Annotated in this window: 49 protein-coding genes, 3 tRNA genes and 1 pseudogene (1 of these 53 only partly in view); 35 read left to right on the plus strand and 18 right to left on the minus strand. The window is 67.0% G+C overall.

Annotated features, from left to right (window positions below):
- Both ACM0PK_RS05325 and ACM0PK_RS05330 read right to left on the minus strand, forming a co-directional pair.
- Positions 1–1,202: the 5' portion of a glutamine synthetase family protein gene (locus ACM0PK_RS05325; protein ID WP_049416306.1), read on the minus strand. Its footprint begins 196 nt before the window's first position; 1,202 of the gene's 1,398 nt are visible here — the first part of the coding sequence; its start codon is at positions 1,200–1,202; its stop codon lies off the left edge, out of view.
- Positions 1,199–1,960 (minus strand): gamma-glutamyl-gamma-aminobutyrate hydrolase family protein, encoded by a 762-nt coding sequence (locus tag ACM0PK_RS05330; RefSeq protein ID WP_111202174.1) that lies wholly within the window; start codon positions 1,958–1,960, stop codon positions 1,199–1,201. The genes ACM0PK_RS05325 and ACM0PK_RS05330 overlap by 4 nt, the downstream gene beginning before the upstream one ends.
- Before the next feature lie 161 nt (positions 1,961–2,121).
- On the opposite strand from ACM0PK_RS05330, the gene ACM0PK_RS05335 reads away from it, so the two are divergent.
- A complete protein-coding gene (locus tag ACM0PK_RS05335; protein WP_414606866.1) occupies positions 2,122–3,399 on the plus strand; it encodes an NAD(P)/FAD-dependent oxidoreductase in 1,278 nt (425 codons plus the stop codon).
- Between the two features lie 225 nt (positions 3,400–3,624).
- Positions 3,625–5,217: an MASE1 domain-containing protein gene (locus ACM0PK_RS05340; RefSeq protein ID WP_061478520.1), complete on the plus strand. Its 1,593-nt coding sequence runs from the start codon at positions 3,625–3,627 to the stop codon at positions 5,215–5,217.
- 159 nt (positions 5,218–5,376) lie between these two features.
- Here ACM0PK_RS05340 and ACM0PK_RS05345 read toward each other — a convergent pair whose 3' ends face one another.
- Positions 5,377–5,763 (minus strand): hypothetical protein, encoded by a 387-nt coding sequence (locus ACM0PK_RS05345; RefSeq protein ID WP_229298531.1) that lies wholly within the window; start codon positions 5,761–5,763, stop codon positions 5,377–5,379.
- Between the two features lie 562 nt (positions 5,764–6,325).
- Between ACM0PK_RS05345 and ACM0PK_RS05350 the strand changes: the two genes are divergently transcribed.
- The 3 genes from ACM0PK_RS05350 (at position 6,326) to ACM0PK_RS05360 (ending at position 9,874) form a co-directional block, all read left to right on the plus strand.
- Positions 6,326–7,888 (plus strand): MASE1 domain-containing protein, encoded by a 1,563-nt coding sequence (locus ACM0PK_RS05350; RefSeq protein ID WP_414606867.1) that lies wholly within the window; start codon positions 6,326–6,328, stop codon positions 7,886–7,888.
- Between the two features lie 95 nt (positions 7,889–7,983).
- Positions 7,984–9,327: a diguanylate cyclase gene (locus tag ACM0PK_RS05355; RefSeq protein WP_049416322.1), complete on the plus strand. Its 1,344-nt coding sequence runs from the start codon at positions 7,984–7,986 to the stop codon at positions 9,325–9,327.
- A gap of 85 nt (positions 9,328–9,412) precedes the next feature.
- Complete coding sequence (locus tag ACM0PK_RS05360; RefSeq protein WP_049416324.1) at positions 9,413–9,874, plus strand: bacteriohemerythrin; 462 nt, start codon at positions 9,413–9,415, stop codon at positions 9,872–9,874.
- Here the strand turns inward: ACM0PK_RS05360 and ACM0PK_RS05365 are convergent.
- Complete coding sequence (locus ACM0PK_RS05365) at positions 9,855–11,156, minus strand: MFS transporter (protein WP_242892952.1); 1,302 nt, start codon at positions 11,154–11,156, stop codon at positions 9,855–9,857. The genes ACM0PK_RS05360 and ACM0PK_RS05365 overlap by 20 nt on opposite strands.
- 236 nt (positions 11,157–11,392) lie before the next feature.
- Positions 11,393–12,890 (minus strand): annotated as a pseudogene (locus ACM0PK_RS05370) (aldehyde dehydrogenase).
- 104 nt (positions 12,891–12,994) lie between these two features.
- On the opposite strand from ACM0PK_RS05370, the gene aptA reads away from it, so the two are divergent.
- From aptA to ACM0PK_RS05405, 7 genes are all read left to right on the plus strand, one after another.
- Complete coding sequence (aptA, locus tag ACM0PK_RS05375; protein ID WP_414606868.1) at positions 12,995–14,347, plus strand: omega-aminotransferase AptA; 1,353 nt, start codon at positions 12,995–12,997, stop codon at positions 14,345–14,347.
- Between the two features lie 63 nt (positions 14,348–14,410).
- Complete coding sequence (locus tag ACM0PK_RS05380; protein ID WP_111202180.1) at positions 14,411–15,289, plus strand: plasmid replication/partition related protein; 879 nt, start codon at positions 14,411–14,413, stop codon at positions 15,287–15,289.
- 124 nt (positions 15,290–15,413) lie between these two features.
- Positions 15,414–16,700 (plus strand): DUF445 domain-containing protein, encoded by a 1,287-nt coding sequence (locus ACM0PK_RS05385; RefSeq protein WP_111202181.1) that lies wholly within the window; start codon positions 15,414–15,416, stop codon positions 16,698–16,700.
- Positions 16,701–16,945: 245 nt separating this feature from the next.
- On the plus strand, positions 16,946–17,260 hold the full coding sequence (locus ACM0PK_RS05390; RefSeq protein WP_065177405.1) for a DUF3649 domain-containing protein: 315 nt from the start codon (positions 16,946–16,948) through the stop codon (positions 17,258–17,260).
- The gene (locus ACM0PK_RS05395; RefSeq protein WP_111202182.1) at positions 17,257–18,894 is read left to right on the plus strand and encodes a PepSY-associated TM helix domain-containing protein; all 1,638 of its coding nucleotides are present in this window, start codon (positions 17,257–17,259) and stop codon (positions 18,892–18,894) included. The genes ACM0PK_RS05390 and ACM0PK_RS05395 overlap by 4 nt, the downstream gene beginning before the upstream one ends.
- Positions 18,891–19,220 (plus strand): DUF3325 domain-containing protein, encoded by a 330-nt coding sequence (locus ACM0PK_RS05400; protein ID WP_005415908.1) that lies wholly within the window; start codon positions 18,891–18,893, stop codon positions 19,218–19,220. Before ACM0PK_RS05395 ends, ACM0PK_RS05400 begins: the two co-directional genes overlap by 4 nt.
- 29 nt (positions 19,221–19,249) lie before the next feature.
- Complete coding sequence (locus ACM0PK_RS05405; RefSeq protein WP_005415907.1) at positions 19,250–19,723, plus strand: hypothetical protein; 474 nt, start codon at positions 19,250–19,252, stop codon at positions 19,721–19,723.
- Positions 19,724–19,844: 121 nt separating this feature from the next.
- On the opposite strand, the gene rlmKL is transcribed toward ACM0PK_RS05405, so the two are convergent.
- Both rlmKL and ACM0PK_RS05415 read right to left on the minus strand, forming a co-directional pair.
- A complete protein-coding gene (rlmKL, locus tag ACM0PK_RS05410) occupies positions 19,845–21,983 on the minus strand; it encodes a bifunctional 23S rRNA (guanine(2069)-N(7))-methyltransferase RlmK/23S rRNA (guanine(2445)-N(2))-methyltransferase RlmL (protein WP_061478530.1) in 2,139 nt (712 codons plus the stop codon).
- Positions 21,984–22,128: 145 nt separating this feature from the next.
- Positions 22,129–22,656, minus strand: a complete 528-nt coding sequence (locus ACM0PK_RS05415) for an alpha/beta hydrolase (protein WP_111202183.1) — start codon at positions 22,654–22,656, stop codon at positions 22,129–22,131.
- Between the two features lie 72 nt (positions 22,657–22,728).
- Here ACM0PK_RS05415 and ACM0PK_RS05420 point away from each other — a divergent pair, with 72 nt between their 5' ends.
- Positions 22,729–23,295, plus strand: a complete 567-nt coding sequence (locus ACM0PK_RS05420) for an N-acetylmuramoyl-L-alanine amidase (RefSeq protein WP_053498686.1) — start codon at positions 22,729–22,731, stop codon at positions 23,293–23,295.
- 377 nt (positions 23,296–23,672) lie between these two features.
- On the opposite strand, the gene ACM0PK_RS05425 is transcribed toward ACM0PK_RS05420, so the two are convergent.
- The 3 genes from ACM0PK_RS05425 to ACM0PK_RS05435 form a co-directional block, all read right to left on the minus strand.
- Positions 23,673–24,575 (minus strand): sulfurtransferase, encoded by a 903-nt coding sequence (locus ACM0PK_RS05425; RefSeq protein ID WP_414606869.1) that lies wholly within the window; start codon positions 24,573–24,575, stop codon positions 23,673–23,675.
- Positions 24,572–25,375, minus strand: coding sequence for a CoA pyrophosphatase (locus tag ACM0PK_RS05430; protein ID WP_111202184.1), 804 nt, complete (start codon positions 25,373–25,375; stop codon positions 24,572–24,574). The genes ACM0PK_RS05425 and ACM0PK_RS05430 overlap by 4 nt, the downstream gene beginning before the upstream one ends.
- Positions 25,376–25,592: 217 nt before the next feature.
- On the minus strand, positions 25,593–26,294 hold the full coding sequence (locus ACM0PK_RS05435) for an FKBP-type peptidyl-prolyl cis-trans isomerase (RefSeq protein WP_005408797.1): 702 nt from the start codon (positions 26,292–26,294) through the stop codon (positions 25,593–25,595).
- A gap of 167 nt (positions 26,295–26,461) precedes the next feature.
- Here ACM0PK_RS05435 and ACM0PK_RS05440 point away from each other — a divergent pair, with 167 nt between their 5' ends.
- From ACM0PK_RS05440 to rnt, 15 genes are all read left to right on the plus strand, one after another.
- Positions 26,462–27,244: an enoyl-CoA hydratase-related protein gene (locus tag ACM0PK_RS05440; protein WP_049411256.1), complete on the plus strand. Its 783-nt coding sequence runs from the start codon at positions 26,462–26,464 to the stop codon at positions 27,242–27,244.
- A gap of 4 nt (positions 27,245–27,248) precedes the next feature.
- Positions 27,249–27,602, plus strand: a complete 354-nt coding sequence (locus tag ACM0PK_RS05445; RefSeq protein ID WP_111202186.1) for a hypothetical protein — start codon at positions 27,249–27,251, stop codon at positions 27,600–27,602.
- Positions 27,602–28,291, plus strand: coding sequence for an endonuclease III (nth, locus tag ACM0PK_RS05450; protein WP_049411262.1), 690 nt, complete (start codon positions 27,602–27,604; stop codon positions 28,289–28,291). Before ACM0PK_RS05445 ends, nth begins: the two co-directional genes overlap by 1 nt.
- Before the next feature lie 196 nt (positions 28,292–28,487).
- Positions 28,488–29,699, plus strand: coding sequence for an OprO/OprP family phosphate-selective porin (locus ACM0PK_RS05455; protein WP_049411264.1), 1,212 nt, complete (start codon positions 28,488–28,490; stop codon positions 29,697–29,699).
- A gap of 222 nt (positions 29,700–29,921) precedes the next feature.
- Positions 29,922–30,938, plus strand: a complete 1,017-nt coding sequence (gene pstS, locus ACM0PK_RS05460; protein ID WP_072166779.1) for a phosphate ABC transporter substrate-binding protein PstS — start codon at positions 29,922–29,924, stop codon at positions 30,936–30,938.
- Positions 30,939–31,346: 408 nt separating this feature from the next.
- The gene (pstS, locus tag ACM0PK_RS05465) at positions 31,347–32,435 is read left to right on the plus strand and encodes a phosphate ABC transporter substrate-binding protein PstS (protein WP_134972223.1); all 1,089 of its coding nucleotides are present in this window, start codon (positions 31,347–31,349) and stop codon (positions 32,433–32,435) included.
- An 82-nt stretch (positions 32,436–32,517) separates the two neighbouring features.
- Positions 32,518–33,486, plus strand: a complete 969-nt coding sequence (gene pstC, locus ACM0PK_RS05470) for a phosphate ABC transporter permease subunit PstC (protein WP_012479635.1) — start codon at positions 32,518–32,520, stop codon at positions 33,484–33,486.
- A complete protein-coding gene (gene pstA / locus ACM0PK_RS05475) occupies positions 33,486–34,349 on the plus strand; it encodes a phosphate ABC transporter permease PstA (RefSeq protein WP_005415894.1) in 864 nt (287 codons plus the stop codon). Before pstC ends, pstA begins: the two co-directional genes overlap by 1 nt.
- A 19-nt stretch (positions 34,350–34,368) precedes the next feature.
- Positions 34,369–35,199, plus strand: a complete 831-nt coding sequence (gene pstB / locus ACM0PK_RS05480) for a phosphate ABC transporter ATP-binding protein PstB (RefSeq protein ID WP_049411272.1) — start codon at positions 34,369–34,371, stop codon at positions 35,197–35,199.
- Positions 35,200–35,275: 76 nt separating this feature from the next.
- Positions 35,276–35,983, plus strand: coding sequence for a phosphate signaling complex protein PhoU (gene phoU, locus ACM0PK_RS05485; protein WP_005415893.1), 708 nt, complete (start codon positions 35,276–35,278; stop codon positions 35,981–35,983).
- Between the two features lie 237 nt (positions 35,984–36,220).
- Entirely contained in the window at positions 36,221–36,574 is a 354-nt protein-coding gene (locus tag ACM0PK_RS05490) for a hypothetical protein (RefSeq protein ID WP_069137970.1), read from the plus strand.
- Entirely contained in the window at positions 36,561–37,436 is an 876-nt protein-coding gene (locus tag ACM0PK_RS05495) for an HvfB family MNIO-type RiPP peptide maturase (protein ID WP_414606870.1), read from the plus strand. Before ACM0PK_RS05490 ends, ACM0PK_RS05495 begins: the two co-directional genes overlap by 14 nt.
- Complete coding sequence (locus ACM0PK_RS05500; protein WP_414606871.1) at positions 37,429–38,184, plus strand: HvfC family RiPP maturation protein; 756 nt, start codon at positions 37,429–37,431, stop codon at positions 38,182–38,184. The genes ACM0PK_RS05495 and ACM0PK_RS05500 overlap by 8 nt, the downstream gene beginning before the upstream one ends.
- Before the next feature lie 25 nt (positions 38,185–38,209).
- Positions 38,210–38,731: an HvfX family Cu-binding RiPP maturation protein gene (locus ACM0PK_RS05505; RefSeq protein WP_072166783.1), complete on the plus strand. Its 522-nt coding sequence runs from the start codon at positions 38,210–38,212 to the stop codon at positions 38,729–38,731.
- 230 nt (positions 38,732–38,961) lie between these two features.
- Complete coding sequence (gene rnt / locus ACM0PK_RS05510; protein WP_005408782.1) at positions 38,962–39,546, plus strand: ribonuclease T; 585 nt, start codon at positions 38,962–38,964, stop codon at positions 39,544–39,546.
- Between the two features lie 80 nt (positions 39,547–39,626).
- Here the strand turns inward: rnt and ACM0PK_RS05515 are convergent, their stop codons facing one another.
- From ACM0PK_RS05515 to ACM0PK_RS05530, 4 genes are all read right to left on the minus strand, one after another.
- Complete coding sequence (locus ACM0PK_RS05515; RefSeq protein ID WP_495498516.1) at positions 39,627–39,764, minus strand: hypothetical protein; 138 nt, start codon at positions 39,762–39,764, stop codon at positions 39,627–39,629.
- A 12-nt stretch (positions 39,765–39,776) separates the two neighbouring features.
- Complete coding sequence (locus ACM0PK_RS05520) at positions 39,777–42,803, minus strand: ligand-binding sensor domain-containing diguanylate cyclase (RefSeq protein ID WP_414606872.1); 3,027 nt, start codon at positions 42,801–42,803, stop codon at positions 39,777–39,779.
- Positions 42,804–42,979: 176 nt separating this feature from the next.
- Positions 42,980–44,389 carry an ATP-binding protein gene (locus tag ACM0PK_RS05525; protein ID WP_005415887.1) on the minus strand — a complete coding sequence of 470 codons (1,410 nt, stop codon included), beginning with the start codon at positions 44,387–44,389 and terminating at the stop codon, positions 42,980–42,982.
- A 6-nt stretch (positions 44,390–44,395) separates the two neighbouring features.
- Positions 44,396–45,124 (minus strand): response regulator, encoded by a 729-nt coding sequence (locus ACM0PK_RS05530; protein WP_005415886.1) that lies wholly within the window; start codon positions 45,122–45,124, stop codon positions 44,396–44,398.
- A 204-nt stretch (positions 45,125–45,328) separates the two neighbouring features.
- On the opposite strand from ACM0PK_RS05530, the gene ACM0PK_RS05535 reads away from it, so the two are divergent.
- From ACM0PK_RS05535 to ACM0PK_RS05545, 3 genes are read left to right on the plus strand one after another with little or no spacing between them, the layout of a single operon-like run.
- Positions 45,329–46,570, plus strand: coding sequence for an efflux RND transporter periplasmic adaptor subunit (locus tag ACM0PK_RS05535; RefSeq protein ID WP_414606873.1), 1,242 nt, complete (start codon positions 45,329–45,331; stop codon positions 46,568–46,570).
- Positions 46,567–48,525 (plus strand): MacB family efflux pump subunit, encoded by a 1,959-nt coding sequence (locus ACM0PK_RS05540; RefSeq protein ID WP_414606874.1) that lies wholly within the window; start codon positions 46,567–46,569, stop codon positions 48,523–48,525. The genes ACM0PK_RS05535 and ACM0PK_RS05540 overlap by 4 nt, the downstream gene beginning before the upstream one ends.
- Entirely contained in the window at positions 48,522–49,961 is a 1,440-nt protein-coding gene (locus ACM0PK_RS05545) for an efflux transporter outer membrane subunit (protein WP_414606875.1), read from the plus strand. The genes ACM0PK_RS05540 and ACM0PK_RS05545 overlap by 4 nt, the downstream gene beginning before the upstream one ends.
- A 132-nt stretch (positions 49,962–50,093) precedes the next feature.
- On the opposite strand, the gene rlmB is transcribed toward ACM0PK_RS05545, so the two are convergent.
- The 3 genes from rlmB to rnr form a co-directional block, all read right to left on the minus strand.
- Entirely contained in the window at positions 50,094–50,837 is a 744-nt protein-coding gene (gene rlmB / locus ACM0PK_RS05550; protein ID WP_005408775.1) for a 23S rRNA (guanosine(2251)-2'-O)-methyltransferase RlmB, read from the minus strand.
- Positions 50,838–50,931: 94 nt separating this feature from the next.
- On the minus strand, positions 50,932–51,414 hold the full coding sequence (locus ACM0PK_RS05555) for a GFA family protein (protein ID WP_061480658.1): 483 nt from the start codon (positions 51,412–51,414) through the stop codon (positions 50,932–50,934).
- Between the two features lie 94 nt (positions 51,415–51,508).
- Entirely contained in the window at positions 51,509–53,974 is a 2,466-nt protein-coding gene (gene rnr / locus ACM0PK_RS05560; RefSeq protein WP_414606876.1) for a ribonuclease R, read from the minus strand.
- Between the two features lie 128 nt (positions 53,975–54,102).
- On the opposite strand from rnr, the gene ACM0PK_RS05565 reads away from it, so the two are divergent.
- Positions 54,103–54,187, plus strand: a tRNA-Leu gene (locus tag ACM0PK_RS05565).
- 161 nt (positions 54,188–54,348) lie between these two features.
- Positions 54,349–54,433, plus strand: a tRNA-Leu gene (locus ACM0PK_RS05570).
- A 56-nt stretch (positions 54,434–54,489) separates the two neighbouring features.
- Here ACM0PK_RS05570 and ACM0PK_RS05575 read toward each other — a convergent pair.
- On the minus strand, positions 54,490–55,236 hold the full coding sequence (locus tag ACM0PK_RS05575; RefSeq protein ID WP_061480660.1) for a sulfite exporter TauE/SafE family protein: 747 nt from the start codon (positions 55,234–55,236) through the stop codon (positions 54,490–54,492).
- Positions 55,237–55,335: 99 nt separating this feature from the next.
- Here ACM0PK_RS05575 and ACM0PK_RS05580 point away from each other — a divergent pair, with 99 nt between their 5' ends.
- Complete coding sequence (locus ACM0PK_RS05580; RefSeq protein ID WP_414606877.1) at positions 55,336–56,235, plus strand: LysR substrate-binding domain-containing protein; 900 nt, start codon at positions 55,336–55,338, stop codon at positions 56,233–56,235.
- A gap of 50 nt (positions 56,236–56,285) precedes the next feature.
- Positions 56,286–56,370, plus strand: a tRNA-Leu gene (locus tag ACM0PK_RS05585).
- Positions 56,371–56,475: the final 105 nt, after the last annotated feature.

The raw sequence follows: 56,475 nt of genomic DNA on the forward strand, positions 1-56,475 counted from the left end.
CTGCCGGTCACCGGCGCGTCCGGCGCCAGCCGCTCGCGGATGCCGAGCAGGCCGCAGGCCAGGGTGGCCGCCATTGCCAGGTACGGATTGGCGTCGGAACCGGCGAAACGACTCTCCACGCGCATGTTTTCCGGCGTATCCAGCGGCACGCGCAGGCCGCAGGTACGGTTGTCGAAGCCCCAGTGCACGTTGCTCGGCGAGACTTCGCCGAACACCAGGCGCCGGTAGGAATTCACGTTCGGCGCGAAGAACGCCATCGCCTGCGGCGCGTACTTCTGCAGGCCGCCCAGGTAGTGGCCGAACACCGGGCTGAACTCGCCCTCGGCATCGGTCTCGCCAGCGAACACATTGCTGCCATCGCTCACCCGCACCAGGCTCTGGTGGATGTGCATGGCACTACCGGGCTCGTTCTCCATGGGCTTGGCCAGGAACGTGGCGTACACCCCGTGGCGCATCGCCGCCTCGCGCATGGTGCGCTTGAACAGGAACACCTGGTCGGCCAGGTCCATCGCATCGGCATGGGTGAAATTGACCTCCAGCTGCGCTGCGCCGGATTCGTGGATCAGCGTGTCCACATCCAGCTTCATCGCATCGGCATAGTCGTACATCAGGTCGAGGATCGGGTCGAACTCGTTGACCGCGTCGATCGAGTACGACTGCCGCGCGGTCTCCGGGCGCCCCGAGCGACCGGCCGGTGGCAGCAGCGGGAAGTCCGGGTCGGTGTTCTTCTGCACCAGGAAGAACTCCAGCTCCGGCGCCACCACCGGGCGCAGGCCCAGTTCCGCATAAGCCGCCAGTACGCGGCGCAGCACGTTGCGCGGCGCAAGCTCGTGCGGTTCGCCGCTCTTGGTGTAGCAATCGTGGATGACCTGTGCGGTGGCATCGGCTGCCCATGGCACCATGCGCACCGTATCCGGGTCAGGGCGCAGCATCATGTCCGAGTCCGACGGTGAGGTCAGCTCGTAGTAGTCGTCAGGGAACTCGCCGGTGACGGTGGTGGCGAAGATGCCTTCCGGCAGGCGCGTGCCGTAGTCGTGCGAGAACTTGTCGGCAGGAATGATCTTGCCGCGGGCGTTGCCGGTAATGTCCGGCACCAGGCATTCCACCTCGGTGATGCGCCGCTCCTTCAGCCAGCGCAGCAGGCTGCTTTCCTGCGGTGCGGGGGGCGTGGCCGTCTTGCGCGGGCGCGTTCGGGAACTCATCGGGAATCCAGTCGGTTCTGTTGGTGCTGCCGGCAAGCTTGGCCGAACGCACGGAAAATAGCGTGATAGAACGGCGTCTGCGTGACACGCCACTCCGGATGCCACTGTACGCCGAGCACAAATCCATGGTGCAGGCTGCGCGCCGCCTCGACCAGTCCGTCATCGGCCATGGCCTCGACCTGCAGGCCCTGCGCGAGGCGGGCGATGCCCTGTCCGTGCACCGAATTGATCTGCGCGCGGCCACTGCCGTGCCACTGCGCCAGCCAGCCGTCGGCGGCCAGGGTCACCGCATGGGCCGGCCCATACTGCACGTCCACCGGCGCCCGCGGGTCTTCGCGATGGTCGGCCAGGCCGGGCACCGCATGCACCTGCGGATGCAGGCTGCCGCCCAGTGCGACGTTCAGCTCCTGGAAGCCCCGGCAGATCGCCAGCACTGGCAGGTCCAGCGCCAGCGCCTCGTGCAGCAGCGCGAAGGCATTGGCATCGCGGGCAGGGTCATGCGGATTGCCTGGCCAGCTGCGGCCGCCTTCGTAGTGCTGCGGTTCGATGTTGCTGACCGCGCCGGTCAACAGCAGGCCATCGAGCCCAAGCAGCCAGTCGCTGGCCGGCAACGGTGGCTGCAGGCTCGGCAACACCACCGGGGTCACCTCGGCCGCCTCGGCCAGCGCGCGCACGTACTTCTCGCCGGCCACCGCGAAACGGTGGTGGCCGAGCACGGTGCTGTCGGTGGGCAGGCCCACCCAGGGCAGGCGGCGCATGGGAAGACTCCTTGGCGTGCCGACACGTTACCCGTCGCCTGGCAACGGCGGCAAGTCGCTGCCGTCACACCACAGCTGCCATGCATCGGCGAAACTACCGGGGTGAACGCTGATCGACCTGCCCTGCTCCGCCCTCCCGCACTGCACCCGCGAGGCCTGCAGTGAGCGCCGCCTTTCCGCCCAGCTGGTATGCCTCCAGCCTGCCCGAACCGCCCGCACTGCCCGCGTTGCAGGGGCAGGTGCAGGCCGACGTTGCGGTGCTGGGCGCCGGCTATACCGGCCTGACCGCTGCACTGGAACTGGCCGTGCGTGGCCAACGCGTGGTGGTGCTGGACGCACAGCGGATCGGCTGGGGCGCGTCCGGCCGCAATGGTGGCCAGGCGCTGGTCGGCTATGGCTGCGAGGTGGACGAACTGGAGCGTCAGCTCGGCCGTAACGATGCGCGCCACCTGTTCGACTGGTCGCGCGACGCAGTACAGGCGATGCGCAGGCGCATCGACCGCCATGGTATCGACTGCCATTGGGTGGAGGGCCACGCCAGCGTCGCCATCCGCGAGCGCCATGAGCGCGACCTGCGCGCCAACTGCGAGCATCTTCAGCGCCACTACGACTACCCGATGCAGTGGTGGGACCGTGATGCCCTGCGCGCACAGCTGGACAGCCCGCGCTACCGCGCCGCGATGTTCGATCCGCACAGCGCGCACCTGCACCCGCTGGCCTATGCGCGTGGCCTGGCCGATGCGGCGCGCGCGGCCGGCGTGGTGATCCACGAGAACTCCGCAGTGACCCGCGTGCAGCGCGGACCGCAGCCCACCCTGCATACCGCGCGGGGCAGCGTGCGCGCTGCGCATCTGGTGGTTGCCGGCAACGCCTGGCTGCAGGGCCTGCTGCCCGACCTGGAACGGCGGATCATGCCGGTCGGCACCTATATCGGCGCCAGCGCGCCGCTGGGGGCCGAGCGCGCCCGCGCCCTGATCGGCAACAACATGGCCGTGGCCGACACCGCGTGGGCACTGGACTATTTCCGCCTCAGCCACGACCACCGGCTGCTGTTCGGCGGCCGCGCCAGTTACTCGGCGCTGCCCCCACCCGGCCTGCGCGGGGTGATGCAGCGGCGCATGCACCAGGTGTTTCCACAACTGGCCGATGTGCCACTGGAGCAGGTCTGGGGCGGTTACGTGGACATCACCTGCAACCGCGCTCCACATTGGGGCCGGCTGGACGGCAACCTGTACTTCGCGCAGGGGTTCTCCGGCCATGGGGTGGCCGCCGCCGGGCTGGCTGGCGAAGTCATCGCCGCCGCGATTGCCGGCCAGAGCGAGCGCCTGGACGTGTTCCAGCGCCTGCGGCATGCGCCTTTCCCCGGCGGCCGGCTGCTGCGCACGCCGCTGCTGGTGGCGGCGATGTCCTGGTACAAGCTGCGGGATGCGTTGTGGTGAAGATTCTGCATCTCCACCTGTATTGAACGTTCTGACAAGCGCACCGCAGCGCTGATCGTGCTGCACACGTCACAGATTTTCACGCAACATGTGTGATGGATGGTTGGTCAATTACCTAAATGCGCCGCTGTGCAATTGCATAATCGTTCGCAGACCGATAACGTCCTGAGAAACCGGGCCTCGCGGCGAATGGAAGCTGACAGGGGACACGCAGGAGAGGGGGACGTGCGATTGGACTGGTGGAAAGAAGGATTGTTGCTGAAGGTGCGCATTCGTCCGGCTGGCCTGATGCTTGCCTTGCTTTATGCAGTTGCCTATTGGGCAACCCGACAGCTGTCGCTGGATCAGTTCTATTTGCCAGCCGGCATCCGGGTGGCGGCCGTACTGTTGTGCCCGCCGCGCCTGTGGCCGTATCTGCTGCTGGGCGAATATGCGTACTTTGCACAGTCCCGCGTGCCAATGATCGAGAAGTACGGCCTGACATGGGTCATTGTTGCCTCCGCGTTCCTCATGCCCGCAGTGATGTTGATTGTGAAGCTGCAACGGCGACTGATGGCGGAGTCGCAGACGATCGGCCTTTTGTTGATTGCCGCCGCTTCCAGCGTCGTAGTTACGCTGCTGAACCTCAGCTTTTCCCATCTGCTCTGGCCAACACCCCCTTCCACGCCCTTCCTGACCAGTGCGGCGCGTTACAGCGTGGGCGACTTCATCGGCATTCTGACGGTGGCCCCCATCGCCATGCTGTGGGCGCGACAGGACGTGGGGCAGGAGTGGAACGCTGGACGAAAGACCCCGATGCTGGCGGCACTTTCATCGATGCTCCTGATCGGGATAGCAGCAACTCAACTGCCCGCAGACTGGGTTGCGCTGAAGGCAACGCTCCTGCTGCTGTTGGCACTCCCCGCGGCCGCACTTACCTGCCTGTATGGCTGGAAGGGTGCCGCCCTTGCAGTACCGGTGCTCAACATGGTCATCGGTCTGACCACGCCCAACACCCATCCCAGCGCATTCGATCCCGCAGCCTTCATCACCCAGCAGATCATGGCGATCAGCGGCATCGTATTGCTGTTGCTCGGATCACGCATCACCCACTTCTACCATCGTTACAGGCTGCGCGAGATGGGGGAAAGGGACGCCATCCATCTTGCGAGGAGCTCGCAATTGGCCAGCGAGATGGAGCTGCGTGAGCGTGCCCTGCACCTTCGCAAGCTCGGCGACGGCATTGATACGTCACTGGTGGAGCTGGCCGACTGGCTCAAGGCCCAGGGACATCACGCAGTGGCCAGCAGCCTTCTGCATACCTCGAATGTACATTCGAGGCTCTTTCGCGAACAGACAAGCATGGTCTATCCCTCGGGCCTGGAGCATCTTGGGCTTTACGTGGCTTTGCAGGCTGGTGGCATCCGTGAGTCGTGGAAGCTGACGGAGCGCGTTCTCCGCCCTGATCTGAAAGGCGACCCCTGCAACCTGAGCGTGGAACTGCAGTTGGCCGCTTACCGGACACTCATTGATGCGGTCTCCATTCTTCTCAAGCATGAAGGTGGACAGATTCGCATTCGTGCAAGATGCGGCGGAATGGGCTCCAGGCGCGGAATTCTCATGGTCGTGTCGCTGCTGGAGTCGCGTCGGCGTCTTTCCCAGCAGACAACCATGGCAGCGTTCGAGCGGCTGACCGGGCGAACCCTGCCCTATGACGGGACCGTTGACTGCTATCGCAACCGGGTCAGGATCCTGTTCCTCGACCGTGAAACAAAACTTGAGACACAGCCCAGTGCTCCATCACGGTACAGCTGCCCTGCACCCTCTGCGCTGCAGTAGTGCATTCACAGTCAAGCGACCGGATCGAACCAACGCAGCGGTATCGCATGAACGTCCCGCTCATCCCGCTGGCCAAAGGCGTCATGGGCACCCGGCGAACATCCGGGTGCCCATGCGGTCTGACACTGAAGCTCTCCGATATCCCGGCAACGGGCGGTATCAGGGTGCCTCTACCGCCCACAAGACATCAGCTCCGCTTGCATATCTGACCAGCGTGAATGCGGGGGACCGATAGACAACCGTCCTGGTGGCTTTGGCGGGAACAGGCAGGCGCTGCTCAGGCAACGACACCTTCGCAGATGGGTCACCTGCCGGCAGTACCCAGAACGTGCCCGCAGCATTGCCGATCACGATGTGCACGTGGCCCGCGAGATCGTTTACCTGGAAATAATCCATGCCATCGCGCTCGAACCCATAGACCAACCAGCCGGGATCCACGCTCAGGTCCTGTGCCTGCGGAATCGACTGGCCGAGTCCTTGGCCGGCCATCTTGATTCCATGGTCGTCACTCGGGGCAAAAGCAAAAACGGATACCGGCACCAACATCAATGCACCAGCACATGCATGAATTCGGAAACTTCTCACACTAACCTCCAGGTTGGATGCAATACGGATCAAGAAGGATGCTACCGCCAATCACATCAGCATATACCGGGCAGACTCCGCAGTGCCTGTCGGACATAATCCACTGGATCGATACAAACCCATGCCACGCCGAAGCTGCGGCCGAAATCGCCAATACCCGTAGCGAAACCCGCCCACGGTGCGGGTCAGCTGCATCTGCGACAAATGACCTGGACAGGCGCGTGTAACAGCAGGACATTGTCGATTGCGCGATAGTGAACACAGTGGACAGCATCAACTGCCGAACGTAGCAGGTGCAACGGCTGAAACGTGATCGAACCGAGGACGCGCTGATTGTGGATGATTCACCGTCCGCTGGTGGCTATGCCGACGCACTGCTGACCGTGTAGGGCCACGAAGCGCAGGAAGCCGGCAATTGCAGCACAAGGGGAAGCCACGCACCTCGATTGCGCCCTTCTCCGACTGTCGATAATGTCTACGGAAGGGGCCAGTCATCATTGGCCGGGAAACGAGAGGCGCGGGCTTGGAGCGATTCAATGAATCGATTGAACTGAGCTTCCGGATCCGACCCGTCGGAATCGCACTCGCGGCCGTCTACGCTTTGAGCTGCCTTATCTCGCGTCAGTTCTCGCTGGATCAGTTCTTCCTGCCAGCGGGCATCCGGGCAGCGGCACTCCTGATCGTCCCGACCCGCCTGTGGCCCTACCTGCTGCTTGGCGAGTACGCCTACTTCGCAACCCTGCGCATCCCCATGATCGACAGCTACGGCCTGGCCTGGGTCATCCTGGCCTCGACGCTGCTGATGCCGATGGCGATGCTGGTGGTCCACCTGCACCGCATGAGAATGCCATCGGAGTCCGCCGCCGGCCTCTGGCTGCTGTCGCTGACCTTCTGCACGGCGTTGTTCGTCCCGGTTCTCAATATGGGCATTTCATTCGCCCTGTGGTCGAACCCGCCGCCGAGCAACCTGCTTAGCGCAGTTGATCGCACGATCTTTGGCCACTTCGCCGCCATCATTACCCTCGTGCCACTGGCATTCCTCTGGTCGCGACGAGAGGCGGCCCCCAATTGGACGCGCCGCTTTGCTGCACCTACGGTCACGGCCATCCTGGTGATGCTGGTCCTGGCTCTGTGCATGCAGCTTACGGCCATCAGCGCCCACACCACACGCACCCACCTGGTGCTGCTGTCCTCCCTACCAGCGATCGCCCTGACCTTCATGCATGGGTGGCGTGGCGCTGCCATCGCGATTCCGCTGTTGAACCTTCCACTCCATTTCGCCACTCCCAGCACCGGCCTACCGTCCTCGTTCGACCTGGGCACCTTCGCCACCCAGCAGAACATGGCCGTGATGAGTGTCGCACTGCTCGCCCTGGGATCCAGCATCAGCTATCACCACGAGCGTGCACGGTCCCGTGGACTGGCTGAGGAAACCACATTGCGCTTGGCACGTAGTTCGCATCAGATCCGTGAGCGTGAACTTCGCGAGCGCGCCTCCCATCTCAAGCAACTCGGCGAAGGCATGGACAGCTCGCTCGGCGAGATGGTCAGCTGGCTGAAGGCGCAGGGGCATCACGCGGTGGCCAACAGCCTGCAGCACGCCTCATCCGTGCACTCGCGGCTGTTCCGTGAACAGGCCAGTCTGGTCTACCCCACGGGGCTGGAGCAGGTTGGGCTGTATATCGCGCTGCGCGTTGGCGGCGCATGCGAGAACTGGGACAACTCCCATCGCGTGATACCGCCCCGGCTGGAGGGCAACCCCTGCCTGCTGACTGTTGACCTGCAGCTCGCCATCTATCGCTCGCTGATCGAGGCGGTGTCGCTGCTGCTGGAGCTGGAGTCGGGACAGGTCAGCGTGCGCGCCCGCAGCGGCCAGGCTGGCGACCGCCGCGGCATTGTGGTGGTCGTGGGCCTGCTTGACCGCAGTTGCACGCTGTCGAGTGGGACCGTTCAGCAGGCCACGGAGCGTCTGGCCGGCCGGATAATGGCCTACGGCGGTACGGTGCATTGCCGTGGCAACCGGCTCCGGCTCGTCCTGCACGAATCCATTGCGGGCACAGCGGCGTCATTCGCATCGCCCGCCTGATCGCCGAACGACACGCAGGGCATACTGCCCCGCTAAAGTTACACCCGAAACCGCCGCTATCCGTGCCGAGTCCCTCCCTCGTGAGCCACCGCATCATGCCCGTGCTGCCGCAGGCCGCCGTCGATGGCGACCTGGCCGATCCGCTGCCGCAGCGGATCCTGCTGGTCGAAAACTCCCGTGCGTTCACCGGCATGCTGCGCGAAGCCATCGAGCAGCGCCTGGAACTGCCGGTGGTGATCGCCTCCACCCTGGCCGAGGCCGACCGGCTGCTCAGCGAAGGCGGAGGCTGGTTCCTGGTGCTGACCGGACTGGTGCTGGCCGACGGCGACCGCGATGCAGTGGTCGAATTCTTCCTCAAGCGCGACCTGCCGACGGTGGTGGTCAGCGGCGTTTACGACGAGGACCTGCGCAAGCGCGTGCTGCAGCAGCAGATCATCGACTACGTGCTGAAGAACACCCCCGGCAGCATCGACTACCTGGTATGGCTGGTGCAGCGGCTGGAACGCAACCGGCGCATCGCCGCGCTGGTGGTGGACGACTCGCCGTCCGCGCGTGGCTATGCCGCCGCCCTGCTGCGGATGTATGGGCATGAGGTGCACGAAGCCGCCGACGGCAACGAGGGCCTGGCTGCTATCGAGGCGCATCCGGCGATCCGCCTGGCGGTGGTCGACCAGGAAATGCCCGGCATGCAAGGCGTGGAATTCACCCGTCGCCTCCGCACCCTGCGCTCGCGCGACAAGGTGGCGGTGATCGGCATCTCCGGCAATACCGACGCCTCATTGATCCCGCGCTTCCTGAAGAACGGCGCCAACGATTTCCTACGCAAGCCGTTCTCGCGCGAGGAGTTCTTCTGCCGCGTCTCGCAGAACGTGGACCAGCTGGAACTGATCGGCACCCTGCAGGACCTGGCCACCCGCGACTTCCTCACCGGCCTGCCCAACCGGCGCTTCTTCCTGGAGCAGAGCCAGCGCCAGCTGCCGCAGCTGCAGCTGCACGGCCAATGCGTGGCGGTGGCGATGATCGACATCGACCACTTCAAGCACATCAACGACACCCATGGCCACGAAGCAGGCGACGACGCGCTGCGCGCGGTGGCCGGCGCGGTGACCGCGCATGCACGCAGCCACGACCTGATCGCGCGCTTCGGCGGCGAGGAGTTCTGCCTGCTGGTGCCAGACATGGAACAGGACGAGGCGCTGCTGTACTTCGAGGAGCTGCGCCAGCGCATCGCCGCACTGGAGGTGGACATCGGCACCGCTACCCTGCGCATGACGGTCAGCATCGGCCTGTGCTGCCTGCGCCCGCAGCGCGATGCGCTGCACCGGCTGATCTCCGAGGCCGACCGCCAGCTGTACCTGGCCAAGGCCGGTGGCCGCAACCGGGTCAGCTGCACCACGGTGGCCAGCCCGCTGCGTCCACGCGAGCCTGCGCTGACCTGACCGGCTCGCTTTGATCCAGATCAACGCCGTTCCCGCACGGCAGCTCTACAGTCGGCCCCGACATACGCATGAAGGGGAGCCGGGGATGGCACTACTGGTCTGGCAGGACGATCTGAACATCGGCATCGATGTGATCGACCAACAACACCGCCGCATCATCGAGATGCTCAACCACCTGCACGTGGCGCAGACCAGCCTGCAGCGTGCAGCGGTGGGTGAAGTGATCGACGAAGTCGTCGACTACACCATGTCGCACTTCGCGTTCGAGGAAGAGCTGATGGAGGAGGCGGGCTACCCGTTCTGTGCAGCGCACAAGCGCGTGCATGAGATCTTCATCAAGCGCGTGGCCGAGTACCGGTTGCGCTTCCAGGCCGGCGAGGACATCAGCGACGAACTGCGCACCATGCTCTCGCGCTGGTTGTTCAACCACATCCGCGGCGATGATCAGGCCTATGCCGAACAGGTCAAGGCGCACCTGAACCAGTTCACCCGCGAGCACCAGGGCGGTGGCTGGCTGGGACGCACGCTCAAGCGCTTCTTTGGCTGAACCGCAGCGCGCGCCGGTGCAGTGCCACCAGCGCGCACAGCGTCGCTGCCGCAGTCAGGCACAGGTAGTAGCCGACCGCGACCAGGCCGAAGCGTTCGGCCAGCCAGGTGGCCAGGTACGGCGCCGGTGCCGCACCCAGAATGCCGGCCAGGTTGAATGACAGCGATGCGCCGGTGTAGCGCACCTCCACCGGGTAGATCTCGGCGAGGAAGGTACCGCAGGGGCCATAGGTCAGGCCCATCAGGAACAGGCCCAGGCACAGGAAGGCGGTGACCAGCCACGGGCTGTGCGGCTGGAACAGCGGCGCGAACAGCACGCCGAAACCGATGATCAGCACACTGGCCACGATCATCGTGCGGCGCGTCCCCCAGCGGTCGCCATAGCGCGCCGACAGCGGGATGCCCAGCGCGAAGAACAGCATGCCGGCCATCTGCATCAGCAGGAACTGCTCGCGGCTGTAACCCAGCACCGCGGTGCCATGGCCCAGACTGAACACTGTCATCAGGTAGAACAGCACGAAGGTGGCGAACGCGCCCAGGGTACCCAGCAGCATCGGCACCGGGTGGTCACGCAGCACCGTCCACATCGGCAGCCGCACCGGCGCCTTGCGCTCCAGCGCCTGCTTGAAGTCGGGGGTCTCGTGGATGTTCAACCGCACCCACAGGCCGAGGCCGACCAGCAGCGCGCTGGCCACGAACGGAATGCGCCAGCCCCACTGCAGGAAGTCGGCCTGGCTCAGGCAACGGCCGAGCACCAGGAAGATGCCGGCCGACAGCAGGAAGCCGAGCGGTGCACCCAGCTGCGGGAACATGCCGTACCAGGCACGCTTGCCCGGCGGTGCGTTCTCGGTGGCCAGCAGCACTGCCCCGCCCCACTCCCCGCCCAGACCCAGGCCCTGGCCGAAACGGCACAGCGCCAGAAGCGCCGGCGCCCACAGACCGATCTGTGCGTGCGTCGGCAGCAGGCCGATCAGCACCGTGGACAGCCCCATGGTCAGCAGCGCAGCCACCAGGGTGGCCTTGCGGCCGATGCGATCGCCGAAATGGCCGAACACTGCCGAGCCAACCGGGCGTGCGATGAAGGCCACCGCGAAGGTTGCCAGCGACTGCAGCAGGGCTGCCTGTTCGCTGCTGTCCGGGAAGAACAGGTGCGGGAACACCAGCACCGCGGCCGTGGCGTAGATGTAGAAGTCGAAGAACTCGATCGTGGTACCGATCAGGCTGGCCAGCAGCACACGACGGGGGGAATTCACGGGCGGCGCGGCAGCGGTGATCGAGGACATCGGCAACATGGGAAATGGCAGATCGCCCGATTCTGCCACGGGCTGGCGGCGGTACGGCACGATGGTTTCAGCCGACACCGATGCCAACGAGGGGGCAGGCGCCTGTAACGTCGAGCCATGCTCGACGGTTCTTCGCGAGATGCAGCCGAGCATGGCTCGGCTCCACGGAAGAACGAACGGCAGTCGAGCATCGCTCGACTCTACAGAGAGCGAACAGCCGTCCAGCAATCGCGTCGTTACAACTGGATCCAGGTGGCCTTGATCTCGCTGTACTTGTCGAACGCATGCAGCGATTTGTCGCGCCCGTTGCCGGACTGCTTGTAGCCACCGAACGGAGCGGTCATGTCGCCGCCATCCCAGCCGTTCACCCAGATGCTGCCGGCGCGCAGCTGGCGCGCGACGCGGTGGGCCCGCCCCAGGTCCCGCGTCCACAGGCCGGCGGCCAGGCCGTAGCGGCTGTCATTGGCCACGCGCACCGCTTCGGCCTCGTCTTCGAACCCCAGCACGGCCAGCACCGGCCCGAACACTTCCTCGCGCGCCAGTGCCTGCTCCGGGCGCACCTGGTCGAACACGGTGGGCTGGACGTAGCTGCCGCCGGCTTCCACTTCGGCGCGCCGCCCACCCAGCAGCAACCGGGCGCCCTCGCCTTCGGCGCGCGCGATATCGTCCATCACCTTGTCCAGGTGCGCGGCATCCACCAGCGCGCCCATCGGCGCATCGGGGTCCAGTGGATGGCGGGGGTGCATGTGCTGGCCATAGGCAACCACCTGATGCACGAAATCCTCGCGGATCGAACGCTGTACCAGAAGCCGCGAACCTGCGGTACAGACCTCGCCCTGGTTGAAGAAGATACCCTGTGCCACCGCCTTCGCGGCGGCGTCCAGATCAGGGGCGTCGGCGAACACCACATGCGGGCTCTTGCCGCCACACTCCAGCCAGACCCGCTTGAGGTTGGATTGCCCTGAACACTGCAGCAGCTTCGCGCCCGTGGCGGTGGAGCCGGTGAAGGCGAGCACGTCCACATCCATGTGCAGGGCCAACGGCTCACCGACGCGCGCACCGTACCCCGGCAGCACGTTCAGCACGCCCTCTGGCAGGCCCGCTTCGGCGGCCAGCGCCGCCAGCCGCAACGCACTCAAGGGCGAGCGCTCGGACGGCTTGAGCACCACCGAGTTGCCCATGGCCAATGCAGGCGCGATCTTCCAGCAGGCCATCAGCAGCGGAAAGTTCCACGGAACGATCGCGGCCACGACCCCGGCGGCCTCGCGCGTGACCAGTCCCAGTTCGTGCGGGCCGGTCGGCGCGATCTCGCCGTACAGCTTGTCGACGGCCTCGGCGGTCCAGCGCAGGCAGCGCACCGCGCTTGGCAGGTCGATGCGGCGCGCATCACGCACCGGCTTGCCCATGTCCAGGGTTTCCAGCAGGGCCAGCTCGTCGGCGTGCTTTTCCACCAACGCCGCCAAGGCCAGCAGCACGCGTTTGCGATAGGACGGGCTTGCCTGCGACCAAGTGCCCCGCCTCGAAGCTGCGCCGCGCGGCCATTACCGCGCGCTCCACGTCCTGCGCGTCGCAGTCGGCGACCTCCCCCAGTACGCGACCGTCGATCGGGCTGACGCAGTCGAAACGGGCGCCGCTGGCTGCATCGACATAGCGGCCATCGATGAAGGCCTGGCCTGGCATCGACAGCTCGAGGGCCAGCACCTGCCAATGGCTGCGGTCGGGAAAATCGGCCATGGGAAGCTCCAGCATTCAACGAACCTTGGTTATACCGGGGTCACCGCGACTCCGCCGTGACGTGGCTGCGCTACATTCATCGCATCGGACCCGATGGAGCTGGCATGAAGCGTTCCGCGAGCGACCTGCACGACCTGGCCACACAGCGCCCCGAGTCACTGGACGCCTACTGGATGCCATTCACCGCCAATCGCCAGTACAAGGCGGCACCACGCATGCTGGTCCGCGCCGAAGGCATGCACTACGAAGCCATCGATGGCCGACAGATCCTTGACGGCACCGCCGGCCTGTGGTGCTGCAACGCCGGCCACGCGCGACCGCGCATCGTCGAGGCCATCGCCGGGCAGGCACGCACGCTCGACTACTCGCCCGCTTTCCAGATGGGCTCGCCGCCGGCCTTCGCGCTGGCACAGCGGCTGGCCGCACTGGCTCCGGCCCCGCTCAACCATGTGTTCTTCACCAGCTCCGGCTCGGAGGCGGTGGATACCGCGATGAAGATCGTGCTGGCTTACCACCGCCAGCGTGGCGAGGGCCAGCGCACGCGCTTCATCAGCCGCGAGAAGGCGTATCACGGCGTCGGTTTCGGTGGCATGGCACTGGGCGGTCTGCCCAACAACCGCAGGGCGTTCGGCCTGCAGCTGGGGGGCGTGGACTATCTGCGCCACACCCTGGACCTGCAGCGCAACGCGTTCAGCAAGGGCCTGCCGCGCCAGGGCGCGGAGCTGGCCGACGACCTGGAACGGCTGATCGCGCTGCATGACGCCTCGACGATTGCCGCCGTCTTCGTCGAGCCCATCGCCGGCTCCGCCGGGGTGATCCTGCCCGCGCCCGGATACCTGCAGCGCCTGCGCGAATTGTGCGACCACCACGGCATCCTGCTGGTGTTCGATGAGGTCATCACCGGTTTCGGCCGGGTCGGCATGCCCTTCGCCGCACAGCGCTTCGGGGTCACCCCGGACCTGCTGACCTTTGCCAAGGCGGTCAGCAACGGCGCGGTGCCGCTGGGCGGCGTGCTGACCAGCGACGCCGTGCATGCCACGCTGATGCAGGCCCCGCCACAGGCCATCGAGCTGTTCCACGGCTATACCTACTCGGGGCACCCGCTAGCCTGCGCCGCAGCGCTGGCAACACTGGACGTCTACGCCGAGGAGCGCCTGTTCGAGCGCGCCATCGAACTGGGCGAGTACTGGCAGGAACGGCTGCACGCGCTGCAGGGCCTGCCCAACGTGATCGACATCCGCAACTTCGGCCTGGTCGGCGCGGTCGAGCTGGCGCCGCGCCGCGATGCACCTGGCAGCCGCGGCTACGAGGTGTTCCGGCGCTGCTTCCACGACGGCCGGCTGCTGGTGCGCTGTACCGGTGACATCATCGCGCTGTCGCCGCCGCTGATCGTGGACAAGGCACAGATCGACCAGATCACCGGCACGCTGGGCGAGATGATCGGGGCCACCGCCTGAGCCCGGGCCGGTGGTGGCGAGCGGGTACAATGGGCGGTTCCGCTCCTGCTCGCTGCCGTGCCCATGGATATCGTCGTCAAAGAAGAACTCAAGGCCTACATCGACCCGCTGACCGCGGACGAACATGACGCGCTGGAGCGCAGCATCCTGGCCGAAGGCTGCCGCGATGCGCTGGTGCTGTGGGGTAATGTGCTGGTCGATGGTCACAACCGTTTCGGCATCTGCCAGAAGCATGGCCTGCCCTTCAACACCGTGCAGAACACGCGCTTCCAGAGCATGGAAGACGTGCACCTGTGGATGATCGAGCAGCATCTGGGCCGCCGCAGCGTATCCGACTTCCAGCGCGGTGTGCTGGCACTGCGCAAGCGCGACATCCTGGCCGCCCGCAAGCAGGTCGAGCAGGCGCAGCTGCAGCGCGAGAGCGACGGTACCGCCGAAACCGCCGATGAGGCGGGCGAGGACAGCCCGCCGTGGGAGCCGGCACCGAAGCTCAGCCGCGCCGAGCTGGCCCGCGAAGCCAAGCTGAGTACCAGCCAGGTCGGCATGATCGAGCGGATCCACGCCCAGGCTGCACCCGAAGTGGTGGAGGCAGTGAAGGCCGGCGTGATCTCGATCAGCGCCGCTGCGGCCGTGGCCGACCTGCCCGAAGAGGAGCAGCGCGCCGCCGCCGCCGGTGGCAAGGACGAGCTGAAGCAGGCGGCCAAGCGCGTGCGCGAATCCAAGCGCAAGCCGCGCGCGCCGAAGCCGGACGCGGCCGAGATGGACTTCGAGGAGCCCAGCGAGGACGAGATCGCCAGCCGCGACGCCGAAGTGCTGTTGGCGCTGGAACAGCTGGGCGAGGATGCCCCGGCCCTGCGCCGCCGCGTGGTCGCGTTGACCCGCGAGAACGACACCCTGCGCGCGCAGCTGGCCGCGCTGCGCAAGCAACTGGAAGCGCTTTAGAAACGCGCGAATCTCTCATGTAGAGCCGGGCCCATGCCCGGCTGCGGTTTGCCGCGCGCAAGGCAGCCGAGCATGGGCTCGGCTCTACAGGCAGGCATCACCGGGCTGCGGTTAGACTCGTGCAATGACGCCTGCCCACGATCCGCGCCGCGCCCAGCTGCGGCGCCTGAAAGCCCTCGCACTGGGCCTGCTGCTGTTGATGCTGGCCGGATTCGCGGTCAGCCATTGGCACGGCGAACGCGGCATCTGGGCCTGGGTTTCGGCCTTCTGCGAGGCCGCTGCGGTCGGCGCGCTGGCCGACTGGTTCGCGGTCGTTGCGCTGTTCCGGCGGCCAATGGGCCTGCCGATTCCACACACCGCGATCATCCCGCGCAGCAAGGAGCGCATCGGCGACAGCCTGGCGCTGTTCGTGCGCGACCAGTTCCTGGAGCCAGGTGTGCTGCTGGCCAAGCTGCAGGTGTTCAATCCGGCCAGCCGTCTCGGCAGCTGGCTGTCCGACCCGGCACGCTCGCGGATGCTGGCCGACATGGCCCGCAGCTGGGCGCTGCAGGCACTGGATTTCTTCGACGAAACCGCGGTACGCCGGCAACTGCACGCCTTCGTGGTGCAGCAGCTGCGGCAGTGGAATGCAGCTGCCACCGCCGGTGAACTGCTGGCCCTGCTGACCGCCGATGGACGCCACCAGCGCGTGCTGGACGAGGGCCTGCAGCGGCTGGGGCGCTGGCTGGAGCAGCCGGAGGTGAAGGAACGCGCCTCGCAGCTGATCGTGCGCTACATCCAGCGCGAATGGCCGACGCTGTCGAGCACGGTGAACTGGGTCAAGCCGATCGACGAGATCGGCGACAGCCTGGCCGAGCGCCTGGCGCGGGCGGTACTGGAAGAACTGCAACAGGTGCTGGCCGAGCCGCAGCATCCGCTGCGCCAGGACTACGAGACCTGGCTGCAGAACTATGTGCAGCGCCTGCGCGAAGACCCGGCGCTGGCCGAGCGCATCGAACAGCTCAAGCAGGACATGATCGACCACCCCGCCCTGCAGGACTACGTGCAGGGGCTGTGGGCGCGCATCCATGCCAGCCTGCGCGCCGACCTGCAACGCGAGGACTCGGCACTGGTCGGCCACCTGCGGCGCAGCCTGGCGTCGCTGGGCAGCAGCCTGCAGGCCGACCCGGCCCTGCGCGAGGCCCTCAACCAGCACCTGCTGGAAGGTGCGCAGCGCCTGACCGACCGCCTGCGCGAGGGCGTGACCACGCATATCGCGCAGACCGTGAAGGGCTGGGACGAGCGGCACCTGGTCGAGCAACTGGAACTGAGTGTGGGTCGCGACCTGCAGTTCATCCGCTTCAACGGCACCCTGGTGGGCGGGTTGATCGGCCTGCTGCTGCATGCGGCAACCGTGGTGTTCAGGTTCTAGCCCCGGCCAACGCCCAAGATCAGCACGCTTGATTCATGAAATGCGAATACATATCATTTACTGATCGGTTGTACGCTTAGCCAAACGGGCACGAAAAACGTGCCCATCGCCCGTGTACTGCCCCGACTTCTGGGCTGCCCGTCTGCGCGGGCAGTGCTTCGTCGATGGGACACGCTGGGCGACATGCGCAGGGCGCAAGGGGGCCGCGGACGCGTTCCATCCCTTCTCCTACCTTCAGGAACGCCGTGGACCGCTCGCCCACACCCGCCAGCCCCCGCACCTTGTTCTCCAACCCGCGCTGGGGCGTGCTGTCACGTTCGTTGGCCGCGATCTTCGGCGGCTATGCGCTGGCCTCGGTGACCAGCGTGTTCTGCGCGGTGGCGCTGCCCGGCGCGCGCGGCCAGACCGTGCTGACCGGCATGCTGCTGGCGATCCTGGTCGCCGCCTGCGCGGCGTTGTGGGCGTTCGCCACCCGCAGCGCGCTGCGTGCGTGGGTCGGCATTCTCGCTCCCGCCCTGCTGATGGCTGCCATCGCGCGCATGCTGGGGGCCTGGGCATGAAGAACGGATTCCGCCAGTCGATGGCCTGGCTGCACACCTGGACCGGCCTGCTGGTCGGCTGGTTGCTGCTGCTGATTTTCATGGCCGGCACGGCCAGCTACTACCGTGAAGAAATCAGCCGCTGGATGCGCCCGGAGCTGCCGTCCAGCAACGTCAGCATCGACGTGGCCGCGCAGCGCGCGGTGGCCTACCTGCAGGCCAATGCGAGTCACGCCGAGAACTGGTTCGTCACCCTGCCGCAGCCGCGCAACCCGGCCATGCAGCTGTTCTGGCGGCTGCCACCGGAACTGGCCGACCCCAGTCGTGGCCGTCGCGGTGGCTTCGGCGACGCCACGCTCGACCCGAACACCGGCCAGGCACTGAAGGCGCGCGAGACCCGTGGCGGCGACTTCTTCTACCGCCTGCACTTCGACCTGCACTACATCCCGGTGTACTGGGCGCGCTACCTGGTCGGGTTCTGCGCGATGTTCATGCTGGTGGCGATCATCACCGGCGTCATCACCCACAAGAAAATCTTCAAGGACTTCTTCACCTTCCGCAAGGACAAGGGCCTGCGGTCCTGGCTGGATTTCCATAACGTCAGCGCGGTGATGGCCCTGCCGTACCACGCGATGATCACCTACACCGGCATCGTCACTCTGATGATCATGTACCTGCCGTGGGGGGTGAAAGTCGCCTACCCGCAGGACGAGGACAAGTTCTTCAGCGAAGCCTTCGGCGGCATGCCAGAGGTGACCGCGCCGGCGCAGGGCCGCGCCACGCCGCTGCCGATCGCACAGTTGCTGGACAGCGCGCGTGCGCACTGGCACGGCGTGGAAGTGGCCGGCTTCACCGTGTCCAACCCGGGCGCTGCCAATGCGGTGATCGACATCCGCCAACGTGACGGCAGGCGTTTGTCCACCGACACCCCGGCGCTGCGCTACAACATGGTCAGCGGTGCGCTGCTGGAAGAGACGCCACCGTCCGGCGGTGCCACCGCCACCCGTGGCGTGCTGTATGGCCTGCACCTGGCGCGCTTCGCCGACTGGGGCCTGCGCGCACTGTTCTTCCTGTCCGGCCTGGTCGGCTGCCTGATGGTCGCCAGCGGCGTGGTGCTGTGGGCGGTGAAGGAGCGTCCCAAGCATGCCAAGAACGGGCGTACCGGATTCGGCCTGCGCTTGGTCGATGCGCTGAACATCGGCACCGTGGCCGGCCTGCCGATCGCCTTCGCGGCGTACTTCTGGGGCAACCGCCTGCTGCCGCTGCAGATAGCCGAGCGCTCCGGTGCCGAGGCCAACGTGTTCTTCTGCGCCTGGGGCGCCGCGCTGCTGGCCGCCTTCATCTGGCCGAAGCGGATGATGTGGGCGTGGCAGCTGTACCTGGGTGCGGCCGCGTTCGCACTGGTGCCGGTGGTCAATGCAGTGACCACCCATGCCCACCTCGGGGTCACGCTGCGCAGCGGCGACTGGGTACTGGCCGGCGTCGATCTTTCGATGATCGCATTCGGCGCGATGCTGGCGCTGTGCGGCTGGCGCATGCAGCGCTGGACGCCACCGCTGAGTGCGGCCGAGAAGAAGAAACGTGCGGCCGCTGCGGCTGCACCGAAGGCATCGGTGAACACTGCGGAAGCGGCCGAAGCGGAGGCCAGCGCATGATGCTGCTGGCACTGGCGCTGTCGTTCTCTGCGTTCACCGCGCTGTCGCTGTCGATGGAAAAGCACCAGCACGACCTGCATGGCAAGGCCGCGGCCGCACCCGCACGGCGGATGCAGTGGCGGGTGCTGGGCTGGGCGCTGCTGGCGGCGGCGTTCGCACTGTGCGTGGCCGACCACGGCTGGGCGATGGGCCCGGTGCTATGGCTGGGGGCAATGACCCTGGCCGGCGTGACGCTGTCGTTCGGGTTGTACCCGTATCGTCCAACATGGATTGCGCCGCTGGCGATCGCGCTGCCGGTGCTGGGGTTGGTGCTGGAATTGCTGTAGCCGCAGGACGTGGACGGCGGCGTCCACGCATGGCGTCGAACTACAATGCCGGTATGGATAGCGTGCTGCAGCGGATGTCTGGAATCGGCTTTTTTTCCCGGTTGGGTGAAACACTGCCCATAGCGGCCGGCGTCGTCGCCGTTCGGTCGCTGGCCGAAGCACTGCGGACCATCGATACCGATGGTTTCGAATGGATGCCCACCACACTGGGCGATTCGGATCCGTTTCACGGCGCCCTGCCCCATCCAGCCGAACTCGCCGACGCCCGACGCGAACTCAACCGCACGTTGATGCGCGCGCTTTCGGCACTGGATCTGCCGGCACTGCGCTGTGGTGCACATGACCTGCAGCTGGTGGCGCGCGATGGGGCGATGTTCGCCTTCCGGCAACGCCTGCTGGAGATGCATCTCGGCCTGCCGGCACACTGGGAGCCTGTGCTTGCGCTGTACGAACAGGGCCATTGGCCCCTGGCCCATGCGCCGGGGCGATTGTTGGTGCTTTAGGCCGATCCACGCATGGCGTGGATCTACGGACCAGACGCGGTAATGCCTGCCGCTGGCCGGCATCCCGCGGACCTTCCACGGTTCTGACGCAGTTGCCGGCCAGCGGCCGGCACTACCGGGCTTACCCCAACCGCTTCAGTTCCCACGCGCGGTGGATGCGCGCGTTGCGCTCGAAATCCGGACCAATCGTGCGTGCGGTGATCTCGCGGCACTGGGCGAACTCGGCAATGGCGTTCTCTTCCAGCTTGAAGCGGCGGAAGTTGTTGGAGAAGTACAGCACGCCACCCGGTGCCAGCCGCGCCACCGCCGCACGCAGCAGCTTCAGTTGTTCGCGCTGCACGTCGAAGTCATCGGCGCGTGCGGAGTTGGAGAAAGTCGGCGGGTCACAGAAGATCACGTCGTACTGGCCACGGTCGCCTTCCAGCCAGGCCATTGCATCGGCCTGGACCAGCAGATGCTGGTTGCCCCCCTGCCCGTTCAGCGCCAGGTTGTCGTAGCACCATTGCAGATAGGTGGCCGACAGGTCGACGCTGGTGGTGCTGGCGGCACCGGCCACGGCGGCCTGCACGCTGGCCACGCCGGTATAGCAGAACAGGTTGAGGAAACGCTTGCCACGCACCTGCTCGGCCATCATCCGGCGCAGCGGGCGGTGGTCAAGGAACAGGCCGGTATCGAGGTAGTCGAACAGGTTCACCTGCAGCAGCGCGTTGTTCTCTCGCACCACGATGAACTCGTCGCGCTGCTCGAAGCGGCCGTACTTGCTGCCGCCCTTGCCGCGCTCGCGCGATTTCATCGACACCTGCTCCGGCGGCACGCCGAATACTTCGCGCGCGGCGGCCAGCAGCTCATTGCGGCGGCGGCGCACGTCGTTCTCAGGAATCGCCGCCGGTGCCGCATATTCCTGCACATGCAGGAAGGTACGCCGCCTGCCCCCCTCTTCCTCGTAGACGTCGATGGCCGCCGCGTACTCCGGCAGGTCGGCGTCGTAGGCGCGGAAGCAGGTGATGTCCTCGCGGGCACGCCAGCTCTTGAACTTCTTCAGGTTCTTGCGCAGGCGGTTGGCCACCATCTGCGCGCCTTCGCTCAGCTCGCGGGGCTGTGCCGGATCACGGCCCGGAACAGCGATCGGATCGCAGACGATCAGCGCGCATTCCAGCGCACCGTTGAACATCTGGTACTTCTTGCTGGCGCGCAGGCCGGTGGCAAAGGCCAGTTCGTCATTGCCACACAGCAGGCTGGCGCGCCACTGCGGCACCGCCTTCTGCAAGGCATTGCCCAGTGCACGATACAACGCTGGATCGGCGGCCAGGCGCTCGTCGTACGGCGGGTTGCAGACCACCGCACCGATCTCCTGTTCCGGCGCGGCCAGGTCGGCGACATCGGCGCGGGTGAAACGGATCGCGTGGGCGACGCCGGCGACCTCGGCATTCTCGCGGGCCGCCTGGATCGCAGCCGGGTCGATGTCGCTGCCGTGGATGACCGGCTTCAGCGCGGCCAGGCCGGCCGCTTCGCGCTCACGTGCTTCGCTCTGGATGGACTTCCAGGCCGCCTTGTCGAAGCCCAGCCAACGGCTCGGCGGCAGGCTGCCATGCCGCATCAGGCCTGGGGCAACGTCGGCGGCCATCAGTGCGCCTTCGATCAGCAGCGTGCCGCTGCCACACATCGGGTCCAGCAGGCCACCGCCGGCGGCATGCAGGCGCGGCCATTGCGCGCGCAGCAGCAGCGCGGCGGCCAGGTTTTCCTTCAGCGGCGCCTCGTGGGCGGCACCGCGCCAGCCACGGCGATGCAGCGGGCCACCGCCGAGGTCGATCGACAGCGAGGCGCGGCCCTTGCGCAGCGAGAGGTTGACGCGCACGTCGGGCAGATCGGTATTGACCGAAGGCCGCTCCAGGCCTTCGTCGCGCATGCGGTCGACGATCGCATCCTTGATCCGCTGCGCGGCAAAGCGTGCATGGGTGATCTTGTCGCCGGACACGTGCGCATCCACCGCCAGGGTCATCTCCGGCGAGATGTGCTCGTGCCACGGCAGTGCACGCACGCCGTCATACAGGGCCTGCTCGTCCGGGCAGTCGAACTCGTCGATCGGCCACAGCACCCGGCTGGCCAGGCGCGACCACATCACGATCCGCAGCGCCTGCGCCAGTTCGCCGTCGGCGTTGACGCCGGCAATGGTGGCGGTGGCCTTGCCAAGGCCCAGGGCCGACAGTTCATCGGCAAGCAGGTATTCCAGGCCCTTGGCACAGGAGACGAAGAATTTCACGGGATCGGTTCGCAGGTGGTCGGGCGCGGCACAGGGGCCGGGCCGGTCGGAAAGGAGGGCCGTAGGCACGGCCGGCAGGCCCGCGCCGGGGGCGGCGGGGCTGCCATTGTAGTCAATGCGGGCGGGCGCGCCGTGCGCCCTGGCTTCACAGTTGCCGCAGCAGGCGCTCGAAGGCCTGCGCGGAGGCCTCCACGTGGCGCTCCAGGCGGTGGCCATCGTCAACCAGCAGCAACTGCGCCGAACGCGCCTGCGCCCAGGCAATCACGCCGGCAGCCGGTACCACATCGTCATGCCAGGCCTGCACCACCGTGGTCGGCACCGCAGCGGCGTCCAGCGCCGGCATCGGGCCCATGGTGGTCGGCGGCACCATCAGGAACAGGCCGGCTACCGGCACCTGCAGCGAGGCGATGGCGGAGATGTAGGCGCCCAGGCTGGAGCCGGCCAGCACCACCGGCCCCTGGCCGGCAGCGATGGCGGCGCGGTCAACCAGACGGCGCAGGCGGGTCGGCACGTCGCCCACCCGGCTGACCTCGCTCATCGCGTCCAGGTCGGTGTAGTCGGGGCGCTCGTGGGTCCAGCCCAGGCGTTGCGCCACCTCGGCCAGCGCGGTGACCTTGGTCGCCTCCGGGCCGCTCTCGAAGCCATGGGAGAGGATGCAGTGGCCGCGGCTCATGCGCGTGCTCCGTGGGCGCGGGCCGACGAGGAAAGGGAAGGCAGGTTCATGCCGCAATGCTAGCATCGCCGGATGCCCAACCCGCTCCTGCCCGGCCTGCAGCTGCAGCCCCTGCCCTATCACGACCGACTGCCGCTGCGGGATCCCGCCTCGCTGGAAATGGTGGTGATCCACTGCACCGAGCTGCCCGATCTGGCGATGGCCCGCGAGTACGGCGAGCGCGTGCTGTACGACAGCGGCGCCGGCAACAGCGGGCACTTCTACATCGACCGCGATGGCAGCGTGGTGCAGTACGTGGCGCCGGAACGCGTGGCCCATCACGTGCGCGGCATGAACGCGCATACGCTGGGCATCGAGCTGGTCAACCGCGGGCGCTATCCGGACTGGTTCGACAGCCGCCACCAGGCGATGGACGAGCCCTACACCGAGGCACAGCTGCAGGCGCTGGAAGGCCTGCTGCAAGCGCTGGTGGCGCACTATCCGTCGCTGCGGCGGATTGCCGGGCATGACCAGCTGGACCTGGAGCAGGTGCCGGCCAGCGACGATGCGGCGCTGACGGTGGCGCGCAAGCGCGATCCGGGGCCGCTGTTCCCGTGGGCGCGGATCCTGGCCAAGGTGCCACTGCAGCCGGTTGGGTAAGCGGCAGGGCTGCGCCCTGCACCCGCAGAGGCAACGTCAACGTCAAGAGCTGGCATTCCGGGGGATGGCGGGGTGGATCCGATTGCGGGGGACGCCGTAAAGCCCCAGGCCGGCCCAGCCGCTGGCGGCTGTGCGTTCGGGCGCTTGCGAAGCAGTGCTTCGCAAGCAAAGCGCCCTCACCCATGGCGGCTTGGCCGCGGCATCCATGCCGCGGACACCCCCGCAACCGGACCCACCCCGCCTTCGACAGTTCTCCGCGATCCTTCGAATCGACACGGGGTCGGATCCCGTTGCTGCGCAACGGGCTCTGACCCCGATTTTCGGTTGATGGGGTCAGAGCCGCTTTCCGTTGGAAAACGGATCCGACCCCGCGCGGCTCAGGCGCCGGTCGCCACCGGGCGGCTGCTGTCGCTCACCCAGCCGCTCCAGGAATCGGCGTAGATGCGCGCGCCGCTCAGGCCCGCGCTTTCCATCGCCAGCAGCAGATGGCAGGCGGTCACGCCGGAACCGCACATCAGCACCACCTGCTGCGGATCGCGGTTGCCGATCACGCCCTGCAGTTCGGCGCGCAGCTCCTGTGCGTCGCGCAGGCGGCCGTCGAGTACGTTCAATGCGAACGGGCGGTTGACCGCGCCCGGCACATGCCCGGCCACCGGGTCCAGCGGCTCCACTTCACCACGGAAACGCTCACCCGCCCGCGCGTCGACCAGCCAGCCCGGCGCATGCTTCAGCCGCGCGCTGATTTCATCGGCGTTGGCGATCTGGATGGTGTCGAAGCGGCCCGGGTAGGCAGGCAGCGCTGTCACTTCAGCCTGGCCGCTTTCCAACGTGTGACCGGCGGCCTGCCAGGCGGCGATGCCGCCGTCGAGTACGGCCACCCTGCTGTGACCGATCAGGCGCAGCAGCCACCACAGGCGCGAGGCGGCCATGCTGCCGTCGCTGCCATCGTAGACCACCACCTGGGTGTCGGGGCCGATGCCCCACTGCCCCAGCTTCGCAGCAAAGGCATCGCTGTCCGGCAGTGGATGGCGACCATGGCCGACACGCGACAGATCAGACAGGTCACGATTCAGATCGGCATACACCGCACCAGGGATATGACCTGCCAGATACTGGCTGCTTCCCGCCTGCGGGTCGGCCAGCGAGGAGCGCGCATCGACCACCCGCACCGCAGTGCTGGCAGTGGCGCGTGCGTCGACCACGCGGATGCCTTCGCCCAACGCGGCAGCCAGGGTGGCGACATCGACCAGGGTGGTCCACGGCGGATCGATCAGCTTCATTGCACTTGCTCCAGGCGGCGACGCAGGTTGTAGAGAATGGCGGCGGTCGCCCCCCAGATGCGCTGGCCCGGCCAGCCATACTCAAGCACGTGGCGTACCCGGCCGCGATGGTTGATTTCGACCTGGCGCAGGCTGTCAGGCGCCATCAGGTAATCCAGTGGCACCTCGAATACCTCGGCTACTTCACTGGGCTGCGGCACAGGCACGAACTCCGGATCGACCACCGCCACCACCGGCGTGACGCGGTAGCCGGTGATGGTGACGAAGGGATCGAGATACCCCAGCGCCTGCACCTGGCCGGGCGCCAATGCGATTTCTTCCTGGCTCTCGCGCAGCGCGGCCGCCAGCGCGTCGCGGTCATCGGGTTCGGTGCGGCCACCGGGGAATCCGACCTGGCCACCATGGGTGCGCAGTGTTTCGGTGCGACGGGTGAGGATCACCTGTGCGCCGTTGGCGCGCGGCACGATGCCGGCCAGCACCGCAGCCTCCACTGGAGGCCCGGGCGGCAGCAGGTCGACCAGCTCACTGCGGTTCCAGCCGTCGCCCGCAGGTGGTTGGGCCAAGGGGTGCAGCGCGCGCATCAGTCGTTCGTGGTCGGTCAGCGAACCGCGCAGGGACTGCTGCAGTTGTTGCCGCAGGGGCTGCACGCGATGCAGGATGCGGCTGCGTTCCTCGTTGCTCATCGACGACCACCGCGCGATCTCATCGATATGCCGCCCGCAGCCGGCGCATCGCCGGTGCGGATCCAGCGTGCACACTCCGATGCAGGGACTTGCGACAACACGCGCCGTTTCTTCCATTGTTTGCACCCGCCAACAGTAGCGCGATCGGGCTGAATTTGCGCGGGTGGCCCAGCCGGACGGTAGAGTCGACTGTCAGTCGACTCGCGCGCGCAGCGCGGGCGTTTCCCCGATGTGACCCAAAAACAGTCGACTGACAGTCGACTCTACCGTCAGGGACTGCGCAAACAAAAACGCGCCGGTGGAATCACCGGCGCGTTTCGTTTGCTGCTTCGATTTACTTGACGCTGACCAGCTTGATCTCGAACTGCACAGCCACGTTCGGCGGGAACGGGGTGCGCGGATCGGCACCGTAGGCCTGGTCCGGCGGCAGGGTGACTTCCCACTTCGAGCCTGCCGGCATCTGCAGCAGGGTCTCGCGCATGGCCTTCATTTCGACTTCGCTGACCTTGATCGACGGGATCTGCTGGGCCGGGCGGGCTTCGGTCGGGCGCTGGCCGTACGGGAACGGACCGGCCACTTCCAGCTGCACGGTGCTGGCCTGGGTCGGCTTGGCGCCCTTGCCGGCCTCGATCACGCGGTACTGGACGCCGCTCGGCAGGGACTGCACGCCGGCCTTGGCCTTGTTCGCCGCGATGAACTGGTCGCTCTTGGTCTTGTTTTCGGCAGCCGCCTTTTCGTACTCGGCCTTGGCGGCCTGGGCACGGCCCTGCTCGCGCTTCTGGAACGCTTCAACGGCCGGCTTCAGCTGCTCGGCGGTGATCGCCGGCTGCTTCTTGGCGTAGGCATCCTGCAGGCCCTTCACCACCGAGTTGATGTCCAGCTGCTCACCACGACCGGTCAGCTCCGCCAGGTTGTTGCCGTAGTCGTAACCGAAGTAGTAGCTCAGCTTGCCCTTTTCGGACGAGACGTCCTGGGCGAAGGCATTGCCCGTCAGGGCCAGGGCCGCGACGGCGACCGCGATAGAACGCAACTTCATCAAACAGTTCTCCAGGGGTGGTAACTCAGGGACGTTCTGCGCCGCCCTGAGGCGACGGGTTAGGATAACGGGCGCAACGTGTAACCGCTACTCACGATGCAGGCTATGACCCGTCTGCGTTTGCAGAGTTCAATATCACTTCTTTTTAACGTTCCAGGAGTTTCCCCGTGGCCGATGCCCTGATCGCTGTCGCTGACGACGGCGCCATCCGCACCGTGACCGTCCAGCGCCCGGACAAGCTCAATGCCCTCAACGCCGCGACCCTGCAGGCCCTGGCCGATGCCTTCAGGGACGCCGCCGCCGATCCGGAGGTGCGCGTCGTGGTATTGACCGGGGCGGGCCCCAAGGCGTTCGTGGCCGGTGCCGACATCGCGGAAATGAACACTCTCAGCGCCGTTCAGGGACGTGATTTCTCGCTGCTGGGCCAGGCCCTGATGCGCCAGATCGAACGCATGCCCAAACCGGTCATCGCACGCGTGAATGGTTTCGCACTGGGCGGTGGCCTGGAACTGGCGATGGCCTGCCACCTGCGCATCGCCGCAGATACCGCCAAGGTCGGCCAACCGGAAATCAACCTCGGCCTGATCCCCGGCTTCGGCGGCAGCCAGCGCCTGCTGCGCCTGTGCGGCCGCGCCGCCACCCTGGAGCTGTGCCTGCTGGGGGCGCCGATCAACGCCGCGCGTGCGCTGGAACTGGGCATCGTCAACGAAGTCGTGCCGGCCGACGCGCTGGACAACCGCGTGCAGGACGTCGCCCGCCAGCTGGCACGCTCGGCCCCGCTGGCCCTGCGTGGCCTGCTCGACGCGGTGCACGTGGGCGGCGAATGCAGCCTGGAGGCCGGGCTGGAATACGAAAGTGCGCAGTTCGGCCTGCTGTTCGCCACCGAGGACATGCGCGAAGGCACCAGCGCCTTCCTGCAACGCCGCGCGCCGGCCTTCCAGAACCGCTGACGCCATGGCATCCCGACCCAACCCCGCGCAGTTGTTCGCCCGGGTCCAGGCAGACGATCTCGATGGTGCCCTGCAGGCCGGGCTGATGGACTACGTCGTCCGTGCCGGCGACGACCGGTTGCTGCCTGACCACCCCGACCTTCCGCAACGCCTGTGCCAGGCCCAGCAGCAACTGCGCGCGGCCTGGGCTGCACGCGAACGCTACCGCGCCCGTGCGGTGCGCCTGGCCCGCCGCGAGGCCGAGCGCGATGCACGCCGCACCCCGGCACCAGCCCCGGACGTGAAGCCCGCCCTGCCCGCTGCGGCAGCCGCGATTCTGGCCCGGGCCAAGGCCCGCGCCCGCGGCAAGGAACAGTAATGGCCACCACGAAGAAGACCGCACGCGCCCCGGCGCGGCGTGGCGGCACGATGCCGCGCGCCGACGTGGTGGAGATGTTCACCCGCCTGCGCGAACTCAACCCGCACCCGAAGACCGAACTGGAGTACAGCTCGCCGTTCGAGCTGCTGGTAGCGGTGGCGTTGTCGGCGCAGGCCACCGATGTCGGCGTCAACAAGGCCACGCGTCGACTGTTCCCGGTCGCCAACACGCCGGCGAAGATCCTTGCGCTCGGCGAGGATGGCCTGAAGCCGTACATCGCCACCATCGGGCTGTTCAACGCCAAGGCAAAGAACGTGATCGCGACCTGCGCGATCCTGCTGGAGAAGCATGGCGGTGAAGTGCCCCGCGATCGCGAAGCGCTGGAAGCGCTGCCGGGTGTGGGGCGCAAGACCGCCAACGTGGTGCTCAACACCGCGTTCGGCGAGCCGGTGATGGCGGTGGACACGCACATCTTCCGCGTCGCCAACCGCACAGGACTGGCGCCGGGCAGGAACGTGCGCGAAGTGGAAGACAAGCTGGTGAAGGTGATTCCGGCCGAGTTCCTGCTCGACGCACATCACTGGCTGATCCTGCACGGGCGTTATGTGTGCAAGGCGCGCAAGCCGGATTGCCCGGGCTGCGTGATCGCCGACCTGTGCCGGTTCAAGGATAAGACCACGGCCGAGTGACGGCAGCATCCACGCAGGGCGTGGATCTACTGCAACCGGGTCGCAATCCGGGCGTCATACGCAAGCGGTTTCAATGGCAGGCCCTGCCGTGACGGGGCCTGCGGCGGATGTCTGCCGCGCGTGAACTGTCACATTTACGCAATCTTTACCTTCTAGCCTGCGCGCATCTTCCCACCTGCCTGCAAGGCTCCTCTCCATGAAACTGCATCACCAACTCCTGACGGTGGCCGTGGCTGCTGCGCTGTATGTGCCGGCTGCACACGCCGAAGTTGCCATCGACGTGATCGGCGGTTCGGAAATCACCTTCGAAGGCCTGGTCCAGGCCGACGGCAACTGGTTCCACAACGATGTGGTCGACCTCAACGGTGGCGACGCCGGCAACGGCAAGAACAGCGAATTCGAACTGCGTCGCGCCGAGCTGGTGCTGAAGGGCAAGGGCCCGGGCAACGTGGAGTGGGTGGTCGGCTATGACGCCAAGGCCGACAAGTTCCTCGACACCAACGTGAAGTACAAGCTGCTGGGCAACGCCAACCACTTCCTGCAGCTGGGCCAGTTCAAGCAGCCCAACAGCCTGGAAGAACTGTCCAGCACCAAGAACAACGATTTCATTTCCAAGGCAGCGGTCACCAATACCTATGCCATCGCCCGCCGCCTGGGCGGCGCGTACAGCTACGGCCAGGACAACTGGTCGGTGACCGCCAGCGCCTTCGGCCGCGAGCTGACCCGCAACCTGGCCCACGGCAGCGGCTACGGCGCGCGTGGCACCTGGGCCCCGATCAATGAAAAGGGCCAGGTCCTGCACTTCGGTCTGAGCTACGTCAACTACGACGCCGACGCCGACACCCTGCGCGTGCGTGCGCGTCCGAATGCCGACCTCGCCACTGCCCGCCTGGTTGACAGCGGCAACCTGACCGACACCGACCGCGTCAGCACCATCGGTGCCGAAGCGATGTACTTCCAGGGACCCTTCAAGGCCCAGGCCGAGTACTACACCAGCAAGGCCAAGCGCTACGACCACGACAACTACACCAGCGACGGCTACTACATCAGCGGCGTGTGGAACGTCACCGGCGAGACCTGGAGCTACAAGGGCGGCACTCCGGGCACCGGCCTGCCGAACAACCCGGCCGGCGGCCAGTGGCAGCTGGGCGTGCGCTACGACCACATGGACCTCAATGACGGCAACCTCGCCGCCAATCCGGTCGCCGGTCGCCCGCCGATCGTCGATGGCGTGCTGGGTGGCAAGATGGACATCTGGACCGTGGGCGCCAACTGGTACCTGCGTTCCAACTTCAAGCTGATGCTCAACTACGTGATGGTCGACAGCAAGAAGTACAGCTCCACGGCGCGCGGTTTCGTCAACGACGATCCCAACATCCTGGAAGCCCGCGCGCAGTTCTTCTGGTAAGTCCAGCCACCTGCAATGAACCGCGAAGGCACGGCCCCGGCCGTGCCTTCGTCGTTGCAGCGGTACGCGTGCCGCCCTGCCGGCGCAGCGGACGTGACATCCCTCATGACGCGTGTCACGCCCGCGTCATATGACAGACGCGGGCGTGTCACGCAACCGTTATGGAATGTGCACCGAAACGTCGGGCAACCGCCCTTCGACCACCACCCCAGGAGTCTCCCCGTGATCCACGCCTTCAAATCGCGCGCCGCTGTCGCCATCCTGGCTGCATCGTCCGTGTTCGCCGCCAACGCCGCCGACATCACCGGCGCGGGCGCATCGTTCATCTACCCGGTCATGTCCAAGTGGTCGGCCGACTACAGCGCCGCAACCGGCAACAAGGTCAACTACCAGTCCATCGGTTCCGGCGGCGGCATTGCCCAGATCAAGGCCAAGACCGTTGATTTCGGCTCTTCCGATGCGCCGCTGAAGCCGGAAGACCTGGCTGCTGCAGGCCTCGCGCAGTTCCCGTCGGTGATCGGTGGCGTGGTGCCGGTGGTCAACGTGGCCGGCATCGCCCCGGGCGCCCTGAAGCTGGACGGCGCCGTGCTGGCCAACATCTTCCTGGGCAAGATCAAGAGCTGGAACGACCCGGCCATCGCCGCACTGAACCCGGGCGTGACCCTGCCCAACGCCAAGGTCACCGTCGTGCATCGTTCGGACGGCTCGGGCACCACCTTCAACTTCGTCAACTACCTGTCCAAGGTCAGCCCGGAGTGGAAGAGCTCGGTCGGTGAAGGCACCTCGGTGCAGTGGCCGGCCGGCATCGGCGGCAAGGGCAACGAAGGTGTTGCCGCCTATGTGAAGCAGATCAAGGGCGGCATCGGCTATGTCGAACTGTCCTACGCGCTGCAGAACAAGCTCTCCTACACCGCGATGAAGAATGCCGCCGGCAAGTTCGTGCAGCCGAGCGACACCTCGTTCGCTGCCGCCGCTGCCAGCGCCGACTGGGCCAACGCCCGCGACTTCTACCTGGTGATGACCAATGCGCCGGGCGCCGAGTCCTGGCCGATCACCGCCACCAACTTCATCCTGGTGCAGAAGACGCCGAAGAATGCCGCCAATGGCAAGGCGACCCAGGAGTTCTTCCGCTGGGTCTACAAGAACGGCGACGCCCAGGCCCGCCAGCTGGACTACGTGCCGCTGCCGGACAGCCTGGTCCGCCAGATCGAGACCTACTGGTCGCAGAACCTGAAGTAAGCGCGTTCCCCCGCAGGAACGGGGGCGGCGGGTCCTCTCTCCCCCGCCGCTCCCACCCGGGCGCGAGATCCTCGAGATCTCGCGCTCTTCTTGTTTTCGGGGATGCACCTGCCTCTGTAGAGCCGAGCCGACGCTCGGCTGCGCTCTGGAGCGTGCGGACCAGCGGTCCGCACCTACCGTGGGCGAGGAGCTGTCGCGTATTGACGCTGCAAGGACCAAGCCGCCGTCATATCGGTGCGCAGATCCGGGGTTTCCGGGCCCCGGCCGGATCGGCGCCAGCCCTGTGAAAGCCTTGTCAGAACGTGATCCTCGACACCTCTGTCATGGTCGTAATACGGCTGTAACAAAAACATCATTTCATAGCCGCATCCGCCGACCACGTCGGCTCTTCCCCGCTATGGAGTGACCATGAAACTGCACTCGGCCGGCCTTGCCGCCCTTTCCCTGGCCATCGCCCTGAGCCTGTCGGCCTGCGGTGGCGACAAGCAGGCCGCGCAGCAGCCGGCTGCCGACGGTACCGCCGCTCCGGCCGCCGCCGGTGCCAAGGTGACCGCCGAAGTGTCCGGCGCGGGCGCGTCCTTCATCTTCCCGCTGGTCTCCAAGTGGTCGGCTGACTACAACGCCAGCACCGGCGCCAAGATCAACTACCAGTCGATCGGCTCCGGCGGCGGCATCGCCCAGATCAAGGCCGGGACCGTCGACTTCGGTTCGTCCGACAAGCCGCTGAGCAGCGAGGAGCTGGCCCAGGCCGGCCTGGCGCAGTTCCCGTCGGCCATCGGCGGCGTGGTGCCGGTGGTCAACATCGAAGGCCTGGAAGCCGGCAAGCTGCGCCTGAGCGGCGCCCTGCTGGCCGACATCTTCCTGGGCAAGGTCAAGACCTGGAACGACCCGGCGATCGTCGCCGCCAACCCGGGCGTGAAGCTGCCGGACGGCAAGATCACCCTGGTCCACCGTTCGGACGGTTCGGGCACCACCTTCAACTTCTCCAACTACCTGTCCAAGGTCAGCCCGGAGTGGAAGAGCAAGGTCGGCGAAGGCACCTCGGTGCAGTGGCCGGACGGCGTCGGTGGCAAGGGCAATGAAGGCGTTGCGTCCTACGTGAAGCAGATCAAGGGCTCGATCGGCTACGTCGAACTGGCCTATGCCCTGCAGAACGGCATGCCGTACACCGCCATGCAGAACGCCGCCGGCAACTGGGTCGAGCCGAGCGCGGAAACCTTCGCCGCTGCGGCCGCCAGCGCCGACTGGGCCAGCGCCAAGGACTTCAACCTGGTCATCACCAACGCCCCGGGCGAGCAGGCGTGGCCGATCACCGCCACCAACTTCATGCTGATGCAGAAGCAGCCGAAGGACGCCAAGCGCAACCAGGACACCCTGGCCTTCTTCAAGTGGGCCTTCGAGAACGGCCAGGCCCAGGCCAACGAGCTGCACTACGTGCCGCTGCCGGCCGAACTGGTCAAGCAGATCGAGGCCTACTGGGCGACCGACCTGAAGTGATGGACTCGACGGTGCCCGCCCCGCGCGGGCACCGCTTGTTCCACGCCGTGCCGCCCCGCCCCTTCCTGGCCCAGCCGTCCCCATGAATGCCATCGCCCAGCCTGTAGCCGCCCCGTCCACGCGTGATGCGCGTGATGCCCGCAACGACAAACTGTTCCGATGGGTGCTGGTCGGCACCGTCATCTTCGTCCTGATCGCCCTGGCCTGCGCCGCGCTGTCGATGCTGTGGGGCGGTCGCCATGCCCTGCAGATGCAGGGACTGAGCTTCTTCTTCTCCGCCGACTGGAATCCGGTCGAAAACAAGTTCGGCGCCCTGGCTCCGATCTACGGCACCCTGGTCACCGCCGTCATCGCGATGGTCATCGCCGTGCCGGTCAGCTTCGGCATCGCCTTCTTCCTCACCGAAGTCGCGCCGCGCTGGCTGCGTGGCCCGGTCGGTACCGCCATCGAACTGCTGGCCGGCATCCCCTCGATCATCTACGGCATGTGGGGCCTGTTCGTGCTGGTGCCAGTGATGACCGAGTACGTCACCCCGTTCCTCAACGAGACCCTGGGCGAATGGCCGGTCATCGGCCCGATGTTCCAGGGCCCGCCGCTGGGCATCGGCATGCTCACCGCCGGTTTCGTGCTGGCCATCATGGTCATTCCGTTCATTTCCTCGGTGATGCGCGAGGTGTTCCTGACCGTGCCCACCCGCCTGAAGGAATCGGCCTATGCGCTGGGCTCCACCAAGTGGGAAGTGAGCTGGGACATCGTCCTGCCCTACACCCGCTCGGCGGTCATCGGCGGCATCTTCCTCGGCCTGGGCCGCGCGCTGGGCGAAACGATGGCGGTGGCCTTCGTGATCGGCAACAGCGTGCGCCTGTCGCCGTCGCTGCTGGAACCGGGCACCACCATCGCCGCGCTGATCGCCAATGATTTCGGCGAAGCCACTGAAACCTACCGTTCGGCCCTGCTGCTGCTCGGCTTCGTCCTCTTCATCGTCACTTTCGTGGTGCTGGCCATCGCCCGCCTGATGCTGATGCGCCTGTCCCGCAAGGAGGGCAACTGATGTCCACCACCGCTGATTCGCTGTACCTGCGCCGCCGCATCGGCAACGTCGTTGCGATCACTGCGTCCTGCGCCACCGCCCTGTTCGGCCTGTTCTTCCTGGGCTGGATCCTGTTCACCCTGGCTGCCAAGGGCCTGGCCGGCATCAACTGGGATCTGTTCACCAAGATGACCCCGCCGCCGATGCAGGACGGCGGCCTCGCCAACGCCTTCTTCGGCAGTGCCGTGATGTGTGCACTGGCCATCGGCATCGGCACCCCGCTGGGCGTGCTGGCCGGTACCTGGCTGGCCGAGTATGGCAACGCCCGCAAGGCCGGCACCGTGGTCCGCTTCGTCAACGACATCCTGCTGTCGGCGCCGTCCATCGTGCTGGGCCTGTTCGTCTACACGCTGTACGTGATGCAGACCGGGGGCAACTTCTCGGCGTTCGCCGGCGCCCTGTCGCTGGCCTTCATCGTGCTGCCGGTGGTGGTACGCACCACCGACGAAATGCTGCGCCTGGTGCCCTCGCAGATGCGCGAAGCGGCCCTGTCGCTGGGCATCCCGCAGTGGAAGGTGATCGTGCAGGTGCTGTACCGCAGTGCCTCGGCCGGCATCATCACCGGCATCCTGCTGGCGCTGGCCCGCATTTCCGGCGAGACCGCTCCGCTGCTGTTCACCGCCTTCGGCAACCAGTACTGGAACAACAACATCTTCCAGCCGATGGCTTCGGTGCCGGTGGTGATGAACCAGTTCGCCGGCAGCCCGTATGAATCCTGGCAGGTACTGGCCTGGGCCGGTGCCCTGGTGCTGACTGTCTTCGTGCTGCTGGTCAGCCTTGCCGCCCGCGGCATCCTGCTGCGTAACCGTATCTCCCATGACTGACCTTTCCGTGGATAACGCCATGAACGACCTTTCCAACGCCGTGCCGATGCAGCGCATCGCCGTGCCGTCCTCGCACGAGAGCCTGCACACCCCGGCTCCGGTCAAGCTTGCCGCGCGCGGACTGGACTTCTACTACGACAAGTTCCACGCCCTGAAGGGCATCAACCTGGAAATCCCGGAGAAGCGCGTGACCGCGCTGATCGGTCCTTCCGGTTGCGGCAAATCGACCCTGCTGCGCATCTTCAACCGCATCTACGCGCTGTACCCGAAGCTGGAAGCGCGCGGTGAAGTGCTGCTGGACGGCGAGAACATCCTGTCGCCGAAGTACCCGATGAACCGCCTGCGCAGCAAGGTCGGCATGGTGTTCCAGAAGCCGGTGCCGTTCCCGATGACCATTTTCGAGAACGTGGCCTACGGCATCCGCCACCACGAGAAGCTGAGCAAGGCCGATATGGCCGACCGCGTCGAGCAGGCACTGCGCCAGGGCGCACTGTGGGACGAAGTGAAGGACAAGCTGGGGCAGAGCGCACTGGGCCTGTCCGGTGGCCAGCAGCAGCGCCTGTGCATCGCCCGTGCCGTGGCCCTGCGCCCGTCGGTGCTGCTGCTGGACGAGCCGACCTCGGCGCTGGATCCGATCTCGACCAGCCGCATCGAGCAGCTGGTGGAAGAACTCAAGCACGAGTACACGATCGTGATCGTCACCCACAACATGCAGCAGGCTGCGCGCGTGTCCGACTACACCGCCTTCATGTACCTGGGCGACCTGATCGAGCACGACCGCACCGAAGTGATCTTCTCGCAGCCGTCGCAGCGGCAGACCGAGGACTACATCACCGGTCGCTTCGGCTGAAACCTCAGTCGAGCGTGGCTCGACTCTCCAGACAACGTCTGTCGAGCATGGCTCGACTCTACAGAGCGGAACAACCATGAACCTTCCCAACGACCACATCGTCAAGAGCTACGACGAGGAGCAGCAGCGCCTGGTGGCCGAAATCGTGCGCATGGGCGAGATGGCCGTCGCCCAGCTCGAAGCGGCGATGGACGTGATCGAGAAACGCGACGAGAACGCCGCCCATCGCATCATCGCCAACGACGAAGCGATCGACGCGCTTGAGCAGCAGATCAGCCACGACGTGATGCGCCTGGCGCTGCGTGGGCCGATGGCGCGCGACCTGCGCGAGATCCTCGCTGGCCTGCGCATCCCGGCCGACATCGAGCGCATCGGCGACTATGCAGCGAACGTGGCCAAGCGCTCGATCGCGCTGGGCAAGGTCCCGCCGCTGCCGCAGATCCAGGGCCTGCGCGCGCTGGGCCGCCTGGCCGCGCAGCAGGTGCGCCGTGCCATCGCCGCCTACCGCGACAACGATGCCGAGGCCGCATTGGCACTGCGCGAGGACGACGCCCGCCTGGACGCCCAGTACACGGCGCTGTTCCGCGAGCTGCTCACCTACATGATGGAAGACCCGCGCAACATCACCCCGTGCACCCACCTGCTGTTCATGGCCAAGAACCTGGAGCGCGTGGGCGACCACGCCACCAACATCGCCGAGAACGTGTGGTTCCTGGTGCACGGCGAGCAGCCGCTGCCACCGCGTGAGAAGCGCGACGAGACCTCCAGCACCGGCCAGCCCTGACGCTGCACTGCAACACCGGAGTCGACTCCAAGGTGGCCGCTGTCCTGTGACAGCGGCCTTCTTTTTTTGCGGTGCTCCACCCGCGTTGTGGGCGCCGTGCTTGCCCGGCGCAGACCTTCCGGATGCTTCTGTAACAAATCTCACGAAAATTTGAGTTCTTGGCGAGGATTCGTTGAGTAGGATCGCTGCACCATCGTTTCACCCCGGGCACCTGCCCACCACCCAGGAGTAAGACCGATGAGCAGTTCCAACAAGACCCTGTCCCTGCTGACCGCTACCGCCCTGGCCGCCGGCCTGGGCATGACCGCCAGCGCCTCGGCGCTGAGCATGAGCGACCTCGCCCAGGGCTACCTGGTGGCCGGCCAGGCAGCCAAGGCCAGCACCGATGCCAAGGCCGCCGACACCAAGATGGCCGCCGACGCGACCAAGCACGCCGAAGGCAAGTGTGGTGCCGATGGCAAGAGCGGCGAAGGCAAGTGCGGTGCCGACAAGGGCAAGGCTGCCGGCGCAGCGGGCGCCAAGGCCAAGGCCGGCGACACGAAGTCGGCTGAAGGCAAGTGCGGCGAAGGCAAGTGCGGTGGCAAGCACTGACGCCCGCGCCAGCCTCGTCCACCCGCGGTCGCCGCTTCGTGCGGCGGCCGCCGGGTTGGGCCTGCGCCGGGCGCTGCTGCAGGACCTGCGTGACGCCCCGGAAGGCGACTTCGACTTCCTCGAATGCGCACCGGAGAACTGGATCCATGTCGGCGGCCCGGCCGGTGATGCCCTGGCCGAACTGGCGCAGCGCCATCCGCTGAGCTGCCATGGCCTGTCGCTGTCGCTGGGCGGCAGTGCACCGCTGGATACCCAGCTGCTGGAACAGGTCGGCCGGTTCCTGGAGAAGCACCGCGTGCCGCTGTACAGCGAGCACCTGAGCTACTGCAGCGACGACGGCCACCTGTACGACCTGCTGCCGATTCCCTTTACCGACGAAGCCGTGCGCCATACCGCCGCGCGCATCCGCAAGGTGCAGGACCTGCTGGGCCGCCGTATCGCGGTGGAGAACGTGTCCTACTACCTGGCACCGGAACCGGCGATGGACGAGCTGGCGTTCACCAATGCGGTGCTCGCCGAAGCCGACTGCGACCTGCTGCTGGACGTCAACAACGTCTACGTCAACGCCTGCAACCACGGCTACGATGCCGATGCCTTCATCGCCGGCCTGCCTGCGCAGCGCATCGTCTGCCTGCATGTGGCCGGTCATCTGGATGAAGCCCCGGACCTGAAAATCGATACCCACGGCAGCGCGGTGATCGATCCGGTCTGGGCGCTGCTGGCACGTACCTATGCACGCATCGGCCCGCGCCCCACCCTGCTCGAACGCGATTTCAATTTCCCGCCTTATGCAGAACTGCAGGGCGAACTGCAGACCATCCGCCGCCTGCAGGCCACGCACGCCGGGATGGCACATGATTGATTCCGCCGACACCCTGCGCGCGCAGCAGCACGCGTTCACCGCACACCTGCGCGACCCGCAGGCGGTACCTGCGCCGGCCGGCCTGGATCCACGCCGGGTCGCGGTATACCGGCACCTGCTGTTCAACAACCTGCTCGGCCTGTTGAGCAACGGTTTCCCGGTCTGCGTGCGCCTGCTTGGCGAACCGGCCTGGAGCGCCCTGGTGCGCCACTACTTCGCCACGCATCGCTGCCAGACACCGCTGTTCACCGAATTGGCCGCTGAATTTGTGCAGTGGCTGCAGGCGCAGCCACAGCTGCCGCACCCGGCATTGGCCGAACTGGCGCACTACGAGTGGGTGGAAACCGCGCTGTACCAGCTGCAGGCCGAACCGCTTCCTGCGCCTGGCGATACTGATCCACTTCGGGTGCCGCTGCGGCGTTCGCCGCTGGCATGGCCGCTGCTGTACCAATGGCCGGTGCACCGTCTCGGTGCAGAGGATGCGCCGACCCAGCCCCTTCCAGAACCCACCGGCCTGCTGGTCCGCCGCGAAGCCGACGGTGAAGTGCGATTCGCCGCGCTCAGCCCGCTGGCGGTACACCTGCTGGTCAGCATCGGCGAACGGCCCGGCCTGGAAGGACAGACGTACCTGCAGCAGCTGGCCACCTCGCACGGCCTGGCCGAAGACGCACTGGCCGAGCCCGGTGCTGCACTGCTGCTGCAGTTCCTGCAGGCCGGCGTGATCGGCCCGCTCGCACCCCCGCCCTGACGCCTCTTCCACTGGAGATCCAACGATGAACCTGCCGCTCCTGGCCGCCGCGCGCGGCCGGCTGGACCGTCTCGCCCCCTGGGTGGCGCCGCTGGGCCTGCGCCTGCTGCTGGCTTGGGAATACTTCGAATCCGGCCGTGAGAAGCTGCACGGCCAGAACTGGTTCGCCGACCTGCAGGACGCCTTCCCGTTCCCGTTCAACCAACTGCCTGCTGCCCTGAACTGGCAGCTGGCCACCTGGTTCGAACTGGTTGGCGCGGCCTGCCTGCTGTTTGGTTTCGGTACCCGCTTCGCCGCCGCCAGCCTGCTGGTGCTGACCGTGGTGGCGACCTATGCGGTGCATTGGCCGATGCAATGGAATTCGCTGGGTGACCTCGCGATGGGGTATGCCATCAGCGACCAGGGCTACGGCAACTTCAAGCTGCCGGTGCTGTTCATGGCCATGCTGCTGCCGCTGATCTTCACTGGCGCCGGCAAGCTGAGCGTGGACGCCTGGTTGGCCCGGTGGCAGCTATCGGTCACGACGGCACGGCCTGCGGTGCGCTAGATGCCGGCCATGGTCGGTGCGCCGTGTGCCAACCAAGGTTGGCACCGGAATCCTGAGCGTGCGATGCCCGGTAGGTGTCGACCTTGGTCGACACACGCCCACGCAGGGAACCCATGCGCAGAAGGCTGGCCGGGCGCTCAGGGTCGCTCTGCTAGAATTCACGCATGACTGACTCCCCCTCCGCACCTGCCGCCGCTCCCGATTCCGCAGTACCCCAGGCGCAGCGCGCGATGTCACAACGCTTCCGCGGCTTCCTGCCGGTGGTGGTGGATGTGGAAACCGGTGGCTTCGACAGCCAGCGCAATGCGCTGCTGGAAATCGCTGCGGTGCCGATCGAGATGGACGAGAACGGCCTGCTCTACCCCGGCCAGACCGCCAGTGCCCACGTGGTCCCAGCCGAGGGCCTGGAAATCGATCCGAAGTCGCTGGAAGTGACCGGCATCATCCTCGACCACCCGTTCCGGCTGGCCAAGGAAGAAAAAGCGGCGTTGGACCACATCTTCACTCCGGTGCGTGCGGCGATGAAGAAGTACGGCTGCCAGCGCGCGATCCTGGTGGGCCACAACGCGCATTTCGACCTCGGCTTCGTCAACGCGGCCGTGGCCCGCACCGGCCACAAGCGCAACCCGTTCCATCCGTTCAGCGTGTTCGACACGGTCACCCTGGCCGGTATCGCCTACGGCCAGACCGTGCTGGCGCGTGCGGCCACCGCCGCCGGGCTGGGTTGGGATGCCAACGAGGCACACAGCGCGGTGTATGACACCGAGCAGACCGCGCGGCTGTTCTGCACCATCGCCAACGCCTGGCCGCGGTGAAGCGGCCAACGGCGGAGCCCTTCGTGGCGTGAAGCGAATCATCAGTTGGGCCGGACACGTTGCTGGGTGCCACGGAAAGATCAGAAAAGCAGGAGCAACAGCGGATCGCTGCGCTCGTTGGGGCCGCCGACGACCTCTGTGGTGGGTACTCCTTTGGTGGGTGCCGACCATTGGTCGGCATCGCCGGTTGGTGCGGCACTCCAGTAGATCCACGCCATGCGTGGATGTGATCAACCGATGCTCGTGCGATCGCGGCCGTCGCTCTTGGCACGGTACAGCGCGCGGTCGGCGCGCTGGTACAGCAGCGCCGGGGTGCGGTCGTCGGCATCCAGTTCTACCAGGCCCGCGCTGAAGGTGACACGCAGGCCCGCCACGCCGCCCCAATCGGGATGATCATGGAACAGGCCACGCAGGCGCGCGCACAGCTGTGCGGCTTCCTCCAGGCGGGTGTCGTTGAGCAGCAGCGCGAACTCTTCGCCGCCGGTGCGCGCCGGCAGGTCGGAGTCGCGGCAGGCCGCTGCGATCAATGACGCCACCTGCACCAGCACGGCATCGCCGATGCTGTGGCTGTGGCGGTCGTTGACCTCCTTGAAGTGATCGATGTCGAGCACCACCAGGCACAGCGGATGACCACTGCGCTGTGACCGGGCGAAGTCACGCGCCAGCGTTTCGTCGAAGGCGCGGCGATTGGCCAGGCCGGTCAGGGCATCCTCACGGGCCTGCCGCTCGAAGGCTTCGGCCTGGCGCGCCAGGCGCTCGGCCAGTTCGGTCTTTTCCTGGTTCAGCGCCTGCAGGTGCACCGTCTTGGCCTGCAGGTCGAAGGTCGCTTCGTCCACCCGCCGTGCCAGGCGCAGGTTGCTGGCCTTCAGCTGCTGCAGCAGCAGCCGGTACAGCGCCACCAGGCCAGCCAGCAGCAGCATCCCCGCCAGCACCTGCACGCTGGGGCGCTGCCACCAGAACGGCTCCACGGTGAAGCTCCACACCGCCTCCTGTTGGCCCCAGCTGCCGCCGGGATGGGCGGCCGCCACATGCAGGGTGTAGTCGCCCGGCGGCAGGCCGACGAACTCAACGCTGCGCTGTGGGCCGCGCTCGACCCAGCCGGCATCCAGCCCGTCCAGCCGCGTGCGGTAGCGGATCCGGTCAGACATCAGGTAGCTCAGGCCGACATAACTCACCGCCAACCGGCGCCCCCCTGGAATATGGTTGCGATCCGGCCCTTCCCAATGCACCGGCGCGCCATCCACCTGCACGCTCTCGATCGCGGCCGGCGGCGATGGCCGCTCGCGGAAACGCTGCAGGCGCTGCGGGTCGACCGTGCTCAGGCCGCCTGCGGTGACCACCCAGAACGTGCCGTCCTGGCGCAGGATCGCCGATGGGCTGGAGCTGCCGTTGGCCTGTGCATTGGCCATGCCGTCGATCTCGTTGTAACGCTCCACCCCCACCCGCGGCGTGCGGCCATCGGCCACGGCGTTGAGGGTGGCCATATCGGTGCGCAGCACGCCGCGATTGCTGCTGATCCACACATTGCCAAGGCGATCCGGCACCAGCTGGAACACCGCATCCACCGGCATGCCCTGCTCGAGCCCCACCCGCGCCAGCCTGCCGTTGCGCCAGCGATACAGCCCGCGATCACTGCTGATCCACATCGCGTCGCCCAGCTGGTGGAAGCCGAACACGCTGCGGCCACCGCCCAGCGGCGCCAAGTCGATCGACTGCACGTGGTCGCCGCGCAGCACGCGGATGCCTTCGATGGTGCCGATCCACAGGTTGCCCTGATGGTCATGCTCAAGCGCGGTGATCAGGCCGCCGGGCATGCCCGGCACGTTCGAGACCTGCACATGGTCGCCGTCGATGCGCACCACGCCCTTCTGCGTGCCGGCCCAGACCACGCCTTGGGAATCAACGCTGATCGCACGGATGTTGCCACCCGGCATGCCGTCGGCTGCGGCGTAGTTGTGGCGCAGGTGGCCGTCGCGGCCGAGCCGGTAGACACCATCGCCGAAGGTTCCGACCCACAGGTCACCGTCCGGCCCCTGCGCCAGGCTCAGGACGGACGGTGCCTTGCCACCGCGGTTGTGCAGCGGCACGGCACGGAACCGGCCATCCGGCGTCTGCAGGTCCAAGCCACTGGCGCTGCCGACCCACAGCTGGCGATCTCGATCCTCGAATACCGTGCGCACGTAGTCGCCACTGAGCCCATCGCGCTCGGTGTAGCTGCTGAACAGTGTTTCGCGCAGGCGATAGAGCCCGCCGTTGGCGCCCACCCAGATGCTGCCTTCGGCATCCTCGCGCAGGCTGACCACGCGTCCGCCCGGCAGGTTCAGGCCGGCCGGCAGTCGCTCCAGGCCATGTGCGGAGATGCGCAGCAGGCCCTGGTTCTCGGTGCCCAGCCACAGGTCACCGTGCCGGTCCTGCAGCATCGAGGTCATGTGCAGCTGGCCCGGCAGGCGGTGCACCAGCACCAGCTGGTCGTCCTCCACCCGGTAAAGGCGCTCACCGGCGACGATCCACAACGCGCCATCCGGCGCACGGTAGGGCCACGACAGGCCACTGCCGGCACCCAGCCCCCATGCGGCGGGGGCGCGCTTGAGCACGCCATCGTTGTCGCGCAGCACCAGCCCGTCCAGCGTACCGACCCAGACCCGGTCCTGCGCGTCGACCACCAGCCTGGTGAAGCTCATCGCCATCGGCAGGTCCGCCGCCGGCGCCTGGTAGACAATGCCGCTGTCCGGCGTCAGGTAGCCGATGCCCTTGCCTTCGTACAGCAGCCACAGCCGCCCCTGGCTGTCCATCTGCATGGACTGGATCAGCACCTGCGGCGTATCGGCCTGGTGCTCCCAGACCCGCCATTGGCCATCACTGCCACGGTGGCTGACGTTGCCGCGTGAATCGCTGATCCACAGTCCGCCCTGGCGGTCGACGAACAGAGCACCGATGCCGTTGTCGCGCAGGCCCGGGCGCGTGCTGCGGTCGAACACGGTGAAATCCAGGCCGTTGTAGCGCACCAGCCCTTCCCAGGTGGCGAACCACAGATGGCCTTCCGGTGTCTGCGCAATGTCGCGCAGCGAGTTGTGCGGCAGGCCATTGCGCGAGGTCCATACATCAATGGCGTAGTCGCGCAGCGGGGGCGCGCCTTCCTGCGCAGCCAACGGCAGCGCGAGGGCCAGCAGCAGCCACAACAGGCCCTGCCGCAGTGCCCGCCTGAATCCTGATGCGCGGCGCTCCACCCAGCGCCTCTTGTCCCCCTGCCCGCCCATCACCGCAGCGGCGGCGGCCAGGTGCGGCTGCAGGACGCGGCAGCGTGCGGGAACGGCCGGGCAGCGTGCAATGGCATGCCGGCAGGAACGGGCTGGCTCATCGGGGGGAGACTGGGGAGATGCGCAGATGATAGGCCAAACCGCGGCCCCGGCGTCACCGTCCGCAGCGCGCCGACTCAGCCGGCGCGGCCGGGCGCCACCACCTGGGCACTGGCCGGCCACTGCACCACCGCCTCCAGGCCACCTTCGGCCCGGTTGCGCAGCCACAGCCGGGCGCCGTCCTTCTCGGCCAGGGCGCGCGCGATGGTCAGGCCCAGGCCGGCCCCGCCGGTTTCGCGCGAACGCGAGGTCTCCACCCGCACGAACGGATCGAACACCGCCTCCAGCTGCTCTTCGGCCAGGCCCGGGCCGTCATCGGCCACCACCACGGTAATTGCACCGCCGCTCCGCTCAACCCGCACCCGTGCCCGCTGCGCGTACATCACCGCGTTGTCCACCAGGTTGGAGAACAGCCGGTGCATGGCCAACGGACGCAACATCAGCACCGAACCACTGCCCCCTTCGAAGACCACATCACCGCCGCCTTCGGCGGCGTCCTCAACAATGCTCTCCAGCAGCGAATCCAGGTCCAGTGCGGCGCGCTGCTCGGCACTCTCGGCGCTGCGCGCCAGTTCCAGGCCCTCGCGCACCAGCGCCTGCATCGCCGCCAGGTCGCCGATCAGGCGCTCACGCAGGGCCTCGTCGCTGACATTCTCCAGGCGCAGGCGCAGCCGGGTCAGCGGCGTCTGCAGGTCGTGGGTGATCGCCGCCAGCATCTGCGTGCGTTCGGCCAGGTGCCGCTGCAGACGGTGCTGCATGGCGTTGAAGGCTTCGGCGGCACGCTGCACTTCGCGCGGCCCGCGCAGTGGCAACGGGTCGCGCTGCAGGTCATCGCCAAGGTCTTCTGCGGCTGCGGCCAGTTCCTGCAGCGGCGCGCTGGCCATGCGCGCGACGATATAGGCCAGCACGGCAATCGCCAGCACCAGCAGGGTCAGGAACCATGGGTCCACGGCGAGGATGCCGTTGTGCGCCACCGCCGGCGAGTCCAGCGCCAGCTTCAGCAGCGTGCCGTCGTTGAGGGTCACGTCCACCGCGCGGCATTTGGGCGGGATGAACGCGGGGTCGCGTTCGCGCGGCGGCCGCCGGTGGCCCGGCGGCGGCGGCGGCAGCAGCTCCTGCAGTTTGGGAATGCAGGAGCGGAACGAAGCGAAGTGCACGTGCGCGCGCGACACCGGCCCGGGTCGGTCTTCCAGCACTTCCATCAGCGCCGTGTCGGCACGCCCCAGGCGTGCGCCCGGCTGCAGCGCGCGCACGCTCGGCCCGCCGATCGCCAGCAGGCGCTCGCGCAGCTCCGGATTGCCGTCCAGCAGGTTGACGTAGCCCTGCAGGCGGTCGGCGATGCGGTTCAGGTTCTGCCGCTCGAACTCCTGCTGGCGCTTGGAGGTGGCCAGCATGGTCGCGCCGATCGCAGCCACCGCCATGCCCAGCAGCAGGATCACGAACAACCGCCCGACCATCGAGGACAGGAAATGGCGCAGGCGCGTCATCGCGGTTTATTCCAGGTTGACCGACGAGGCCAGCACGTAGCCTTCGTTGCGAACGGTCTTGATCAGTCCATCCGGGCCACCATCGTCGCCCAGCTTGTTGCGCAGGCGGCTGACCTGCAGGTCGATCGCGCGGTCCTGAGCCTCGTAGTTGCGGCCACTGCTGAGCGCGACCAGCTGCTCGCGCGACAGCACCTTGTTGGCGTGGGCGATGAACACCCGCAGCAGGCGGAACTCGGCGCCGGACAGCACCACCACGCGGCCATCCGGATCGACCAGGTGGCGATGCTCGAGGTCGAATACCCAGCGCGAGAAACGCGCGCGGCGTACCGCCAGTGGTTCCAGGTTGGCCGGCAGCGCCTCGGTCCGGCGCAGCACGTTGCGGATGCGCGCCAGCAGCTCGCGCGGCTCGAACGGCTTGGCCAGGTAGTCGTCGGCGCCCATTTCCAGGCCCAGCACGCGGTCGATCGGCTCGGCGCGCGCGGTCAGCATGATCACCGGCGTGTTCGAACGCGCACGCAGGTCACGGCACAGGGTCAGACCATCCTCGCGCGGCAGGTTGAGGTCCAGCACGATCAGGTCCACGTGCTCGCGGTCCAGCAGTTGGCGCATGGCGGTGCCATCGGCCGCAGTGCTCACCTGGTAGCCGGCGCGGCCGAGCTGTTCGGCCAGCAGCGTGCGGATGTCGTTGTCGTCGTCGACGATCAGCAGTCGATGCATCGGGTTTTCAGTCTCCATGTCGCGATCATCCCGTGTCGGCAGCTGAACCGCATCCGGGGCAATGCGTACCAGTGTATCCACCCGCGGGCGGGATACCTGTGGTTACGCCTGTTCACCGACAGTGTTACATACAGACATACCCCGAGGATTGAGCCGCCTGTCGCCCGGTCTTCACAATGCCCACCAACGCCGCCCTCGCGGCCTCGAGAGTGAAGCCACGACGTGACGTTCCGCCTGCTGCCAGCGACCCGCCGGAGTCGCCTGATGCTGATCGCCCTGCTCGCCCTGATCGTCGCCGCGACCGCCTGGTGGCTGCTGCGCAAGCCCGCCGCCCCGGCGGTGGCAACCTCGCCGGTCAGCCGCGGTGACATCGAACAAACGGTGGATGCCACCGGCGTGATCGACGCCTACAAGCTGGTCAGCGTCGGCGCGCAGGCCTCGGGCCAGATCAAATCGCTGAAGGTACAGCTGGGCGACACCGTGAAGGAAGGCGACCTGATCGCCGAGATCGATGCCACCACCCAGCAGAACCAGGTGCTCAACGCGCAGGCCTCGCTGGACCAGGTCACCGCCCAGGGCGCGGTGCAGCAAGCCACCCTGCGCCAGGCCGAACTGGAGTTCGCGCGCCAGCAGCAGATGCTGGCCGCCGAGGCCACCTCGCGCCAGGAATACGATGCCGCCGAAGCGCAGCTGAAGACCGCCCGTGCCCAGCTGCAGTCCTACGAGGCGCAGATCAAGGGCCGCGAAACCGAGCTGGGCACCGCCCGCGCCAACCTGGCCTACACCCGCATCACCGCGCCGATGGACGGCACCGTGGTCGCGGTGGTGGCCGAGGAAGGCCGTACCGTGAACGCCAACCAGACCGCACCGACCATCGTCATGCTGGCGCGGCTGGACGTGGTCACCGTCAATGCCGAGATCTCCGAGGCCGACGTGGTCAAGATCAAGCCCGGCATGCCGGTGTACTTCACCACCCTGGGCGACCCGGACCGCAAGTATCACGCCACGCTGCGCCAGATCAATCCGGCGCCGGCCTCGATCGCCAACGAGAATTCGTCCAGCTCCAGCAGCTCCTCCAGCTCCAGCTCCAGCAGCGCGGTCTACTACAACGCGCTGTTTGATGTGGAAAACCCGGACGGCACGCTGCGCATCGACATGACCGCGCAGGTCTCGGTACTGCTCAAGCAGGCCAAGGGCGTGCTGATGGTGCCGGCGGTGGCACTGGGACCGAAGCGCCGTGGCGATGAGCGGATGGTGCGGGTGCTGGACGAGAAGGGCCAACCGCAGCCGCGCAAGGTCACCGTGGGCATCAACAACGGCGCCTCGGCCGAGATCCTGTCCGGCTTGAAGGAAGGCGAGCGCGTGGTGGTCGGCGAAGCCGCTGCCGCCGGTGCCAGCGCCGGCGGCGGCAACCGCGGCGGCATGCAGATGCGGGTCGGCGGCCCGGGCATGGGGCGCCGATGAGCACGACGGCGCCGCTGCTGCGCCTGCGCGACCTGCGACGTGAATTCCCGGCCGGCGACGATGTGATCGCCGTGCTGCGCGACGTCCATCTCGACATTCACGCCGGCGAGATGGTCGCCATCGTCGGCCAGTCCGGCTCGGGCAAGTCGACGCTGATGAACATCCTCGGCTGCCTTGACCGTCCCACTCGCGGCAGCTACCAGGTGGCCGGCCGCGAAACCGGAAAGATGGAGCCGGACGAACTGGCCGAACTGCGCCGCGAGCATTTTGGTTTCATCTTCCAGCGCTACCATCTGCTCGGCGACCTCGACGCGCGCGGCAATGTGGAAGTGCCGGCCGTTTACGCCGGCAGTCCCGGGCCGGTGCGCAACGCGCGTGCCGAGCAACTGCTGCGGCGACTGGGGCTGGGCGACCGCATGCATCACAAGCCAGGCCAGCTCTCCGGTGGCCAGCAGCAGCGCGTGTCGATCGCACGCGCCCTGATGAACGGCGGCGAGGTGATCCTGGCCGACGAACCGACAGGCGCGCTCGATACGAAATCCGGTGAGGAAGTGATGGCGATCCTCGGCGAACTGCATGCCGAAGGCCACACCATCATCATCGTCACCCACGACATGAGCGTGGCCCGGCACGCACAGCGCATCATCGAGATCCGCGATGGCGAGATCATTGCCGACCGCGCCAATCCGGATGCGCCGAGTTACCGCGCCCAGCGCGAAGCCAGTACCGGCGTCGCCCACGGCAACAGCTGGCGGGCGGCCCGCGACCGCTTCACCGAAGCGTTCCGCATGGCGCTGCTGGCGATGAACGCCCATCGCCTGCGCACCTTCCTGACCATGCTCGGCATCATCATCGGCATCGCCTCGGTGGTCTCGGTGGTGGCCCTGGGCAACGGCTCGCAGCAGCAGATCCTGCAGAACATCAGCGCGCTCGGCACCAATACCATCGACGTCTACCCCGGCCGCGGTTTCGGCGACATGCGCTCGGCGCGGGTGCAGACGCTCAAGGCCAGCGATGCCGATGCACTGGCGAAGCAGAGTTACGTGGACAGCGCCACCCCCAGCGTGTCGACCTCGGTCACCGCGCGCTACCGCAACCAGTCTTCCACTGCGCAGGTCAGCGGCGTCGGCGAGCAGTTCTTCCGGGTCAAGGGCGTGACTCTGCTCGGTGGCAGCTTCTTCGATGCCGATGCGGTCAAGGGCCTCGGCCAGGTGGCGGTGATCGACGAAAACACCCAGACCCAGTTCTTCCCCGATGTCGACCCGGTCGGCCAGGTGATCCTGCTCGGCAACGTGCCGGCACGCGTGGTCGGCGTGGCCAAGCGCCAGAGTTTCGGCTTCGGTGGCAGCACCAGCCTCAGCGTGTGGGTGCCCTACACCACGGTGATGTCGCGCATGCTCGGCCAGAGCCATGTCTCCAGCATCACCGTGCGCGTGGACGACAACACACCGATGGATGCCGCTCAGGAAGCGATCACCCGCCTGCTGACGATGCGCCACGGCACCGAGGATTTCTTCCTCAGCAACAGCGCGGAGATCCGCGACACCATCGAACAGACCACGCGCACGATGACCCTGCTGATCGGCGCCATCGCCGCCATCGCGCTGCTGGTCGGCGGCATCGGCGTGATGAACATCATGCTGGTGTCGGTGACCGAGCGCACCCGAGAGATCGGGGTGCGCATGGCCGTCGGTGCACGACAAAGTGATATCCGCCAGCAGTTCCTGATCGAAGCGGTGCTGGTGTGCCTGCTCGGTGGCGTGCTCGGCATCGGCCTGGCCCTGCTGCTGGGCTCGATGATCGGCCGCTTCGCCAGCGACTTCCAGGTGCTGTTCTCCACCGCCTCGATTGTTGCCGCCTTCGCCTGCTCGACCCTGATCGGCGTGGCGTTCGGCTTCCTGCCCGCGCGCAATGCCGCGCAGCTTGACCCGGTAGAGGCCCTGGCACGCGAATGAAGATGATGACCCGACTGCCCTTCCCTGCCCCCTCGCGCCGGCTGCTGGCGGGTGCCGTTCTGCTCGCCCTGTCTGGCTGCGCCTCTGTCGGCCGCTATCCGGTGGCCGATCCCGACGTGGCGGCCCAGTATGGGCGTGGCGATGCCACCCTCAACGCACCGGCCGGCGACCCGCGCAGCAGCCTGGACACACCGGGCCACGACATCCGCCAGGACACCTGGTGGACCGGCTTCGGAGACGAGCGCCTGGACCGCCTGGTGGCGCAGGCGCTGGCCGCCAACAGCGACCTGGCCGCCGCCGGCCTGGCCGTGCAGCGTTCGCGCCTGCAGGCCGGCCTGGCCAGCAACGCGCTGTGGCCGCAGCCTTCGTCATCGGGCGTCAGCGGCAATGCCAGCCGCGCCACCGACCAGGCCGACGAATGGCGCCGCAGCTACTCCACCGGCGTATCGCTGGGCTGGGAGGTGGATCTGTGGGGACGCCTGCGCACCCAGCGCGACATCGCCCGCTGGGAAGCCGAAGCCAGCGAGGAAGACCGGCAGAATACCGCCCTGCTGGTGATCAGCGACACCATCACCCAGTACTGGAACCTGGCCTACCTGAACCAGTCGATCGCCACCGGCCAGGCCAACCTGGAGCGGCTGGAGCGCACCCGCGAACTGGTGCAGGCCCGCTTCGACGCCGGTGCGGTATCGCGTCTGGAAGTGCGCCAGGCGCTGCAGAACCTGCAATCGCAGCGCGCCTCGCAGAGCGCGCTGGAACAGCAGCGGGTGGAGGTGCGCAACGCACTGGCCGTGCTGCTGGACGGCACGCCCTGGCCACAACAGGACGAACCGCAGGACCTGCTGGGCGCACGCAGCCCGCGCATTGTCGAGGGGCTGCCGGCCGATCTGCTCGGCCGCCGCCCCGACCTGCGTGCGGCAGAACTCCGCCTGCGCAACAGCCTGAAGACCATCAGGGTCACCGCCACGCAGTACTACCCGGCACTGAGCCTGACCGGCAGCCTCGGTTCCAGTGCGGCCTCGCTGGGCGATGTACTGCGCAATCCGGTGGCCACGCTGGGTGCCGGCCTTTCGCTGCCATTCCTCAACCTGCAGCGCGCGCAGCTGGATACCGATATCGCCGGCACCAGCTATCAGATCGCCGCGACCAATTTCCGCAAGACGCTGTACACCGCGCTCTCGGAAGTGGACAACGCCCTGTCCGCGCGCGAGCAGCTGGCGCGCCAGGTCGCTGCCTCGCAGGCGTCGTATGACGAAGCGGTGGAAGTGGAACGCGCGCAGGAAGTGCGTTACCGCGTGGGCGCTACCGACCTGCGCACCTGGCTGGAAGCGCAGCAGACCCGGCGCGATGCCGAGCTGTCGCTGGCGCGCGTGCGCCAGGGCCAGCTGAACAACGACGTGACCCTGTTCAAGGCACTGGGTGGCAGCGCGGGCTGAGGCGGCAAGAGCGCCAACCAAGGTTGGCGACTACCGGTAGGTGTCGACCTTGGTCGACACGGCACATGGAAAAGGGGTCGGATCCCTCGCCTGCGGAGAGGGATCTGACCCCGATCACGTCGCGCCGGCGGATCAACCGCGCTGGCGCACGGCTTCGAATAGGCTGACGCCGGCGGCGACGGAGACATTCAGGCTCTCGATCTCGCCCGGCATCGGGATCTTGACCAGGCCATCGCAGTTCTCGCGGGTCAGGCGGCGCAGGCCGTCGGCTTCGCCGCCCAGCACCAGCGCGATGTTGCCCTTCAGGTCCAGCTGGTACAGCGACGCGGTGGCTTCGCCGGCCAGGCCATAAATCCACACGCCCTGCTTCTGCAGGTCCTTCAGGCAGCGCGACAGGTTGGTTACCGCCACCACCGGGATGAGGTCGGCGGCGCCGGCCGAGGTCTTGCGCACGGTGGCGTTGACCGTGGCCGACTTGTCCTTGGGGATGATCACTGCAGTCGCACCGGCCGCAGCGGCCGAGCGCAGGCAGGCGCCCAGGTTGTGCGGGTCCTGTACCTCGTCCAGCACCAGCAGCAGCGCCTTGCCCTCGGCCGCAGTGACCAGGCCTTCCAGCTCGTTCTCGCTGTAGGTGCGGGCGGCGGCATAGCGCGCGGCCACGCCCTGGTGGCGCACCGAGCCGCCCACACCGTCCAGCGCCTGGCTGTTCACCTTGCGCACGTCGATGCCCTTGCGGCGGGCGTTTTCCTCGATCTCGGTCAGGCGCGGGTTCTTCGCTCCGGCCTCGACCAGCACTTCGCGGACGTTCTCGGCGTCGTTCTCGATGGAGGAGGCGACGGCGTTGACGCCGACAATCCACTGGCTGTTCTTGCTCATGCGGGCGGGGACCGGAAAGGGGGTGGCTATGGTAGAGCATCGGCGGCGGCCGCGCTTCAAGGCAGCCGAGCATGGGCTCGGCTCTACACAAACCTCACCGGCTGCGCGGTGGCCAGTGCGGCGTGTCGTGGTCGGGGTGCTGGTGGGACACGATCGTGGCCAGGAAGTCCAGGGCCGCGATGTCCTGCTCGGTACGCCGTACCGGCAGTCTGGCCAGGCTGTCGACGAAGGGCAGCTTGCGTTCGACCCCGTACTGGATCGTCGGTGGCAGGCGTTCGGGTTCGTCGAACGCGCCGGCAGCCACCGCCACGCCATCGGGCGCTTCGTAGGTCAATGGCGTGCCGCAGTCGGCGCAGAAGCCACGCCGCACCACGTTGGACGACTGGAAATAGCGCGGCTGGCCGCGGGTCCAGCTGAACTGCACACCGCGTACCGACACCAGCGGCGCGTAGTAGGCGCCGAAGGCCTTCTGGCACATGCGGCAGTGGCAGATCGAGCTGTCGGTCAGCGCGCCACGCACGTGGAAGCGGATCGCGCCGCACTGGCAGCCGCCGCTGTATTCGGGTTGGCCTTGCATGCGATGTCTCCTGGTGGTGCCGGCCGCTGGCCGGCAACCCGTCGGTGCCGAGGGTGCCATGGATGCCGGCCAGCGGCCGGCACTACCACGGTCATCAATATTTCTCTTTCTTCCGCTTGGCCGGCTTGCCCCGCTCAGGCAGCGGCGGCAGGCCATCGCCCTCGTCCTCACCCTTGTGTTCCACCAGGCGGAAGTCGATCTTGCGTTCTTCCATGCTGGCCTTCAGCACCAGGATGCGCACGCGGTCACCCAGCCGGTAGCTGCCGCCGCGGCGCTCGCCGGTCAGCGTCTTGCGGGTCGCGTCGAACTTGTAATAGTCCTGCGGCAGCTGGGTCACGTGGACCAGACCCTGTACCTTCGACTCGTCCAGCTCGACGAACAGGCCGAAGCTGGTCACGCCGCTGATCACGCCGTCGAACTGGCCGCCCACGTGCTTTTCCATCCACGCCGCGCGGTAACGCTCGTCGACCTCGCGCTCGGCCTCGTCGGCACGGCGCTCACGCTCGGAACACTGCAGCGCCAGCGCGGCCATCTCGCGGGCGTTGTAGGTGAACTTGTCCAGCGGCTTGCCGGACAGCGCATGCTTGATCGCGCGGTGCACCAGCAGGTCGGGATAGCGACGGATCGGCGAGGTGAAGTGCGCGTAGGCCTCCAGCGCCAGGCCGAAGTGGCCGTGGTTCTCCGGGCTGTAGATCGCCAGACTCTGGCTGCGCAGCAACACCGACTCCAGCAGCGTCGCATCGGGGCGGTCGCGGATCTTCTTCAGCAGCTTGGTGTAGTCACCCGGGCGCACCTTCGACCACGGTGGCAGGCTCAGCTTGAACTCCTTGAGGAATTCCAGCAGGTCGGCGTACTTGGTTTCCGGCGGCTTCTCGTGGATGCGGTACGGGGCCGGCACATGGCGCGACAGCAGGTACTTCGCCGCCTCCACATTGGCCGCGATCATGCATTCCTCGATCAGCTTGTGCGCGTCGTTGCGCACCAGCATGCCGGCCTGGGTGACTTCACCACGGTTGTCCAGCACGAAGCGTACCTCGCTGCTTTCGAACTCGATGGCACCGCGCTTGGCACGTGCCTTTGACAGCACCTTGTACAGCTGGTGCAGGCGCTGCACCTGCGGCAGCAGGTTACCCATCCAGGCCTTGGTATCGGCATCGTCCTCGCCCACCGCCTTCCACACCTGGGTGTAGGTCAGGCGCGCGTGCGAATTCATCACGGCCTCGTAGAAGCGCGAATGCGTGACCAGGCCATCGCGGTCGATCTGCATGTCGCAGACGAAGCACATGCGGTCGACCTTGGGCATCAGTGAGCAGATGCCGTTGGACAGGGTCTCCGGCAGCATCGGCACCACGAAGCCGGGGAAGTAGACCGAAGTCGCACGCTTCTGCGCTTCCTCGTCCAGCGGCGTGCCGGGGCGGACGTAGTTCGAAACATCGGCAATGGCCACCACCAGGCGGAAGCCATCGGCATTCGGCTCGCAGTACACCGCGTCGTCGAAGTCCTTGGCATCCTCGCCATCGATGGTAACCAGCGGCGTGCTGCGCAGATCGACGCGGTCACCGATCATTGCCGGTTCGACCACCAGCGGCACCGAGGCCGCTTCATCCAGCACCTCCTGCGGGAACTCGAACGGCAGCTCGTGACCGTGGATGGCGGTCTCCACCACCAGCGATGCGGTCAGCTTGTCGCCGAGCACGGCGATGATGCGGCCGATCGGCGGACGGCGGCTGTCCGGGGCCTGGGTCAGTTCGCAGACCACCAGCTGGCCATCACGCGCGCCCCCGGTCTGGTCCGGCGGTACTTGCACGTTGCGCTGCACGCGCTTGTCATCGGGTACCACGTAATTGATCCCCATCTCGACGCTGAAGCGGCCGATCAGGCGGGTCATGCCGCGCTCCAGCACGCGGGCGATGCTGCCTTCGCGGCGGCCACGGTGGTCGATGCCGGTCATGCGGGCCAGCACCTTGTCACCGTGCATGACCTTGCGCATTTCATACGGCGGCAGGAACAGGTCGTCGCCGCCCTCGACCGGACGCAGGAAACCGAATCCTTCCGGGTTGGCGATCACCACGCCGGTGACCAGGTTCAGGGTCTGGATCGGGGCGAAGCCGCCTCGGCGGTTCTGCACCAGCTGGCCATCGCGGACCATGGCGCCGAGCCGGCGCGACAGTGCTTCGGCACGGTCCGGGGCGGTCAGGCCCAGGCGTGCGCCCAGTTCCTCGGCGGTCTGCGGCCCTTCGCAACGCTCCAGCAGGGCCAGGATGGCCTCGCGGCTGGCGATGGGCTGTTCGTATTTCTCGGCTTCGCGGGCGGCATAGGGATCGTCGATCACTTTGCCGGTCGGCGGCAGCTTGCGGCCCGGGGCCCGGCCGGGTGCTGCCGCATCAGCGGTGCGGACCTTGCGGCCGCGTGGCGGCGCACCGCCTTCATTCAATTCGGGGAACCAGCCTGGCAGCGGCTTGCCCGGCTTGGTGGTGCGGGCTGCGCCCGCCTTCGGGCCCTTCTTCGGGGCTTGGCTGCGGGACTTGCTCCCGCCCTTGCTTGGTTTTTTGGTAGTCATCGCCCTACATGGTAGCCGTTGATGGCGTGCAGAACGGGTCAGCGCCCGCCCTGGAGGCGTTGGATGAAATAATTTCAGGAAGTCGTTGACAGCTCCCGGATTCATCTTCACAATTGCGCCTCTGGAACGCCCAGGTGGCGGAATTGGTAGACGCACTAGTTTCAGGTACTAGCGGGTAAAACCGTGGAGGTTCGAGTCCTCTCCTGGGCACCAACGAAAAAACTCCTCGCTTCGGCGGGGATTTTTTTTGCCTGCGATCCGGCGCTCTGGCCCTGGGGTCAGAGCCCCTTTCGCAAGCGAAACGGGATCCGACCCCGGCGCTGCAAAAGGTGTTGACACCCCCATAACGACACCCCATAATCTCGCTCCTCGACGCCCAGGTGGCGGAATTGGTAGACGCACTAGTTTCAGGTACTAGCGGGTAAAACCGTGGAGGTTCGAGTCCTCTCCTGGGCACCACGTCGAGAATGAGAAAGACCCGCGAAAGCGGGTTTTTTCATGCCGGGAATTTGGCATCAGAACAATGGCCGCAGCACCAGCTCCAGGCCGAGCAGCAGCAGGAAGCCAAGGAAGCACGCCCGAAACACCCGTGCGCTGATGCGCTGCCGGATCACCTGCCCCAACCACATGCCCAGCAGCGCCGGCAGCACCGCCAGCGCACTCAGCCCCAGCTGCTGGATGCCGAACGCACCGTGCAGCACCAGGCCGGTGGTCAGCGAAATCGTCGACACGGTGAAGGCCAGCCCGAGCGCCTGCACCAACTCTTCGCGCTGCAACCCCAGTGATTGCAGGTACGGCACCGCCGGCATCACGAACACGCCGGTGGCGCCGGTCACTACGCCGGACAGCGCGCCCACCAGCGGCCCCAGCCAGCGCTCGCGCCGCTGCGGCACGCGGAACACCGGCGCAAGCAAAGCATAGGCGGCATAGACCATCAGGGCCACGCCCAGCGCAACGCGCGACCCGCTGCGATCGACCCGTACCAGCAACGCTGCCGAACCCAGCGTCACCACCACCACGGCCAGCATCATCGGCCACAGGCGCCGCACGATGTGGCCCAGTGACGGCCCGGACAGCAGCTGCCACGCATTGGTGACGAAGGTCGGGATGAACAGCATCGACGCCGCCGCCACCGGCGACAGCGCGCCACCGAGCAGGCCCATCGCCACCGTCGGCAGCCCCATGCCCGTCACGCCCTTGACCACGCCGGCCAGCACGAACACCACCACCAGCAACCCATAGAAGTACATCGATTCATTCATGCCTTCATTGGATCGGGCCGTCGCCCGGCGCACAATGCGGTCTTCCCGGCCCACCCTTCGGCTGACCCGAAGGCTCGGGCGTTGCGATGAGGGCATCACATGCGGATGGACATTGCCGACCTGCGGCTGTTCCTGGCGATTGCCGAGGCGGGCAGCATCACGGCCGGTGCAGTGCAGGCGAACCTGGCCCTGGGTTCGGCCAGCGAGCGGCTGCGCACGATCGAAGCCGATGCCGGCATCCTGCTGTTGAACCGGCATCCACGTGGCATCAGCCTGACTGAAGCCGGCGCCGCCCTCGCCCACCATGCACGCCTGATCCTGCAACAGCAGGCGCAGCTGCGCGGCGAACTGCAGGCATTCGCGCAGGGCGCGCGCGGCACCCTGCATCTGTATGCCAACACCGCAGCACTGACCAACTACCTGCCCTCGCGGCTCGCACCGTGGTTGGCCGAACGACCCCGCCTGCACGTCGAACTGCTGGAACGCACCAGCCCCGAAGTCGTGCGTGCAATCAGCGCTGGCCAGGCCGAGGCCGGCATCATCAGTGATGCGGTCGACGCCACCGGCCTGCAGCAGCATGTGGTGGCCGAAGATCCGCTGGTGATGCTGCTGCCTGCCGATCACCGGTTTGCATCACTGCGCAGCGTGACCTTCGCCGATGCCGCCGGCGAGACCTTCGTTGCCCTCGCCGATGGCAATGCGCTTCAGATCTACATCGAAGACCAGGCCCGCGACATCGGGCGCCGCCTGGATGTGCGCATCCGCATGAAGACCTTCGAGGGTGTCTGCATCATGGTCGGCCACGGCAACGGTGTCGGCATCGTGCCGCGGAGCATCGCGCGCCAGCATCGACGCAGTACGCATACCGTTGCGGTGCCGCTTGCCGATGCGTGGGCACAACGCCGCCTGTGCGCCTGTTTCGCCGGGTGGGCGCAGCTGTCACCGGCGATGCGCAGCCTGCTGCACCACCTGGGCGTGCAACCGCAGAAAAAAGTGTGAAATGTTGTTGACACACTCTCTGCCGTGCCGCACAATTCCTCTCCTGAGTCGCCCAGGTGGCGGAATTGGTAGACGCACTAGTTTCAGGTACTAGCGGGTAAAACCGTGGAGGTTCGAGTCCTCTCCTGGGCACCACGACTCAAGATGATCAAACCCGCGAAAGCGGGTTTTTTCGTTTCCGGGATTCGGGAACCCACACGACCCCGGGATCCATCCACGCATGGCGTGGATCTACCAAAA

The organism is Stenotrophomonas sp. FR010 (assembly GCF_047520755.2).
Lineage (GTDB): Bacteria > Pseudomonadota > Gammaproteobacteria > Xanthomonadales > Xanthomonadaceae > Stenotrophomonas > Stenotrophomonas sepilia.

Bases quoted from the DNA above. Each gene is read 5' to 3' on its own strand.
- ACM0PK_RS05500 (WP_414606871.1), top strand. From the start codon at position 37,429: ATGATTGATTCCGCCGACACCCTGCGCGCGCAGCAGCACGCGTTCACC.
- ACM0PK_RS05515 (WP_495498516.1), bottom strand. From the start codon at position 39,764: ATGGCGTGGATCTACTGGAGTGCCGCACCAACCGGCGATGCCGACCAA.
- phoU (WP_005415893.1), top strand. From the start codon at position 35,276: ATGAACCTTCCCAACGACCACATCGTCAAGAGCTACGACGAGGAGCAG.
- ACM0PK_RS05405 (WP_005415907.1), top strand. From the start codon at position 19,250: ATGGCGTCGAACTACAATGCCGGTATGGATAGCGTGCTGCAGCGGATG.
- ACM0PK_RS05435 (WP_005408797.1), bottom strand. From the start codon at position 26,294: ATGAAGTTGCGTTCTATCGCGGTCGCCGTCGCGGCCCTGGCCCTGACG.
- ACM0PK_RS05420 (WP_053498686.1), top strand. From the start codon at position 22,729: ATGCCCAACCCGCTCCTGCCCGGCCTGCAGCTGCAGCCCCTGCCCTAT.
- rnt (WP_005408782.1), top strand. From the start codon at position 38,962: ATGTCACAACGCTTCCGCGGCTTCCTGCCGGTGGTGGTGGATGTGGAA.
- ACM0PK_RS05425 (WP_414606869.1), bottom strand. From the start codon at position 24,575: ATGAAGCTGATCGATCCGCCGTGGACCACCCTGGTCGATGTCGCCACC.
- ACM0PK_RS05395 (WP_111202182.1), top strand. From the start codon at position 17,257: ATGAAGAACGGATTCCGCCAGTCGATGGCCTGGCTGCACACCTGGACC.
- ACM0PK_RS05355 (WP_049416322.1), top strand. From the start codon at position 7,984: ATGCCCGTGCTGCCGCAGGCCGCCGTCGATGGCGACCTGGCCGATCCG.
- ACM0PK_RS05380 (WP_111202180.1), top strand. From the start codon at position 14,411: ATGGATATCGTCGTCAAAGAAGAACTCAAGGCCTACATCGACCCGCTG.
- pstB (WP_049411272.1), top strand. From the start codon at position 34,369: ATGAACGACCTTTCCAACGCCGTGCCGATGCAGCGCATCGCCGTGCCG.
- ACM0PK_RS05555 (WP_061480658.1), bottom strand. From the start codon at position 51,414: ATGCAAGGCCAACCCGAATACAGCGGCGGCTGCCAGTGCGGCGCGATC.
- ACM0PK_RS05455 (WP_049411264.1), top strand. From the start codon at position 28,488: ATGAAACTGCATCACCAACTCCTGACGGTGGCCGTGGCTGCTGCGCTG.
- ACM0PK_RS05400 (WP_005415908.1), top strand. From the start codon at position 18,891: ATGATGCTGCTGGCACTGGCGCTGTCGTTCTCTGCGTTCACCGCGCTG.
- rnr (WP_414606876.1), bottom strand. From the start codon at position 53,974: ATGACTACCAAAAAACCAAGCAAGGGCGGGAGCAAGTCCCGCAGCCAA.
- ACM0PK_RS05580 (WP_414606877.1), top strand. From the start codon at position 55,336: ATGCGGATGGACATTGCCGACCTGCGGCTGTTCCTGGCGATTGCCGAG.
- ACM0PK_RS05360 (WP_049416324.1), top strand. From the start codon at position 9,413: ATGGCACTACTGGTCTGGCAGGACGATCTGAACATCGGCATCGATGTG.
- ACM0PK_RS05540 (WP_414606874.1), top strand. From the start codon at position 46,567: ATGAGCACGACGGCGCCGCTGCTGCGCCTGCGCGACCTGCGACGTGAA.
- pstA (WP_005415894.1), top strand. From the start codon at position 33,486: ATGTCCACCACCGCTGATTCGCTGTACCTGCGCCGCCGCATCGGCAAC.
- ACM0PK_RS05365 (WP_242892952.1), bottom strand. From the start codon at position 11,156: ATGTCCTCGATCACCGCTGCCGCGCCGCCCGTGAATTCCCCCCGTCGT.
- ACM0PK_RS05575 (WP_061480660.1), bottom strand. From the start codon at position 55,236: ATGAATGAATCGATGTACTTCTATGGGTTGCTGGTGGTGGTGTTCGTG.
- ACM0PK_RS05490 (WP_069137970.1), top strand. From the start codon at position 36,221: ATGAGCAGTTCCAACAAGACCCTGTCCCTGCTGACCGCTACCGCCCTG.
- ACM0PK_RS05520 (WP_414606872.1), bottom strand. From the start codon at position 42,803: ATGGGCGGGCAGGGGGACAAGAGGCGCTGGGTGGAGCGCCGCGCATCA.
- ACM0PK_RS05545 (WP_414606875.1), top strand. From the start codon at position 48,522: ATGAAGATGATGACCCGACTGCCCTTCCCTGCCCCCTCGCGCCGGCTG.
- ACM0PK_RS05525 (WP_005415887.1), bottom strand. From the start codon at position 44,389: ATGACGCGCCTGCGCCATTTCCTGTCCTCGATGGTCGGGCGGTTGTTC.
- ACM0PK_RS05430 (WP_111202184.1), bottom strand. From the start codon at position 25,375: ATGGAAGAAACGGCGCGTGTTGTCGCAAGTCCCTGCATCGGAGTGTGC.
- ACM0PK_RS05345 (WP_229298531.1), bottom strand. From the start codon at position 5,763: ATGTTGGTGCCGGTATCCGTTTTTGCTTTTGCCCCGAGTGACGACCAT.
- ACM0PK_RS05530 (WP_005415886.1), bottom strand. From the start codon at position 45,124: ATGGAGACTGAAAACCCGATGCATCGACTGCTGATCGTCGACGACGAC.
- pstS (WP_134972223.1), top strand. From the start codon at position 31,347: ATGAAACTGCACTCGGCCGGCCTTGCCGCCCTTTCCCTGGCCATCGCC.
- nth (WP_049411262.1), top strand. From the start codon at position 27,602: ATGGCCACCACGAAGAAGACCGCACGCGCCCCGGCGCGGCGTGGCGGC.
- rlmB (WP_005408775.1), bottom strand. From the start codon at position 50,837: ATGAGCAAGAACAGCCAGTGGATTGTCGGCGTCAACGCCGTCGCCTCC.
- aptA (WP_414606868.1), top strand. From the start codon at position 12,995: ATGAAGCGTTCCGCGAGCGACCTGCACGACCTGGCCACACAGCGCCCC.
- ACM0PK_RS05445 (WP_111202186.1), top strand. From the start codon at position 27,249: ATGGCATCCCGACCCAACCCCGCGCAGTTGTTCGCCCGGGTCCAGGCA.
- ACM0PK_RS05415 (WP_111202183.1), bottom strand. From the start codon at position 22,656: ATGAGCCGCGGCCACTGCATCCTCTCCCATGGCTTCGAGAGCGGCCCG.
- ACM0PK_RS05385 (WP_111202181.1), top strand. From the start codon at position 15,414: ATGACGCCTGCCCACGATCCGCGCCGCGCCCAGCTGCGGCGCCTGAAA.
- ACM0PK_RS05505 (WP_072166783.1), top strand. From the start codon at position 38,210: ATGAACCTGCCGCTCCTGGCCGCCGCGCGCGGCCGGCTGGACCGTCTC.
- ACM0PK_RS05330 (WP_111202174.1), bottom strand. From the start codon at position 1,960: ATGCGCCGCCTGCCCTGGGTGGGCCTGCCCACCGACAGCACCGTGCTC.
- pstC (WP_012479635.1), top strand. From the start codon at position 32,518: ATGAATGCCATCGCCCAGCCTGTAGCCGCCCCGTCCACGCGTGATGCG.